Raw genomic sequence first — 57,671 nt, 5'->3', positions numbered from 1 at the left:
TTAACATCAAGTGCACCAGCACCTAATAAAGGCTCAACAGACAAATTGGTTTTCACAGAAAATTGTTGCAATCGTCTTATCCAATCTATTTGAGATAAGGTCATCGCACGTTTTTTTTCTAATCCGCCTTTATCACAAGCAAGATAAATTTCATCAGGGTCCCAATCTAATATTTCAGCCAATAATTGCGCACATTTATAATTGTTATCATCCTCTTCTCTCTTCGGTAAAATTTCGCTGTTAGCGAAAGTAAAATATTCCTGAATTTTATCTTCATTTTGTTTAGCATTTTCCAGTAAATCTTGATAGCGATTCAACAGGAAAATCTCATCTAATGACAACGATATTTCTGTTGTTTCATCTATGCTTAGTCCAAGCCATTTAGGATTTGTCAGGCGCAATAACAATAGATTATTACTTATGCTCAATGCATTAATTAATTGAGTATAAACTAACAGACTGTAGGTCAAGTCCAGAAACTCTTTTTTAATATCTTCAACTTTTTCTGGTGTATTATCTAACACCATTTTCAATACTGAATAAATACTACTTCCTAACCAACGCAATTGTAGTGGAACAATATCTCTTAATACCCCATATTCACCCGCAACAGCGCTAGATAATAGACTCTCTTGTGCGGTTTTAGCTTGCAATGTGATCTGCAAGACAATATTAATTTGATTATTATCTGGAGTTGCCTTTTTCTCTTTTACAATATCTTCGATCTTTTTCCTCAGAGACTCCTCGTCTGTTTTTCCCCATATCAACGGAATATCTTTAATTAATCCATTACTCTTATCAAAAACGCCATTTTCATCTGACAAAATGGCCCACCAATCTGTACCATTTATTTCTTGCCGATTAAAATCAGATTCTTGCAAACGTACATTATCAGTCAAACCGTCAGAAATTCCCTTATAAAAGGTTAACATGCCATTTGTTGGCACCACCGGAAGCTGAGTTTTACCTAATAATAGAGAAAGCTTAATCGGTGTCAGTTTTGTTTTAACGAGCCAGGAAGTTAAAACCTCCATTTGAGCAATAATATTAAGGATATCATCTTTTTCTCCCAAAGCCGGTATATTTGCCAGATACTCGCTTTTATCCGTCAAAATACCCGCCAAAATTAATCCATCTTCCGCAGAAAAACCAAATAATCGTGGAATAGTCACCAGACGATAAAGTCTGGATACGACATCAAGATTACACACCAATTTGCCAGCAGAGAGCTTCAACGTGTTCTGAACGATAGGCGCAATTACTTGAAACGTGGATAAAGAAATAGCTAACCCAGCACACAATTGTTTAACTGTTTTCGCTCCATCTCCTTGATTTTCCGTATAGTTAAATTCTTTCCCATCCAGAATTAAAGGCTGGTCAAAAAGTTTAGACTGATTAAAAAGTTGATCAAAAAATGGAATATTATTGCTGATAGCAAATGGCGTAATTTGATATATCCATCCGGCAAACGTTTCCGGTAATACGTTATATTGCGTCGATAAATGACGGAATAAACCTAATGCTCTTAATGTATTATTAGAGATAGTCAGATCGGTATTATTAGGTTCAGCTTTTATTGCTGAAGTTACCAATAAATCAAGTTGATGATAAGGTAACGCTAACCAACGCTGTAAACGAATAAAGCGATTCATTCGATCATAGCGAAAATCAGAAACGGCATCTATTTCGCGTCCAGAGCCGGTTTTCACAATGCTTAATGCATCTAATTGCCCCGCATTTATATAAACACCCCCATAATGGTAAGGCGCTGGAAAGTGTTCTGATGTTTGACCACTATCGAAAATAAGGTTAGAAAATATCACATTTGACGAAACTAACGGCCGAAAATCACCACTATTAAACAAACGTTCGAGATCTGTCACTTTCGATCCTGTTTGTTGACCAAAAGATAGGATCTGTTTTAATTTCACGCTGTCATCCGCAGAAAGACCATAATTATCTTGGAAAAACTTCTCTGCTTCTGGTAATAATTCTGATTGTTCAGTATCTTGCTTAGCAATGGCAAAACGGTAAGTCATGGTCAGGAAATGAATACCTTCAATATTTACCAAGGAATTATTTTCACTCTCTTTTGGCACCGCAGCATAAACTGTCATTTCACCAAAGAAAGGACCATTATCCAAATTACCAATTTCACTATTATCACTTTCTACATAAGTTAATTTTAACTGTCGACTAAATGGCGATGAATTATCAAAAGGTTCCATCCTCGCTTTTACGCGGTTATAGGTCAGAACATTTTCACCACGAAGTTTAATTTTGATCGTCTCTTTATTTTTATTTTCACAGGTAATGACAATTTCATCATAGGCTTTATCAACATTATCACTCAACAGTGTCGGGCCAGTGATATTTTCATCAGCATGAATAATATAAGCATGTTTTGAAATATCACGTTCAGGCAATACTTCTGTTGTACTTGCGCTGAAATAACCCTTAATAAGTTGTTCACGTGATAAAAAGTTTTGCGCAAATGGACTTTCCTCTTTCAGTAAAGCTATTTGCTCCTTACTTAATTGAGTATAAGCAAGCAGAGCCTGATCACGTTTTTCAGTTAAGATATGCCAGGGAAATTGCTGATCCGCTTGCTGAATAACTGTACCTAATTCGGTCTCTTTTTCGGACAAGCCTTTATTAATCTGTTGAGAAGGCAAATTATAAGGTAATGTAAAAGGAAAACGAGTCTCTCCCAAAACCTGATTAACCGGTTTATCCGCCTGGCCTGTCTGATCAATATATTCCCTGGCACTTTTCGACAAAACATCATTCACAATAGATATTGCCGTCACCTCTTTGTAAAGATTATCACTATTAAGTAATAAGTCAGGAATATCAGCGCGCCTTTGTTCCAATCCCACGGCATTATTGGAACCATCCAGCTCTATTTGTTGTACAAACTTATAAAGATCAAGCAAGTAATTTACCGGACTGTCAAGGGACTCAATAGCGTTTGGCTGACAGAAGTTATCCCAAGGCTCAGGAAATAAGTTGCTGTAATCAGGTAATTTTTCTTTTTCATCTGGATCACTATTGCTATAAGAAAAATATCTTGCCTGATGATTCGTTTTCCTTAATGTTGTGCCATCATAATCTCTTAGTTGCCTTTGCCGATAACTTTGTACTAATTGATTAGCTGCGCTCACTGCTTTATCAAAGATTACCTCTGCATGTCCCGACAAAGATTCGTTGTGGCGTTTAATAAATCGCTGCCTTGATACTTCAACAATATCAAAAATTGAGTGATATCCTAGACGCTGGAGTGTATTGACCAGAGTAACAGTGGAATTATCTTCCTTCTGCTCTGAATCTGACAACATGTAATTTTTCGTCAATATTGGCGATGCTGATGATTTTATTTCTGCCACCGCAGATAATAATGGTGATACTTTTGTTACATCCTGTTTTTCACGAGAAATGCTTTTATATTTATCCATTACATTATTCCCAACCTAATTAATCGGCAACATCTGAATAGAACAGTTATAGAGACTATAACCACTTTAAGTAGTGAGATTTTTTAAAGCATAAATTCAATTTAATTTACATTCTTCACACTGCTTCTCTTTCGGTTTATCGTAAGAAGGAAGTTCACCTTCGAAATAAAACGGCTCCATTTCAATCACTTTTTTAATCGCCTTACGACCCAATCCTTCATGAGCAGCATTAGTTAGCAAGCCATTATCTTGATCGCCGGTCCAAATAAATAAACCACCTAAACCTTTTTCTTTAACATAGCGGCCTTTTTCTCTGACTGAACGAGGTGTATCCAATGACATAAATACTTTGAGATCTTTATTATAAAGATAGTCAGCTTTAGCTACCGGATCATGAAAAACTGAAAAACCATTACGACCTATTTTATTTTCATAATCAACATAGTTATAGATAATATCTGTCCATTCAGTGACGCTGTATTCGAAACTCCCTACCGTGGATGTTCCATCAGTATATTTACCAACCAGTTGTTCATTATCCTTATTCTCTAACTCCGCAGTTCTGGCATTACGTGTATAACCAGAATAGCCGATATAAATTGATTTCTTATCAATCCCTAAAGAGATAAGATAGTTAACTGCATCATCGACTGAATATTTAGAATACTGATCATCCTTATTGCGATAAAGATTGGTATGATGAGATAGTTTTTTATCGCCTAATGTAAAGAAATCATAAGTCATTAAGTTAATTTCATTGACACCGGCGGCGATCAATTCTGGAATATGTGCTGCTTTAATTTTTTCTATATCAGCAGAAGCTGCAATACTAATTCCTTTCAAATTACTGATATTTGCATTTTTTAAATCCTTAATAAGCTCAGCAAAATACTTATAATCATCTTCACCAAATGGGTTACCTTCCCCCGCAGAACCAGGATATTCCCAATCAAGATCAATGTGAGTTAGCATAGGGAATCTGGTGTATAAATCTTTAACCCCCTCAACAAATCGTTGGCGCAGTTTCTCATCACGGCAAACTTTATAAAAAGCACCACTCATTGACCAACCGCCAACGCTGACGGAAATTTCCAGATCCGGATTTTCATCTTTAAGTAAACGTAATCCTCCTAATACCCCTTGGGCTTTATCTTGCTGATATAAATCTACAGGATCGCCCGCCCATTGAGTAAAACCACAATTAAGATAGGCTGCAACATCAGCCCAGGGATCAATTGGAATAGGTTTGCCTTCGTGATTCTCTAGAATATCTTGTTCGGTATCCCCCATTTGCCATCCATTTTTACCCGCAGCAGCGATGATTGTTGTTTTCTTCTCCCCAGGATCGCCAATAATACCTGCAAAGCTGAAGATAATTCTTTTAAACGGCTTTCCTTGTTCTTTATCACCTTTAAAGCGCATTAAATCGGCACTTCTGCCACCATTCTTTTTAAAAGAATCATCATTTATCGGCGCTAAACGTTCATCATAGATTGACCAATCAGATAAATAACAGAAAATGCCAAAATCATCCTTCTCCTCGTAAGTATTAAAAACAGTTTTAGCAAGTCTTGTTGGTGTATACGATAATTCGCCATCGGTTTTTTTAGGATCAAAACCATTTAACCGATAAGTTTTCTGCGCCGCACCTTCTTCCGAATCTTTAACTTTATGTGGATCAGTTTCATACACCAATTGGCTATCTGCTTTGGGTTCATTTTCACTCATATCTTACTCCACTAATAGTACAATTATTTTAAACATCAGAGAGTTAAATCATGGCAATCCATGCCAGAATTAAGTAGAGATCTATAAGTATTCAGATTAAAAATCGTTCCCCCTGGCATACCTATAACGTATTAAATACAAAGGATTACATAGTGTTAACTTATAAAGATCTAAATTTTAAATAACACGATATGTTAGAGCTATGAATACTACTTCTCACAGTAATATCGGTTAAACCTCTTTTTTTCATATGCAGATATAAAAATTGATTATCTATTCTCCCCATTTGCCTATTGACTCAAACAAAATCCAGCCAATCCTGCTCTTTAACCCATTTTTACTATCGCTAAATTCTTTTTTTCATGAAACATGATTTACCTACTTAACATTACTAAATATATATCATAGCTATATCATGAAATAATAATATGAGTTATTTTTGACAGTAAGATAATAATTTTATTAAAATTAATCATCCTATATTATCCGATCTCTAACTATTGAATACTTTATGTTACACCGTAACAAAATATCACCAAATTAACCTTCAATTTCCTCTAATAATATTAATTTTTATAACCTAAGTTCTATAGGAAATTAACTGCTTATAATGTTGATCATTCCTAAATTCTAGGAATAGCACGGCAATTTAATTATGATCATCAACACTTTTAAGTACCGCTTAATGACTAAGACGTTACCCGTGACTGCACAAATTAATAAACGCGCCAAAAAATCCTTGACACACTAATGCCGTTCCATTTTACTAGTACACGAGTGAGGGCGATATTGTCTTGTATACCATCTATACCTAATAGATTTCGAGTTGCAGCGCGGCGGCAAGTGAACGAATCCCCAGGAGCATAGATAACTATGTGACTGGGGTGAGTGAAAGCAGCCAACAAAGCAGCAGCTTGAAAGATGAAGGGTATAATCAATATTAAAGAGGCACTGAAAATGGCTGTATTCATGACGTCTATCCGTTGGTGGCATAACTTCCCAGTAAGGGCGGTATGGTCACGCACATAAATCAACAGTGCCAAATTACCAAAACCCGCCTAACCAGCGGGTTTTTTTATATGCATAACTGATCAACAGGACGAAAAAATGACGGATAAACAACCAAAAATCACAGTAATCGAGCAAGAAACCGTTTACCAATCCGATCCTACTCTACTATTCAACCAACTCTGTGGTGAGCGACCAGCAACTTTATTGCTGGAGTCTGCGGAAATTAACAGCAAAAAAAACTTAAAAAGTCTGCTAATTATCGATAGTGCCTTGCGCATCAGTGCCAACGGCAATCAGGTGACTTTTAACGCTTTGACAGAAAATGGCCGAAATTTATTACCTATCTTAGCCAACAAATTTTCCAGCAACATCCAATCTGAAATGACACATGATGCTCTTCAAGTTACCTTCCCTCCAATCAATCACAATCGGTTAGATGAAGATAATCGTCTGAAAGCTGTATCCGTATTTGATGCACTGCGTGCCCTACTTTCTCTGGCGGAAGAGCCATCACCATACAATTCATCTCCGTTCAATTCATTGCCATACAATACAGAAGCGATATTCGTTGGCGGCCTGTTTTCCTACGACTTGGTGGCCGGATTTGAGCCGTTACCGGCAGTAAAAACCGTTCAACGCTGTCCTGATTTCTGTTTTTATCTCGCAGAGACGTTATTGGTGATCGACCACCAGAATGAAAATTCACGCTTGCAAGTTTCGCTTTTCAGTGATTCTCAAGCAGAAGAGCAACGCCTTAAGCAACGATTGGAAACATTAACGGCACTCATTACCGAGCCCATTGAACCAGTACAACAAATCTCTCTGCCAACCATGAAAGTTTCACACAATCGGGATGACAAGACCTATGCAGAAATGGTGGCACAGTTGCAACAATACATCCGCCAAGGGGATATTTTTCAGGTCGTGCCATCAAGACGCTTTTTTCTGCCCTGCCCGGCACCGCTTCATGCTTATCAAAAACTTAAGTACCATAATCCAAGTCCCTACATGTTTTTCATGCAAGACAAGGACTTCTGTCTGTTTGGTGCTTCTCCTGAAAGCGCACTTAAATATGATGCGTCCAATCGCCAAATTGAGATCTACCCAATCGCCGGCACCCGCCCTCGTGGGCGCAATGCTGCCGGCGAGCTGGATGCCGATCTAGACAGCCGTACCGAACTGGAGATGCGAACAGATCATAAGGAATTGGCTGAACACTTGATGCTGGTTGATTTGGCCCGTAATGACCTGGCCCGCATTTGTGAACCGGGCAGCCGCTATGTCGCTGATCTGACAAAAGTCGATCGCTACTCTTTTGTTATGCATCTGGTCTCCCGCGTCGTGGGGACATTACGCCATGATTTAGACATCTTTCATGCTTATCAAGCTTGTATGAATATGGGCACCCTTACCGGCGCCCCGAAAGTACGCGCAATGCAACTTATCGCTCACTACGAAAGTGAACGCCGAGGCAGCTACGGTGGTGCTGTCGGTTATTTCACCGGCAAAGGGGATATGGATAATTGTATCGTTATCCGCTCTGCTTATGTGGAAGATGGTATAGCAACTATCCAGGTTGGCGCAGGTATCGTACTGGATTCCGAACCTTTAGCCGAATCCGAAGAGACCCGTAACAAAGCAAGAGCAGTCATTCGTGCCATTATTGAGGCTCATCAGGCAGAGGAGATTTTCTAATGGCAAATATTCTTCTACTCGACAACGTGGATTCATTCACCTATAACCTCGTCGATCAATTACGTCATCATGGTCATCAAGTTGTTATCTATCGCAATACTGTTGCAACTGAAATGATTATGCAGCAATTAAGCATGCTCTCCTCTCCGTTATTGATGCTTTCACCGGGACCGGGTAAACCATCTGACGCAGGTTGTATGCCTCAATTACTCCAACAAATTATCGGCAAAATCCCTGTAATCGGCATCTGTCTTGGACATCAAGCCATTATTGAAGCTTATGGTGGAGAAATTTCCGCTGCTGATGAAATCCTACACGGCAAAGCTTCTCTGGCAAAACACGATAATCAAGCTATGTTCGCTAATCTGGAAAACCCGCTACCCGTTGCCCGTTATCACTCTCTCACGGGTAGACGCATTCCATCTGAACTGACTATTTCCGCCCGTTGTGGCGACACGGTTATGGCGGTTCGCCACGATAAACATAAGGTTTGTGGATTTCAATTTCACCCAGAATCGATTCTCACAACTCATGGCGCTAAATTGCTTGAACAAACTCTGGTTTGGGCACTAAATTAGAGGAGAGATGAAAATGCAAGCTATTTTCAACAAATTGTTTAATGCGCAGACACTGACACAACAAGAAAGCCAGCAACTATTTGCCGCCATTATTCAAGGAGAATTAAGTGAACCACAACTCGCTGCCGTACTTATCAGCATGAAATTACGTGGTGAACAACCACAAGAGATTGCCGGTGCAGCCCAAGCATTATTGGCAAATGCCCTGCCATTTCCACGGCCGGATTACACTTTCTGCGATATCGTCGGAACGGGCGGTGATGGTGCGAACAGTATCAATATTTCAACCGCCAGTGCCTTTGTCGCCTCGGCTTGCCATATTAAAATTGCCAAACATGGTAACCGCAGTGTTTCCAGCCGATCAGGTTCTTCTGATTTGCTGGCAGCGTTTGGTATCGCCCTTGACATCAGCGCGGAATGTGCCCGTAGTGCACTGGATGAAATTGGCATTTGTTTCCTATTTGCGCCACATTATCATCTGGGATTCTGTCATGCGATGCCGGTACGTCAACAACTGAAAACCCGGACTATATTTAATATATTAGGTCCTTTGATTAACCCGGCACGTCCGCCATTGGCATTAATTGGCGTCTACAGCCCTGAGCTCGTTGAGCCTATTGCTCGAACCTTACTGGTTCTCGGCTATCAACGGGCAGCGGTTGTACACAGTGGTGGCATGGATGAAGTCGCACTGCATGCACCAACGAAAGTGGCAGAAATTAACGAGGGAGAAATTACCCATTATCAATTAAATGCTGAAGATTTTGGTTTACAACGTCATCCAATGTCCGCATTAAAAGGAGGTTCACCAGTAGATAATCGTGAAATGCTCAGTTTATTGTTACAAGGACGGGGTAAGAAAGCCCATGCAGATGCCGTTGCGGCTAACGTTGCTCTGTTAATGAAAATTCATGGACAGGAAGATTTACGTCATAACACACAACAAGCTCTCGAAACCATTCACAGTGGCCGAGCTTATGAACGAGTTATAGCCCTTGCAACAAGGAGTTAATCATGCAAGCTACCATTTTACAGAAAATTGTTAATGATAAAGCCGAATATCTTATTAATCGCAAACAGCAACAACCATTGGAAAGTTTTATTGATGCTGTTGTTGCCAGCAACCGCCATTTTTATCAGGCACTAAACAGTGAACAGACGGTTTTTATTCTGGAATGCAAAAAGGCATCTCCTTCTAAAGGCGTTATTCGTCAGGATTTTGATCCAATTCAAATAGCGAAAATTTATCAGCCCTATGCAACCGCCATCTCTGTATTAACTGATGAAAAATATTTTCAAGGCAACTATGAATTTCTTCGTTTAGTCAGTGATGCCGTTCACCAGCCAGTATTGTGCAAAGATTTTATTATCGATCCTTATCAGGTTTATCTTGCCCGTTATTATCAAGCCGATGCGATTTTGCTGATGCTCTCTGTTCTTGATGATCAGCAATATATTGCGCTGTCTGAACTTGCGCATAGCCTGAATATGGGCGTACTGACTGAAATCAGTTCGGAGGAAGAGCGAGCCAGAGCGGTTGCACTAAAAGCTAAAGTTATTGGTATCAATAACCGTGATCTGAGAGATCTTTCTATCGATTTAAACCGTACCAAACAACTTGCGCCACAGTTACCGGAAGAAACCATTGTTATTAGCGAATCGGGTATCCACCAGCATCAACAAATTCGTGAGCTTAGCCATTATGCTAATGGCTTTCTCATTGGCAGTGCTTTGATGGCCCAATCCAATCTGGACTTAGCATTACGTCAACTGATTCTGGGTGAAAATAAAGTCTGTGGATTAACTCGCCCACAAGATGCAAAAGAGGCATTACAGGCAGGTGCTGTGTATGGTGGTTTGATATTTGCTGAACATTCACCACGTAAGATTGATATCCAACAGGCCCAACAAATTATCAATGCAGCAAATCTCAAATATGTCGGGGTATTTCAAAATCAATCATCGGCATTCATCAATCATACCGCCCGTGCCCTTTCTCTGGCTGCGGTGCAATTACATGGCGCCGAAGGCGAAGTTTATATTGCGGAATTACGAAAAACACTGCCTGAAAATTGTCAAATCTGGAAAGCAATTGATATGTCGAAAGATGAATTTCACACCAAAGCCGGAAATGTTGACCGTTATTTACTCGATAACGGCAAAGGTGGAACCGGCCAAAGTTTCGATTGGCAATTACTTGAAAAACAATCACTCGCCAACATCATGCTAGCCGGTGGATTAAATGAAGAAAATTGCCAACAAGCAGCAAAATATGGCTGTTGCGGACTTGATTTTAACTCTGGTGTCGAAAGCGCACCCGGCATCAAAAGCAGTCATAAATTAAATAAAGTGTTCCAGCTACTACGCTGTTACCAATAAACAACAATTTTCCGATTAATGACAATTTTCCAATTAATAACAATGGACAAATAGAATAATGAGTAAGCTTAACCCCTATTTTGGTGATTTCGGTGGACAATTTGTACCGCAGATCCTTATTCCAGCCCTTGAACAATTAGAAGCCGCATTTATTGCCGCTCAGCAAGATCCCGAATTCCAGCAAGAATTTCAAGATCTACTGAAAAATTATGCAGGCAGGCCAACGGCATTAACTTTATGCCGTAATCTGACGAAAGGCACCAAAACTCGCCTTTATCTGAAACGAGAAGATCTATTACACGGCGGTGCTCATAAAACCAATCAGGTACTTGGTCAGGCACTATTGGCAAAACGCATGGGCAAAAACGAAATTATTGCAGAAACCGGCGCGGGTCAACATGGTGTAGCAACCGCCCTCACCTGCGCACTTTTAAATATGAAATGCCGCATTTATATGGGCGCTAAAGATGTGGAGCGCCAATCCCCTAATGTTTTCCGCATGCGTCTGATGGGAGCCGAAGTTATTCCGGTTCACAGCGGCTCTGCCACCTTAAAAGATGCTTGCAATGAAGCGTTACGTGATTGGTCTGGTAGCTATGATAAAGCCCACTATTTATTAGGGACTGCCGCTGGACCACATCCTTATCCGACGATGGTCCGAGAGTTCCAGCGTATGATCGGCGAAGAAGCCAAATCCCAGATTCTGGCAAAAGAGGGACGTCTGCCCGATGCCGTGTTGGCCTGTGTTGGTGGAGGCTCCAATGCCATTGGCATGTTTGCCGAATTTATTCCTGAAACATCGGTCCGCCTGATTGGTATTGAACCTGCCGGGCACGGTATCGAAACCGGTAAACATGGCGCGCCACTGAAACATGGCAAATTGGGTATCTATTTTGGTATGAAATCGCCAATGATGCAGACAGATGAAGGCCAGATTGAAGAGTCTTATTCTATTTCCGCCGGTCTGGATTTCCCTTCCGTTGGCCCTCAACATGCCTATCTGAACAGCATTGGACGGGCTGACTATGTTTCCATCACCGATGATGAAGCATTAGAAGCATTCAAAGCCCTTTCCCGTGAGGAAGGCATTATTCCAGCCCTCGAATCCTCTCATGCGCTGGCTTATGCTTTGAAAATGATTCATCAAACTCCTGATAAAGAGCAATTACTGATCGTTAACCTATCCGGTCGCGGTGATAAAGACATATTTACTGTTCACGATATTTTAAAATCCAAGGGGGAAATCTAATGGAACGTTACGAGCAGCTATTTAAACAACTGGAAAACCGTAAACAAGGTGCTTTTGTCCCCTTTGTCACCCTAGGTGATCCAACCCCGGAATTATCATTGAAAATTATTGATGCACTGATTATCGGTGGTGCTGATGCTCTTGAGTTAAGTATTCCTTTTTCCGATCCGCTGGCTGACGGCCCGACAATTCAGAATGCTAATCTGCGTGCTTTCTCCTCAAATGTGACTCCCACGCTCTGTTTTGAACTATTAACAAAAATTCGGGCAAAATATCCTGATATTCCTATTGGTTTATTAATGTATGCCAATCTGGTTTTTCATCATGGAATAGATGAGTTCTACCGCCGTTGCAAAGATACGGATATCGATTCGGTATTAGTTGCAGATGTTCCCATGTCAGAATCACAGCCATTCCGTACCGCAGCCATGAAACATGGGATTGCCCCCATTTTTATTTGTCCCCCCGACGCGGAAGATGAACTATTACGCGAAATTGCTTCTTATGGCCGCGGATATACCTACTTATTATCAAGAGCAGGAGTGACCGGTATAGAAAGACGAGGTGAAAAACCGTTAAATCATCTAGTCAATAAACTACGGGAATATCATGCTGCACCACCGTTACAGGGATTTGGTATTTCAGAACCTAAGCAGGTAAAAGAAACATTAGCGAGTGGCGCAGCGGGAGCCATTTCAGGATCTGCCATCGTTAAAATTATTGAAGAAAACCTTTCTCAGCCAGAAATAATGCTGAAAAAACTGGCTGAATTTGTATCAAAAATGAAGTCTGCCACTCAACTTTAATACAAAAAATGGGGCAAAATCTGCCCCATTCTTTTATTAAAAGTGGTAACCAACCCCAAACATAAATACCCACGGATCAAGCCGGGTATCAATTTTATATTGCTGGTCACCTGCTTTAAATTTCACATCCGTTTCAATGTTTACCCACCACACAGAGGCGTTCAACATCCAATTCTGATCTAACTCATAATCCAGACCAACCTGCCCCGCAACACCCCAAGAATCTTTCAAGTCCAGACTATGTAAGTTATTATCTTTAACCGCCGAATTACCATTGAATTTTTCGTTAAAGAAAGTGGTATAGTTAAGACCAACACCAACATAAGGGCGGAAGCTACTTTCTTTAGAACCGAAATAGTATTGTGCCATTAATGTCGGCGGTAGATGTTTTACTTTAGCAATATCACCAACACCCGGTAAACTTACCCGATGCTGGAAGGGTGTCCCTGCCAGTAATTCAAAACCAATATTATCGGTAATCATATAACTGAAGGTTAAACCCATCTGGGTATTATTATCCGCACTAAGAGAACCCACCCCCAATACATTATCAGAACCCGTATTAGGTCTTACTGTTGCAGTACCTGTGCGGAAAATAAAATCACCTGCTTCATGAGCAAAAGCGAATGATGGTGCTAAAGTTGCCGCTGCTAATACAAATGCAGAAATTTTTTTCATTATTCATCCCATTCCTGTGATTTAAAGTCAATCAAAATATACTCATATATTAGAAATTATGATCTAAGACAGATCACATCTTTCAAAGAATTTCAGTAAAACCGCATATTTATAATATTATTATTTCAATTTGGAATTATTTTAAATTGATCCAAATCAAAGTTTATTTATTATTAATCAGTTGGAAATTTTTTGTTTATATACCCATTCAGATGTTTTATCTTTCCTCTTATTATATTTCCATTATGTTTTAATAAGGTTAATTTTATGTTTATTTTTATCTTAAAAATATAATGTGAAGAATTTTTTTCTGTCATCAACAATCACAGCTAACCATTAATTTATCCGCATCATCTCGTTTCTACTATCCACGTTTCCCCATAACAAGGTACAATCAGCCCCTATGCATTGTTGTTTAACCTGATAGGAGCTGTCTTCATGCCAATCACGGCGAATACCCTGTACCGTGACAGTTTTAACTTTTTCAAGAATCAACTGTTAAGTACCCTGACCCTGGCCGTTCTGGCGGCTCTGGTTACCACCTTATTGGGGCACCTGTTTATTCCTGACAGCGAACAGATGAAGTTGCTGACAGAAGCAGAATTCACGTTTGCCACCTCAGGCAAGGCCGGTATTCAGGAGCTGGTGTCTCAAATGACCCCAGAGCAACAGTCAATGATCATGCGTGCGGGAATCGGAACCATTTTCTCAAGTATGATTGGTAGCGTGCTACTGGTTGGTGGTGTATTGACGCTGGTTGCGGCGGTTTCAGCGGGAAATCGTATCTCTTCATTACAGGCAATTGGTTTATCAGCAAGCCAATTACCGAAACTGTTCCTGTTACTGCTTATCTGCACCCTGCTAATTCAACTTGGCTTGATGCTTATGTTGGTACCAGGCATTATTTTGTCTATCGCACTGGCTTTATCACCCGTGATTATGACTACCGAGCGTCGCGGCGTTTTTGCTTCTATGAAAATAAGCTGGAAACTGGCATTTGCCAATATTCGCTTGCTGGTTCCGGCAATTCTTTTATGGCTGACCGCTAAGCTCTTGCTGGCGTTTATTATTGACCGTCTAACATTCATTCACAGTGAGATGGCAGGCATCATTCTTGGTGTATTTAATAACCTCATCTCAGCCATTTTGCTAATTTACCTGTTCCGGTTGTATATGCTGATTACCTCTTCACAACAAAAATCAATATAAAATAGCGATTCAGATATACCTAATAGATTTCGAGTTGCAGCGCGGCGGCAAGTGAACGAATCCCCAGGAGCATAGATAACGATGTGACTGGGGTGAGTGAAAGCAGCCAACAAAGCAGCAGCTTGAAAGATGACGGGTATAAAACCCCATAGCAATAAAACTATGGGGCTGACCGTAAATATCTGAATGAGCATCGTCATTGCTATTGAGCTAAAATGCAAAAAATCCCCTGTTTTACAACAGGGAATTCTGTAGAAAAAAGAGCTAATTAAATATCAATTAGCAAATTTCGATTAGAATCGATAACCGACACCAACTACCCAAGTACCTACTTTGAAGTCATCCAGTTTTGAATATTCATAGGATGTATCAACAGTCCAATTTGGTACAGGGTTAAACTGTAATCCTACCCCATAACCAATAGATGTCTCACTTTTTCTACCTGAAAACTGTGGAACAGTACTTTTAATTCTGCCATGTGCAGCACCAACCATCCCGTATACACTAACATAGTCATTAAAACGATATGTAGGACCTGCCAGCAAAGAATAATAATCTATATCAACTTTGCCTACTTTCTGGCCGCCATTATAAAACTCATACCCCAAATAAGTATATGTAAGTGAGCTAATAACGCCCCAATTATTATCCAACTCGTAGCGATATTTTAAGTTGAGGCCCTTTGGATGGTCGTCAATCTTATAATCTTTAAACTTTACATGACTCTGAGCATAACCACCCGAAATCGTGCTTTCACCGGCAGTTGCCGCAAATGCGAATACAGATAAACCTGCTGCCACCACTGAAGCTACCAATGCTCTTTTCATTGAAAATCCCTAAATGTTGTATAAAATATAGAAAAGATTAATTATGAGACGCAATTATTTATCAGCAATCAATAGAAAACAATTTAATTCCATTTATTGTTAATTTTCCGTTTAACTAAATAAACTAGTGACGCTCCCGCCCTTATCATGAAAATCTTCCCACTGCAATCGACTGTTGTTCGTATTTATAGCTCTTTATTACTATTGGGATAAAAGCAAAAAAATTCCCTGTTTTACAACAGGGAATTTGTCTAGAAAACACAGTGATAACTAATAGAGGAATAATCTTCAAATTACATTAAGCTAAACATGGACTAGCAATTTCGACTACATAGATATATGAACACTGACCCAATGCAAATCTATAAATAAGATTTTCTAGCAAAGTAGTCACAAACATATATCCGGGTTCAATATTCCCTGATGAAAATCCATACTCTCTGCCCTCATTATTTCGACAACCTTTAAATAAACTATCTAACAAGCTAACAGAGATCCGGTTCTAACTGTCAGTACATCATTTATTATCTTCAGTCACTTAATGGGATTGTTCAAATCACAAAAGTTGGACTGAATTCCCTTTAAAGGAACGACTACACTGGAAACACTATTTAGAATCGATAACCCGCACCAACTACCCAAGTGCCTACTTTGAATTCATCCAGTTTTGAATATTCATAAGATGCATCAATAACCCAATTTGGCATAGGGTTAAACTGTAATCCTAGGCCATAAGCAACTGATGTCTTACTCCTTTTATAGTCAAAGTCATAGTCATAGGCAACGCCCAACGCAGAAGTTTTACCCTTTACCTTCCCATGTGCAGCACCAATCAGACCATATACACTCACGTACTCATTAAAGCGATATGTAGGGCCAACCATTAGAGAATAATAATCTAAATCACTAGTACCAACTTTTCCGCCATAATCGTAGAAATCATAACCCTGATGTGTCAGCGTGAATGAGCCAATAACACCAAAATTATTATCCAGCTCGTAGCGATATTTCAGGTTAAAGCCTTTGGGGTTTTCATCAAGCTTTTCACCATCAACCTTCACATGACTTTGAGCATAGCCACCAGAAATCGAACTTTCTCCAGCATTTGCTGCAAATGTGAATACAGATAAACCAACTGCCACTACTGAGGCTATCAATGCCTTTTTCATTGGAACGTCCTAATAGTTATTGTACAAATAATAATGATTTTGCTTTGCTAAAATATACTTATCGAAAAACAAAATGTAACGTGGTATTAAATACTTAATACTTCAATCATATTGTTTTTTAACAGGAAATCTTAAGGAAAAATCGATATTCAGGATCTGATATCTCAGATAATAGAAGAGCAACGGTCAATAATCATACTCGTAAAATTAAGAACTATTTTTTCAAAAATAATTTCATCAATGACTCTATTCTTTAATGTAATTAGAGTACCATTCGGGCTTACTTTTAATCATGCGTACCGCAAAATAGAGATCGGGCACTACAATTAGATCGTCATCACTACTTCGCAGTTTATTCTGCTTTATCCAACGGGTAAGTTCTGTCCGGCGCCCGGCGAGCACCAATGTGATATCTCTTACTTTCAATTCACTAATCAACTCATCAATAGCAGCAAATACACTGACATCATCATGGGTAAAACTAACAGCCGCATCGACAACCAGCCAACCCGGACGTTTTTGCGTTTTGTTAGCTTTTTGAATTCTGTCAACATGCTGTAGTACCCGCTTTTTAAAATAGCTGACATTGAAATAAGTCAATGGTGAATTAAATCGATACATCATCACACCATCTATTGGTTTAATATCATTGCCATGATTAATTGAATGAATCATTCCTTGGTCATTTACCCCCAAAAGCTGATCTGTCGGGCGGAATATAATGCGCAAAAACTGTAATAAACCAAGCAGAACAGCGAAACCAACACCGTTAATCAAACCAACCACCAGCACGGCAACCAATGTAAACAGTGATAAAGTAAATGCCTGATGATTTCGTTTCCTCAGTGACCAAATTCGCCATAAATCCAACAGTGATGATGCCGAATAAATCAGCACTACACCAAGAGATGACAACGGGATATAAGCCAGGAAACGGGTCATAAATAACAAAACCAGCAAAATAATAGTCGCTGCGATAACAGAGACCAATTGCGTTTTCCCACCAATCGCGTCATTAACCGCAGTACGACTGCTGGCAGCACTGACAGCAAATCCTTGTGATAAAGCAGAAGCAATGTTCGCAATACCTAAGGCCCTAAGTTCACAATCTGCATCAATCTGATAACCGTTTTTACTGGCAAAGCTACGGGCTGTCATCATAAAACTGACAAAACTGATAACAGCAAGGTTCAAAGATGGGATAACTAGCTCACGCATAATACCTGGCTGGAAATCGGGCATTGGCACAACAGGTAATCCCCCGCCGCTGACACTGCCAACAATCTGAATGCCATATTTTTCCAGATCAAATTGCCAGCTTACATAAGTCGCTAATACCATTGCCAACAAAGGCCCCGGCCAAGTCGGACGCAAGAAACGCACAGTGAGCAAAATCAATACCGTAGCAACAGACATTGCCAGCGTCGGTAAATGTGTACTCATGAGCTTGGCAGGTAATGCGATCACTCGTTCAATCAATCCCTCCTGCACGCCAGCAAAACCAAAGATTTTAGCTAGCTGATCGACAATGATTGTCAATGCAACACCGTTCATTAATCCTTTCAGGATCGGTTTGGAAAGAAAATCAGCAAAAGCACCTAATCGAAAGTGACTGGCGAGAACACACCATATCCCGGTCATTAAAGTCATTACGATCGTAAGCTGCCAGCGTACATCTTCATTATCAAAAACCAATGGCGCGACAGCCGCTGCAATAACGGCACACGTTGCGGCATCTGGCCCGACAATCAACTGTCTTGAAGTACCAAATAGTGCATAAGCGAACATGGGTAAAATACATGCATAAAGACCGATAATTGCACTTATTCCCATCAATTCGGCGTAAGCAATAGCAACTGGCAGAGCAACTGCGGCGACAGAAAGCCCGGCTCTTAAATCATGATTCAACCATTCCTTGCGATAATGAGAAAAATTGTCCAACCCTGGCATCCAACGCTGTAGTTTTTTCCACTGCATCTGGTTTATGCCCTCTTATTTTTCAACGGGTTTTGGCTATAATGCTGTGTTATATGTTCACTGACAACAGGAAGTTAATTACATCGCTCTTTATGGTAAAATTGTGCGAAACAGATCGATAAAAATCTTTATTTATCGATAAATAAAGCCATACTGTTGCCGCTTAGTATATTCAACCACCAAAATCGGATAGAGTCAGCTGCCGGAATTACAATAGGTTCAAACTATGAAACAACTTTTAGACTTTCTACCTTTAGTCGTCTTTTTTGTCGTATACAAAATGTATGACATTTTCTACGCTTCCGGGGCACTGATCGCCGCCACCGGTTTAGCTGTCGCTATAACTTATTTCATCTACCGGAAAGTAGAGAAAGCCTCCCTGATCACTTTTATCATGGTTGCGGTTTTCGGTACTTTAACTTTAGCTTTTCACAGTGATCTATTTATCAAATGGAAAGTGACCGCAATCTATGCCTTATTCGCATTAGCCTTGCTAGGCAGCCAATGGTTTATGAAGAAACCACTGATTCAGAAAATGCTAGGAAAAGAGTTAGTTTTACCCGATCTTGTCTGGAATAAACTCAATACGGCATGGGCTCTGTTTTTTATTGCCTGTGCACTGGCTAATATTTATGTGGCATTTTGGTTACCACAAGATGTCTGGGTTAACTTTAAAGTATTTGGTCTGACTGCCCTGACTCTGGTTTTCACCGTGCTCAGTGTAGTATATATTTACCGTCACCTGCCACGCGAACAGAAGTAACCCTATTCACATGGATATCTGCCTGCTATCGTCTGTAGGCAGGTATTGTTTTTTCATCAAATAAAGTAAAGTTTTCAATGACACAACAACAATTACCTAACGGAGAGTTAGTCCTCCGCACACTGGCTATGCCCGCTGATACCAACGCCAACGGAGATATTTTTGGTGGATGGTTAATGTCACAAATGGATATTGGTGGTGCAATTCTGGCAAAAGAAATCGCGGAAGGCCGTGTTGTCACTGTCAAAGTAGATGGTATTACTTTCCTGAAACCCGTTGCCGTTGGTGATGTCGTCTGCTGCTATGCACATTGTCTCAAAACCGGTAACAGCTCGATTACCATCAACATCGAAGTCTGGGTGAAGAAAGTCGCTTCTGATCCTGTCGGTCAACGCTATCGTGCAACCGAAGCAGTATTCACTTATGTTGCGGTTAATGAAGATAATACCTCACGTCGGTTACCAGAAGGTAAAACCCACTTTCAACTCGCTAGCAGCACTAGCGAATAAGCCTAATTATTAATGGCTAATGGAAAAAGGAGCGTGTTAATAATGCTCCTTTTTTATTTGCATTTCCCCGACAATCAGGATTGAGATATACCCGTAATTTTAAATTCAACGGTTGTGATATAACCAATCGCGGGTATTTTTTCAAAGCGCCATTTTCTCATCGCTTTTTTCACCTCCCTTTCAAAAACATTGGGTGGATTAGCGCCAATCACTTCTACATTTTTTACCCGTCCGTCTTCATCAATATCATATTTGACTTTCACATAACCTTCGGTACCCAATGCCGAAGCTCTGGATGGGTAGACTGGTAACGCTTTACTTAATGCTCTTGGCCCATTCTGCGGTTTAACCACGGGTTTATTCTGATTATTATCAGTACGGTTAGCCAATGCATTCTGATTAAACAACGGCTTTTCCGGTTGTTCAGCTCTCTTTTCAACGGGTTCAGATTGCTTTTTAACAATTTTCTTCTTCACTTCCGGTTTTGGCTTCTTCACCTCTGGTTTTGGAATTACCGGCTCCGGAACAGGTTCCGGCTCTTCTGGCTCTGACTCAGGTTCAGGCGCTGCCGGCTCTGAAACAGGCACTTCTTCGGCAGCTAACTGAATCATAGCAACAGACATAAGTGCAGCATCAGGCTGCTTTTCCGGTATTGCAGAACAAAAAAGCGCGGCAGCAACAGAAACGTGTAAACAAACTGACAACAATATTGGCCAATGTATCCAGCGCATAAGGGAATTCTTGATTAGCAGCATAATATTCAATCCTCGAATGACTGCTAGTGTAAATGCAAATAGCAATCATATTCAATAAAGATTGTAGGCGAGCGTGAATATAAGGCCAAAAATATTATTTTTTCAATGTATCCATTCGCCATGCTGAACAAACAATAAAGCTCGACGCTGTTTATAACCATTTAATTTACGCAGTGAATAAATACGCAAATTGCGTCTTGATTGCCCTTCCAGCCAACGGCGACGGCGGTTGAGATTCTGGCGTAACATCCGCCACCGCCCTACTTCATTCCGACTACGTTTCATAAAAATCTACCTATAAAAACATCACGCTCATTATAAGCCTTTAAAAAAGATATCCAAGGCGTATCCGGATAGTACTTTTTGTATCAATAATGCGAAATGACCAATATCAAGTATGATGCTTGCAGTATATTTGCCGATTTTTTGGTAAATTCATCGGGTTAATTAGATCGTTATATCCCGAGTCTTGAGGAAACCGTGTTAAACGCCACCAACAGATGTCTGAACAAAACAGGATTGATTGCCGAATATGACAACCTTTTATTCCGTCCTAAGTTGGCTTGCTATTTTCTTTTATTGGCTGATTGTTGCCAGTATCACCTTACGCATTCTGATAAAACGCCGGCCTGTAACTTCCGCTATGACCTGGCTGCTGATTATTTATATCCTACCCTTAGTTGGAATCATCGCTTACCTGTCATTTGGTGAGCTGCATTTGGGGAAACGCAGAGTTGAACAAGCAAAAGCCATGTGGCCTTCAACAACCGTATGGCTCGAAGAATTGCGCAAATCTCGTCATATCTTCGCTACGGAAAATAGCGAAGTCGCGACACCGCTATTCCAGCTTTGCGAACGACGGCAAGGGCTTGCGGGCGTTAAAGGTAATAAGATCCAACTACTGACAACCTATGACCATTCACTAAAAACCATTATCAAAGATATTGAGAATGCCAAGCACAGCATTGATATGGTGTTTTACATCTGGCAAGCCGGCGGCTTAGTTGAACAAGTGACTGATGCTCTTATGGCCGCCGCACACCGAGGAGTTAGATGCCGTATTATGGTGGATTCAGCAGGTAGCTGGTTATATTGCCGTAGCCAATACCCGGATATCATGCGCCAGGCGGGAATTGAATTTGTTGAAGCTTTGCGGGTCAATATATTCCGTTTATTTCTACGCCGAATGGATCTGCGCCAGCATCGTAAAATTATCTTGATAGACGATTATATTTCTTATGCCGGCAGTATGAATATGGTCGATCCACGCTTCTTTAAACAAGATGCCGGTGTTGGGCAATGGATTGACATCATGGTACGAATGGAAGGGCCGGTTACCACAACCATGGGGGTTATTTACGCTTGTGACTGGGAAATGGAAACAGGTCAACGTATCTTTCCGCCATCACCAGATAACAATATCATGCCATTTGAACAGGCCAGCGGGCACACAACTCAGGTTATTGCATCCGGCCCCGGATTCCCTGAGGAATTGATCCAACAATCTTTAATGACGGCTATTTTCTCTGCCCGTAAACAACTGATTTTAACTACCCCTTATTTTGTTCCCAGTGATGACCTGACAAATGCGATTTGCACCGCAGCTTTACGAGGGGTTGAAGTTATTATTATCGTTCCACGCAGAAATAATTTCTTCCTGGTTCGTTGGGCAAGCCGGGCATTTTTTGCTGAACTATTAAATGCCGGTGTTAAGATTTATCAGTTTGAAGATGGATTGCTACATACCAAAAGCGTTTTAGTTGATGGCCAACTCAGCATGGTGGGGTCAGTTAATCTCGATATGCGTAGCCTGTGGCTGAATTTCGAAATTACCGTGGTTATTGATGATGAAAACTTTGGTAATGATCTGACGCTGGTGCAATACGATTATATAGCCCATTCTACATTGCTGGAAACCAATGAGTGGGAACAACGCCCTTTGTGGCATCGGATTATTGAGCGTATTTGTTACTTCTTTAGCCCGCTACTGTGACCAATCCCCTCGTCTTGTAAAGACGGGGGTACCAATCAATGCTTCATCATGCTTTAATTCACTCACCATGACCCACGAATAAATCAATATGGACAACAGATCTCCACAAGCTATGGATTTAGACCTCAATAACCGAATGACAGAAGATGAAACCCTTGAGAAAGCCTATGACATCTTTCTCGAACGGGCTTCGTTCAACCTTGATCCCGCTGATATTCTGCTATTTAGCCTGCAATTCGAAATACGTGGCGGCGCAGAATTACTGCCCCCTTCTGATGAGTGGCTTGAACACGTGGATTTCAATCCACATCCTGATTTCTTTGCCGAAGTCATTATCGGGCTAGCAGAATCTGAAGATGCTGAGATCAACGATGTTTTTGCCCGCATCCTTATTTGCCGAGAAAAATCTCACCCGATTTACCATATTTTGTGGAAAGATTGAAAAATTAAAGTCAGTGATTTTGATCTGTCCTTTTGTTCTTCAAAGAGTGAGAGCTACCCGTTTTAATGCAGAGCTGAATCCTGATATAAAACCCAAAAAGTAACTCTCACATTTAATGTCTTACAAAGTTCCTCAATAACTACAATGGATCAACCTTCAAACAAGACACGGCATGACGGAAACTCCCCTCCATCAAGGGCCGGGTTTTAGCACATTCAGGATCTGCCATTGGGCAACGAGTACGGAAAACACATCCTGATGGCGGGTTGATAGGTGACGGTAATTCACCTTCCAGCAATTCAATGTGTTTATTTCGTTCTTTATCCGGATCAGGCACCGGCACTGCCGACATCAACGCCTTGGTATAAGGGTGCTGTGGATTATGATAAACCTCATCATAAGTACCCAATTCCACCGCATGCCCAAGATACATCACCAATACACGGTCAGATATATGCTTAACCACGGCAAGATCATGGGCGATGAAAATTAGCGACAGCCCCATTTCCCGTTGTAATTCCTGCAACAGGTTTACGACCTGAGCCTGAATGGAGACATCAAGTGCAGATACCGGTTCATCACAAATCACCAACTTAGGTTCAAGAATAAGCGCACGGGCAATCCCGATACGTTGACATTGACCGCCAGAGAATTCGTGCGGGTAACGGTTAATTAGATTCGGCAATAACCCAACCTTCATCATCATCGCTTTTACCCGCTCTTTAATTTCCAGCTCTTTCATCTTAGGATAATAAGTGCGCAGTGGTTCAGCAATAATATCGCCAATCGTCATTCGCGGGTTTAAGGATGCTAATGGGTCTTGGAATATCATCTGAATATCACTGCGAATATCCCGCCACTGCTTATCATTCATATCCAGCAGGCTTTTTCCCAACCAAGTTACCGAGCCACCGGAAGACTTGACCAATCCGATAATTGCGCGGGCAAAAGTCGATTTACCGCAACCAGATTCGCCAACCACACCAAGAGTTTCCCCTTCGTACAACCTCAATGTGACGCCATCAACCGCTTTCAGAGTTTTTGCTGGTTGCCAAAACCATTGTGTGCCATCTTTGATATCAAAGTGGACTTTCAGATCAACGACTTCCAGCAGCACGCGTCTTTCTTCAATCGGATTCATACCAATTCTCCCGGTGCTTTAAAACAAGCTCGCAAACGCCCATTGCCAAATGCCTCTAACTTTGGTTCACAATCTACACAATGGCCTATTGCAAACTGACAACGTGGCTGGAACGGGCACCCTTTCGGCAACCGTAATAAATTAGGCGGATTCCCCGGGATTGTTGTCAATAACTCTTCATCACCATCAAGACGGGGAACAGCACTAAGAAGACCAATAGAATAAGGATGCGTTGGTTGATAAAACACTTCGCGGGCCGTGCCATATTCCATTGTTCTTCCCGCGTACATCACCAGTACTTTGTCACAAACACCGGCAATCACTCCCAAATCGTGAGTAATCATAATTATCGCGGTATTAAACTCCTGTTTCAGTTCATTCAGCAGAATCATAATCTGTGCCTGAACCGTAACATCAAGTGCAGTTGTCGGCTCGTCAGCAATCAGCAATTTTGGCCGGCATAACAATGCCATTGCGATCATTACGCGCTGACGCATCCCACCAGAAAATTCATGAGGATACATCCGCATTCGCTTAAGTGCTTCTGGCATTTTGACGGCATCCAGCATCCGAATCGATTCAAGGTATGCTTCACTTTTACTCATACGTTTATGCAGCATTAATACTTCTGTGAGCTGGTCACCAATACGCATATAAGGATTGAGAGAGGTCATTGGGTCCTGAAATATCATTGATATTTCTTCCGCTCTCATACGGTTAAGTTCTTTCTCTTGCAAGTTAAGAATTTCCCTGCCATTAAAAATAGCAGAGCCGCCAATCGTGCCGTTTCTGGCAAGCAATCCCATCAGAGCAAAAGCAGTTTGTGATTTTCCAGAGCCAGATTCACCGACGATTCCCAGAGTTTCCCCTGCCCGTAAATCAAAATTCAGCTTGTTCACCGCGGTAACGTCCCCATCCGGGGTACTAAAAGTCACGTTCAAATCGTTAACAATTAACAACGGCTCAGAACTTTTCTGGTTTTTAACGCTGTTCATGTTACCTCCTTAACGATCTTTCGGATCGAGGGCATCACGCAAGCCATCGCCGATAAAGTTAAAACAAAACAGTGTCACCACCAGAAAACCGGCAGGAAACATCAGCAACCACGGGGAAACTTCCATCGAATTCGCACCATCACTCAACAACGCTCCCCAACTGCTTAATGGCTCCTGCGTTCCCAATCCCAGAAAGCTAAGAAATGATTCAAACAGAATCATACTTGGGACTAATAAAGATGCATAAACCACCACCACACCCAATACATTAGGGACAATGTGGCGTAACACGATGTAACGGGTTGACACCCCACACACCAGCGCCGCTTCAATAAATTCCTTACGTCTCAAGCTCAGTGTCTGACCACGGACAATACGCGCCATATCCAGCCATGACACCATGCCAATCGCAACAAATATCAGCAAAATATTCTGTCCAAAAACGGTCACCAGCAGGATCACAAAGAACATGAATGGGAATGAATTCAGAATTTCCAACAAGCGCATCATCACTGAGTCTATTTTTCCACCCAGATAACCGGATAATGACCCATACAAAGTTCCAACGACTACTGCAACTAAGGCTGCGGCAATCCCAACCATCAATGAAATACGCCCACCAATAGCAACACGTACCAGTAAATCACGGCCAGAGGAATCGGTACCGAAATAGTGACCTGATTCAAAATCAGGTGACATAGACATCATAGCCCAGTCAGTATCATCGTAAGTAAACTGGGCCAGCATCGGTGCCAGGATCACAAACAAAGTAATCAAAGATAACAAGCACAAACTGGCAATCGCTGCCCGGTTGTGAATAAAACGACGTCGTGCATCCTGCCACAAACTGCGGCCTTCAATTTCCAGTTGCTCAGAGAAATTTTCCAGAGCTTCGCTGTTTTGTTTATTGACTATCATTGCGCGCTCCAATCTTAATAACGTATCTTCGGATCGATGACGGCATACAACACATCAACAATCGCATTGAACAGAATAGTCAGGCCACCAACCAAAATAGTCAGGCTTAATACCAATGAATAGTCACGGTTCAACGCCCCATTAACAAATAACTGCCCTATTCCCGGTAAACCAAAGATTGTTTCAATCACCATTGAACCGGTGATGATACCGACAAAAGCAGGCGCCATATAAGAGATGACCGGCAGCAAAGCGGGTTTTAAGGCATGACGGAATATAATGATACGTAATGGCAACCCTTTAGCACGTGCAGTACGGATAAAATTAGAGTGCAGCACTTCTATCATCGAACCCCGGGTGATACGCGAGATACTGGCGATATAGGCCAAAGACAGTGCTATCATGGGTAAGATCATAAATTTTGTCGCCCCGCCATTCCAGCCCCCTCCCGGCAGCCATTTAAGATGAATAGCGAACACCAGCACCAATAGCGGTGCCACAACAAAGCTTGGGATAACAACCCCCGTCATGGCGAACCCCATAACCGTATAATCCCACTTTGTGTTCTGATTAAGTGCAGCAATAACCCCGGCGCTGATCCCCAAGATAACCGCCATAATAAATGCTGACGCACCCAATTTAGCCGACACCGGAAATGCCGTTGCGACCAGATCATTAACTGTGTAGTCCTTATATTTAAAAGAAGGCCCAAAATCCCCTTTGGAAAGCTGGATTAAGTAATCAAAATATTGTTTATACATGGGGTCATTCAGATGATATTTCGCTTCAATATTTGCCATAACTTCTGGTGGCAATTTCCGTTCACCGGTAAATGGGCTGCCTGGCGCCAGCCGCATCATGAAAAACGAAATAGTGATGAGAATAAAAAGTGTCGGGATCGCCTCTAAACAACGGCGTAGAATAAACTTAAGCATTGCCCGTTCCTATGTGTTGGCCCTTAACCCTGGCCTTAAAATAATTTGATACTAAAGCAGCCCTTTCCGGGCTGCTTTACAACGATTAGTGTTTGATAATATAAAAATCTTTGGTGTGTAAATTATCCAAAGGATCTTTCCCTGTATAGCCACCAACATAGGGCTTCACTAACCGGGTATTCACATAGTAATAAAGGGGGACAATAGCCGAATCTTTATCTAACTGCGCTTCTGCTTTTTGATAAACAGCCGCACGCTCATCATCTGTTTTTACTTGTAGAGATTCTTTCACCAGTTTATCGAACTCTTCACTCTTATAATGAGCCGTGTTATTACTACTATAAGAAAGCATTGAATTCAGGAATGAAGAAGGTTCGTTGTAATCGGCACACCAGCCAGCACGGGCTACGTCATAATTACCCTGATGTCGAGTATCCAGGAAAGTTTTCCACTCCTGGTTTTCCAAACGGACATCAGCACCTAAATTTTTCTTCCAAACAGAAAATACCGCGATCGCAATTTTTTTATGCAGATCGGAGGTATTGTAAAGCAAGTTAAATTTCAATGGATTATCTTTAGTATAACCCGCTTCGGCCAGTAATTTTTTGGCTTCCTGGTTACGTTTTTCCTGGTTCCAATCAGTAAACCATGCTGGTTTTATTTCTTTAAAACCATCAGTAAACGGCGGTGTAAAACCGTAAGCAGGGATATCACCCTGTGCTTTTACTTTATTGGTCACAATGTCTTGGTCCATCGCCAACTTCAATGCAGTACGGACGCGAGGATCATTAAATGGCGGCTTTTCGTTATTAATTTCGTAATAATAAGTACATAGATGTGGGTTAATATGCAGCTCGTTAGGGATCTCTTTTTTCAGTTTCTGGAATAACTCAATCGGCAAATTGGTATAAGTCATATCAATTTCACCGCTGCGATAACGGTTTACATCTGTTACTTCTGAGGAAATTGGCAGGAAAGTGACCTGATCAATAACCGTATTTTTGTTATCCCAATATGTCGAGCTACGTTCCATCACAATACGTTCGTTGACCACCCAGTTTTTCAGTTTGAAAGCACCATTACCGACAAAATTCTGTGGCTGAGTCCATTTCTCACCATACTTTTCTACCGTAGCTTTATGAACCGGCGACATTGAAGAGTGAGCCAAAAGTCTTGGTAGATAAGGAACCGCTTCGCTCAATGTAAGCTGCAATGTATAGTCATCCAGCGCCTTTACACCCAAAGTATCTGGTTTCTTTTTACCACCGATGATGTCATCAATATTGGTGATATGGGCATACTGGAGGTAACTTTCATAGGGAGAAGCAGTATTAGGATCAGCCAGACGCTGCCAACTGTAAACAAAATCATGCGCAGTGACAGGATCACCATTAGACCACTTAGCATCTTTACGTATATGGAATGTCCAGACGGTGAAGTCTTTATTTTCCCAACGGGTCGCAGAACCTGGCAAAATTTCGCCATTCGGACCAACGATGACGACACCTTCAAACAAATCACGTGCCAAATGTGATTCTGGCACGCCTTCAATCTTATGCGGGTCCAGCGATTGTGGTTCAGAGCCGTTATTACGGACTAAAACCTGTTTATCAGCTAATTGAACACCATCAGGCACTTTTGCAGCCAAGACCTGACTTGCCATTACCATACTCAGTGCAGCGCTGATGCTGACAGTAAGTAGTCTCTTTTTCGTTGTGTTTATCATCTTTTTCTACTCCAATTTTATACCGTCAAATTCGTTATCAACCGACGGCCCAGAAATAAGGGGTGGATTACCACCTGCATACAAAAGGAACGATTTTGTTTGCAGGGTCTCAGTAACTCTTTCGAATAAAGCGACTGTCTAATTTTTTATCATATACAGTCGCTTAATATCCATATAATCCAATGGGTCTTTCCCTGAAAACCCTCCCACTGATGGGCTAACAAGCCGTACACTCACCCGGTAATAAACGGGAATCAGCACCGAGTCTTTATCCAGTTGCAACTCGGCTTGTTGGTATAATTTCTTACGCGCGGCCGCATTTTTAGCGACTAACGCCTGCTCCAGATAGCTATCGAAGTTTTTATTCTGGTAGAAAGTCGTGTTATTACTGCTATGAGAAAGCAACATATTTAAAAACGCAGTAGGTTCATTGTAATCCGCGCACCAAGTTGCTCTGGTCACCTCATAATTCCCTTGATGACGACTTTCGAGAGAGGTTTTCCATTCCTGATTCTGTAAAATCACATCGGCTCCCAGATTCTTTTTCCACATGGAAGCGGCGGCAATAGCTTGCTGTTTATTTTGATCAGATGTGTTGTACAGCAATGTGAACTTCAGTGGATTCGCCTGATTAAAACCCGCCTGCGCCAGTAATTCTCTGGCACGCTTATTGCGCTGTTCCTGTGTCCAGCCAGCCCACTCAGGTTTAGCAAAATCACCACCTCCGATAAACGTTGGCGTAAAACCATAGGCCGGTACTTGCCCCTGCCCCATAATTTTCCCCGCAATAATATCTCTGTCGAGAGTTAACTTGACAGCCTCACGGACTCTTACATCAGTAAACGGGGGTTTATTATTGTTAATTTCGTAATAGAACGTACAGAGATAAGGGCTGACGCGCATCTGATCAGGGATCTCTTTTTTCATTTTCCGATACAGATCCGGAGGGATAGCACTATTGGTGATATTTATTTCCCCACTACGGTAGCGGTTAACACCGCTGGTTTCGGATTGAAGGGGTAAAAGCGTTGCTTGCTCAATAATTGTTTTGCCGCTATTCCAGTATTGTGGATTACGTTCAATCACAATCCGCTCATTCACCACCCACTCTTTCAACAAATACGCCCCATTACCCACATAATTTTCTGGCAGCGTCCATTTATTACCCAATTTTTCGACCAAATCCTTTTTCACTGGTTTCATTGCCGTATGACTGAGCATATTGACGAAATAAGGCACGGGATGTGTCAGAGTCACCTGCAAACGATGATCATCCAGCGCTTTAACCCCCAACTGGTCAGGTGATTTTTTACCTTTCAGAACATCATCAATGTTTTCAACATAAGCATATTGAAGATAGCTGGCATAAGGTGAACCCACATGTGGATCAGACAAACGTTGCCAGCTATACACAAAATCATGTGCAGTGACGGGTGTTCCATCACTCCATTTAGCATTATCACGCAGATAAAAAGTCCATACCTTGTAATCCTGATTTTCCCAATGGGTCGCAACGCCTGGCACAACCTCTCCCTCGGAGCCTGTACTCACCAACCCTTCCAGGAGATTAAGAATAATGTTGGATTCTGGTACACCTTCGACTTTATGTGGATCAAGCGAAGCAACTTCTGCGCCATTATTAATAATAATCTGCTGTTTATCCGCAAGTTTTACACCATCTGGAAGTTCAGCGGCAGACACGGCTGTAACAGGAAACGCTGATAATAAAAATATACAGGAAATAAACTTATGTAATTTTAATTGTTTGATCTTCATTTTTTACCTCCAGTTTGATGGACCAGTTCATTCCACATATCCAATCAAGTCCGGTATCTTCACATTATTTAGCCCAAAGTAACGGATTAAATATTAAAGGCAACTTATCATATCAATTGTTAAAATATCGCTCTCATATTGCAAAAATCATCCTTACAAACAACTTAGTACGACTTATTACATTAATTGATAAAATATCCCAAAATTTATTATAAGCAATTGATACATATAGCATTATCAACTTAAAACTTCACTAAAATAGTAAACAAAGCTAGACCAAAGATGAAAATAAACATAATTTTAACAAATTGCAATCAATGCAAATTAAAAACCTACATTCATCACAAAACAGTGGTGGAAGCAACCAGTTACACATTGAACTAACAGGAAAGAATAATTTAGAAAAATATTGGGTTATTTGTATAAAATTCAGGAAGTACCGGTAAAAGAAGTGAGAAAAGCCTATGAAATAGGCTTTATAATAAAAATGATAAGAATATTATAATTTGTAGTTTCACTTGAAAGAAAGCTAACACCTTTTATCGTAAATCATATCAAAGCAACCCTGGGAATAGCGCTCTGATCCCTGTCACAATCAGTTCAATTCCCAAAGACATCAATAGCAGTCCCATAATTCGGGTGATAACGTTAATACCTGTTTGCCCAAGATATTTGACGACTAAAGGTGCAGCTCGAAATAATAACCAACAGCAAAAAGCAAACAACGCGCTGGTAAGCACCAACCCAATAAAATTCTGCCATCCCTGATAACGAGAACTCCAGACAATACAAGAACTGATTGCACCGGGACCTGCCATTAACGGCAATGCCAGCGGCACAACACCAACACTTTCTCTAATGGCTGTTTCTGATTTTTCCTGCTTATTCTGTTTATCCTCTCCAAGTTTACCGTTAATCATCGACATCGCGATGGTCACAACCAAAATCCCACCGGCAATACGAAAAGAATCAATGGAAATGCCAAACATACGCAGTATCGAGTCACCTAACAGCAAAGATGTCCATAAAATGATGGCAACAGAAATATTGGCAATAAAGTTAGTTCTATTACGAACCGATTGAGCTTGGTAATGAGTCATACTGATAAAAACTGGCAAAATACCAACAGGATTGACCAGTGCAAACAGCCCAACAAAAAACTTAATGTAACCAGGCAGATCCAGCAGTAAGTCACCCACAAAAAACCTCTATTGAGTCACGCTGTGTTATTAAAAATATTCTCATGATCGCTCTCCCTAAAATAATAGAAAACTTAATTTTTTCTTCACTTTATACTGGCAAAGTTCGATTTTCCATCGACCACAACGCATTTTTTAATTTAAAATATCTTATATAACAAGTTGTTAACCCGATATTTCCATTAGATTAAAAATTCAACCTCTTAACGCTATTTACAGCCCAATCAATAATAATTATCACTGACCCAAGCTGAAAGGAGTCAGCTTTGGAATTTATGTGATTAAGATCAATATATATTTAATACCAAATGATAACCTGTAGTTACCAAAAAATCACCAAGCTAAATAGTCTAAAAAATACTTATTCATTGATATTAAAAGATTTTTAATATTTTTCAGGAGTACTTCTTTATGACTGTAACTCATGTTACTGAACTGAACGAACTGGTTGCCAGGGTAAAAAAAGCACAACGTGAATTTGCTAATTTTTCTCAGGAGCAAGTTGACAAAATCTTCCGCGCCGCGGCCCTTGCAGCGGCAGATGCACGTATCCCTTTAGCAAAATTAGCCGTAGCAGAATCCGGTATGGGCATTGTCGAAGACAAAGTAATCAAAAACCACTTTGCTTCCGAATATATCTATAACGCTTATAAAGATGATAAAACCTGCGGCATTTTGTCTGAAGACAAAACATTCGGCACCATCACTATCGCTGAGCCTATTGGCTTAATCTGCGGTATCGTGCCAACCACCAACCCAACATCTACCGCTATTTTCAAGGCCCTCATCAGCCTAAAAACCCGTAACGGCATTATTCTCTCACCCCACCCACGCGCCAAAAAAGCAACAACCAAAGCAGCAGAATTGGTTCTGAGGGCTGCGGTCGCGGCTGGTGCGCCAAAAGATATTATTGGCTGGATTGATGAACCCTCCGTTGAGCTTTCCAATGCATTGATGCACCACCAGGACATCAATCTAATCCTGGCGACCGGTGGTCCAGGTATGGTAAAAGCGGCATACAGCTCTGGTAAGCCCGCAATCGGCGTCGGTGCCGGTAACACCCCGGTTGTCATTGATGAATCAGCTGATATTAAACGTGCTGTTGCATCTATTCTGATGTCCAAAACCTTTGACAACGGCGTCATCTGCGCTTCAGAACAATCCGTTATCGTGGTGGATGCCGTTTATGATCAGGTGCGTAAACGTTTCTTTACTCATGGCGGTTATCTGTTACAAGGCAAGGAACTGAAAGCTGTTCAAGATATCATTCTGAAAAACGGCAGTCTAAATGCAGAAATTGTTGGTCAATCTGCAACAAAAATTGCTGAAATGGCAGGCATTAATGTTCCTGAAAGGACCAAAATCTTGATTGGAGAAGTGAGTTTGATTGATGAAGCAGAACCCTTTGCTCACGAAAAACTGTCTCCATTGCTCGCTATGTATCGTGGTAATAGCTTTGAAGATGCCGTAGAAAAGGCAGAAAAATTGGTTGAAATGGGCGGAATTGGTCACACTTCCTGCTTGTATACCGATCAGGACAATCAAGCGGCACGAATCAAGTATTTCGGCGATAAAATGAAAACAGCCCGTATTCTAGTGAATACCCCTGCTTCTCAGGGCGGTATCGGTGATCTCTACAACTTCAAACTTGCTCCATCTCTGACACTAGGTTGCGGCTCTTGGGGAGGAAACTCCATCTCTGAAAATGTAGGGCCCAAACATCTCATCAATACCAAAACCGTGGCGAAAAGAGCAGAAAATATGCTGTGGCATAAACTTCCGAAATCAATTTACTTCCGTCGCGGCTCCCTGCCTGTGGCGTTAGCAGAAGTTGCAACCGATGGTGCAAAACGCGCTTTTATCGTAACAGATCGGTTCTTATTTAATCATGGTTATGCTGATCAAGTCACTGATGTGCTGAAATCCCACGGGATAGAAACAGAAGTTTTCTTTGAAGTTGAAGCAGACCCCACCCTAAGCACTGTTCGTAAGGGTGCGGAACAAATGCACTCATTCAAACCGGACATCATTATTGCCCTAGGGGGAGGCTCCCCAATGGATGCGGCCAAAATTATGTGGGTGATGTATGAACACCCTGAAACTCATTTCGAAGAGCTAGCTCTACGGTTTATGGATATCCGTAAACGCATCTATAGATTCCCCAAAATGGGGGTTAAAGCGAAAATGGTAGCCATTACCACAACTTCCGGTACAGGTTCTGAAGTGACACCATTTGCGGTTGTCACTGATGATGCAACCGGTCAGAAATATCCACTGGCTGATTATGAATTGACACCTAATATCGCTATCGTTGATGCCAATCTAGTCATGGATATGCCGAAATCACTCTGTGCTTTTGGTGGACTAGATGCCATTACCCACGCTTTGGAAGCTTATGTATCAGTTCTGGCAAACGAATACTCTGACGGACAAGCACTGCAAGCGCTAAAACTACTGAAAGAGTTCCTCCCAACCAGCTATCATGAAGGGGCCACTAACCCAGTTGCCCGTGAACGGGTTCATAATGCGGCAACTATTGCAGGGATTGCATTTGCTAATGCCTTCTTGGGGGTATGTCACTCTATGGCGCATAAACTGGGTTCTGAGTTCCATATCCCGCATGGACTGGCTAACGCATTGCTGATTTGTAATGTTATTCGCTATAACGCTAATGATAATCCAACCAAACAGACTGCATTCAGTCAATATGATCGCCCACAAGCCCGCCGTCGTTACGCTGAAATTGCCGATCATCTCGGTTTATCTGCTACTGGTGACCATACTGTCACAAAAATTGAAAAACTGTTAGCCTGGCTGAAAGAGCTCAAGTCTGAGCTAGGTATCCCGACATCTATCCGTGAAGCGGGAGTTCAAGAAGCTGACTTCCTGGCAAAAATTGATAAGTTATCCGAAGATGCCTTCGATGACCAATGTACCGGTGCTAACCCACGCTACCCGCTGATTTCTGAGCTGAAACAATTGCTGTTGGATTCATACTATGGACGCGAATTCACAGAAACTGTTACGACAGAAGAAAGCCGGTAAGAACAAATTTATTAATTGATTAAATACCACTTAAGGGTGCTGATATCAGCGCCCTTTAACTTACCGCTGCCCTATTCTTAATACAAACTCTCAAACAGAGCATCCGACCGCTTCACAAAAAGTCTATCCATTACACGCTATCCTTTCTGTTTTTCCTCGCCTCACTAATAGCATCCATATAGTGCTTACGGCAAACAGACATATACTTTTCATTGCCACCGATATCAACTTGCTCGCCATCATAAATAGCCGCACCTTCGCTATCAAAACGTAATGCACGGTTCGCTTTACGTCCACAATAGCAAATAGTTTTCAATTCAACTAACTTATCAGCCCACGCCAGAAGATACTGGCTACCACTGAAAAGCTCGCCTCTGAAATCAGTTCTCAGCCCATAACAAAGAACCGGAATATCATCGTAGTCGGTCACCTTACATATCTGTTCGATCTGTGCTTTCGTGAGAAAATGGCACTCATCAATAAGCACACAATGCACTTTTTCCTGCTTATTTTCATTTCTGATCAACTCACCAATATCTGTCTGTTGACTAAACAGAAGTGCATCAGAAGATAATCCAATCCGAGAATTGACTTTTCCATTTTCAAACCGGGTGTCAATTTCTGCGGTAAACACCAGCGTTCTCATCCCTCTTTCATTATAGTTATAAGAGGATTGCAACAAAGATGTCGATTTTCCAGCATTCATTGCGGAGTAATAAAAATAAAGTTGAGCCATCAACCCTGCCCCTTAACAAAATTTATAAAGCCATATAGTCAGATGAGTTTACCATAAACTTTAGTCGTGATTATCCATCTCAGTAAGCTGCACCGGTTGATATACCGAAATATTTAGCTTAGTGATGTCTTAATGATTCATGGCCACCATCACACCAGCCGAGTAATAAAGCACATTTGAATGACAAATGCTCATGTTTAAATTAAGAAATGAAAGCCAGACTGATTTGTTGCATATCGTATGCAAATTAATAATGTGCGTGATTTACTTCCAGAAAACGGTAACAGTAAATCAGCGATAACTCATGGATTAGTCATAAGTTTTTTTTAACTTAGTATTATTCTGCTTTAGCAGGTATGATAAGAAACAGTTAAAATTACTTACCGATTTAGTATATACCTGGTTTATAAATTAGAGAGATTATCATGTCCCCTCTTTGTTAAAGGTACCCTGAACATGTTATTGGGGAATGACAATCGAAATAGCTGTATAAAAAGCGCTATATAACTTTTGTAAAGAAATTACGTTTAAAAAAAAAGAGCTATTTTATCCGAATATGAGAAATTGACTATTGCAGAAAATAAAATAGCATTCTATTATTATATCCACATCAGCCATCATCATTAATAATTTGAGACCAGGACAATGAGCGATTTAAAAACCCTAAATAACATCCGTACTTTACGAGCCCAAGCAAGAGAATGTCAACTTGAGTTCTTAGATGAAATACTTGAAAAACTGCTCGTCGTTGTTGAAGAACGTCGTGAAGAAGAAAGTCAGGTACAAGCTGAATTAGAGGAACGTACACGTAAATTGGAAGAAGTTCGCAAAATGATTCTTGACCAAGGAATTGATCCAAGCGAATTGCTTCAGACAATGAGCTCCGGCAAATCTGCTGGTAAAGCAAAACGTCCTGCACGTCCAGCTAAATACCAATATGTTGATACAAACGGTGAAACTAAAACTTGGACTGGCCAAGGACGTACACCTGCTGTTATCAAAAAAGCAATTGAAGATGAAGGAAAAACGCTGGATAGTTTCTTACTCTAATTCATTGTTTTTCAAGTTAATTTAATTAAAAACACCCTTTTAAAATAGAAGGGTGTTTTTATTATTAAACAACTTAGCTGACAAAAGAATTAACGTCTATCGTATAAACGAGTATAAGTATCCTTGAGAAGAATTTAGTCAAGTTGCCCGTTTTTTGTATCATTTCTTTATGATAAAGCAAGGCTAGTTACTCACTTAGCCAATGCCTAGGTAAATTAATAATCAAACAGACACAACTATTTACTTCTCTCTGGTCACGGTCGTTGATTCAATAGATAAGGAGCCAATGGCTCCTTATCTTATTTAGACTTATGATAGAAACTCAAATACCACTCTACAAACTGCTTCACACCCTGCTTCACAGGTGTATTTGGGGCAAACCCTATTTTTTGGAAAATGTCACTTGAATCAGCACAGGTCAACAGAACATCACCATCTTGCATGGGCATAAAATTTTTCTTAGCCTGAATGCCTAATGATTCTTCTATTGCTTCAATAAAATCACCTAGTCTAGTTGGTTGACCATTACCAATATTATAAATACAGTAAGGGGCAGAGCTGGCAGATATTTGCCCATCTTCAACCATCCAGCTCTCATTTGATGTGGGAATGATGTCTTGCAATCTGATTATTGATTCAACGATATCATCTATATACGTAAAATCTCTAACCATATTACCGTAGTTATAAACATCAATCGGCTGCCCTGATAACATAGCTTTGGTGAACTTAAATAAAGCCATATCAGGACGTCCCCACGGACCATATACCGTAAAGAAGCGCAAGCCTGTCGTTGGCAACTGATAAAGATGAGAGTAACTATGAGACATTAATTCATCTGACTTTTTTGTTGCCGCATATAGTGAAACTGGATGATCAACCGAATCGTTTGTAGAAAACGGTTGCTTTCTATTTAATCCATAAACAGAACTAGAAGAAGAATATAATAAATGCTCAACATTATTGTGACGGCAACCTTCCAGGATATTGATATGCCCTATTATATTCGAATCAATGTAAGCCATTGGGTTTTGCAACGAATAGCGAACACCCGCCTGAGCCCCCAGATGGATAACCCGCTGAAATTGGTGTCGCGAAAAAAGATCGGGAATGGCTATTCTGTCAGCTAAATCTAGCTTTTCAAATTTAAAACCTGGCTTATCAAATAATAGATCTAACCGTGCTTGTTTGAGACTCACATCATAATAGTCATTAAGGTTGTCGATACCCACAACCTCATGCCCCATTTGCAATAATCTTTGGCTCACATGAAAGCCAATAAAACCAGCAGCACCTGTGACTAAGAATTTCATTGTATTACTCAGATAACCGGATTAATGGATGCCCCACGACCAATCCCATAATAAGTAAAACCCCGGGATTGCAGGCGTTCAGGATCATAGAGATTCCGGCCATCAAAGATAACCGGCGTTTTGAGAGACTCTTTGATTACATCAAAATCTGGCGCACGAAAACTTTGCCATTCAGTACAAATGATCAAGGCATCGGCTCCCTTAAGCGCTGCTTCTTTAGTCCCCATCAATAATAAATCATCACGCTGACCATAAATACGCTGAGCTTCTTGCATCGCTTCAGGATCGTAAGCCTGTATTTTGGCTCCGGCCTGCCATAATGCTTCCATCAAAACACAGCTTGATGCTTCACGCATATCATCGGTATTCGGTTTGAACGATAATCCCCAGACAGAAAATGTCTTACCGGATAAATCTTCACCGAAATGGCGCGTGACAAAAGAAGGCAATTTATGCTTTTGCAGTTCATTCACCTGCTCCACAGCACGAAGAATTTTAGGCTGATAACCAATTTGCTCTGCGGTGCGAATTAACGCCTGCACATCTTTCGGGAAACATGAGCCACCATAACCACAGCCCGGATAAATAAAATGATAGCCAATACGGGAATCAGAACCCATTCCTTGACGAACATGCTCAATATCAGCACCAAGCATTTCAGCTAAATTAGATATCTCATTCATAAAACTGATTTTCGTTGCCAACATACAGTTAGCAGCATACTTCGTCAGTTCTGCGCTACGGATATCCATCACAATCATACGATCATGATTACGGTTAAAGGGTTCGTACAATTCATACATTAGGTCAACGACTCTTTCATTGTCACACCCAATAATAATCCGCTCAGGGCGCATACAATCTGCAACAGCCGCTCCTTCTTTAAGGAACTCAGGGTTAGAAACCACATCAAATGGAATATCAATATTACGTTGACACAGAGTCTCATTAACAACGGCATTAACTTTATCTGCGGTACCAACAGGAACCGTAGATTTATCGATAATCACCTTATAGCTATCCATATATTCCGCAATAGTACGAGCAACCGCTGTCACATACTTCAAATCTGCTGAACCATCTTCATCAGGAGGAGTACCGACTGCAATAAATTGCAATTTACCGTGTGCAACACCGGCCTTTGCATCCGTACTAAAATTCAGACGGCCTTCTTCATAATTTTTTTTCACCAGTGGAGCTAAACCAGGTTCAAAAATGGGAATTTGACCATTTTTCAAATTTTCAACTTTATTTTCATCTATATCAATGCAAAGAACATTATGACCGACTTCAGCTAAAACCGCCGCCTGAACCAAGCCAACATAACCAATACCAAATACCGTAACTTTCATATAACACCTAAATTTCCGTAAAGTTATTCTTTAATCCGATCCTGCAAAGCCACTAACCAATCAGTAAATTCTTTGCCCAAAGCATGATGTTTCATACCATACCGGACAAATGCCTGCATATAACCAAGCTTATTACCGCAATCATGGCTTACCCCCTGCAAGTGATAGGCTTCCACAGGCTCCCTTTCTATTAACATAGCGATTGCATCAGTCAGTTGAATTTCATCACCGGCACCGGGTGCTGTTTTTGCTAATAATGGCCAAATTTTCTCGGACAACACATAACGGCCAACAATAGAAAGATTTGATGGTGCTTCTTTCGGTTTAGGTTTTTCAACCACGCGCTTAATTGGTTTGCTGTCACCGGGTTGAAGATTTTCTCCCTGGCAATCGACAATACCATAACTAGAAACTTCTTCATGAGGTACAGGTTCTACTAATATTTGACTAGCACCCGTTTCATTATACCGAACCAACATTTCGCTCAGATTATATTTAGTCAGATCTGTACTGTATTCATCGAGAATAACATCCGGCAGTATCACAGCAAAAGGTTCATCACCGATTAAAGGCTTGGCACATAACACCGCATGCCCTAATCCTTTAGCAATTCCCTGACGAGTTTGCATAATGGTGACATGATTTGGACAAATAGATTGAACTTCGTCCAATAACTGACGCTTCACCCTTTTCTCAAGGATAGCTTCCAGCTCAAAACTGGTATCAAAATGGTTTTCAATTGAATTTTTTGATGAATGAGTTACCAGGATAATTTCATTAATGCCAGCGGCAATACATTCATTAACAACATACTGAATAAGAGGTTTATCCACTAAAGGCAACATCTCTTTAGGAATTGCTTTCGTAGCAGGTAACATCCTCGTTCCCAAGCCCGCGACTGGAATAACGGCTTTCTTTACTATTTTTGTTACTGATGGTTTTGTTACTGATGGCATTAATCTTTCTCCCGATGTTTTTTGGCTGAAACAAATCCGTCTTCAACTCAAAATCAGTGCCGATTCTTTAATAAGGTGATTATTTTGTGTCAATAAACCGTGCACACAAACAGCACGCAGAAACCGATGCATACAAAAGTTCACTACTCCGTTCACCCTTCTGACCACTCAAGAAGTTATCACTTTTATCTGAGCAGCGCTAAATCCGCTCTTTGTAGTAAAGAGCGGCAAATAAAATAGCCTGGTTAGATAGATTCCAAGCATAATAGTCAGAGTATACCAGCTAATTCTCGTCGATAAACATCACCATTCTGTTTAATTACATTATCGTGACTTGATGTTTAAAATCCGTTTTAAACAAAATTCCACCTTGGTAATATTCACCCAGAATACATTGAAGAAAGCATCAGATTTATTTGACTATTTGTATTCCAAATCCGACATTGCCATTCAGCACTATGAGAACAAACTTGGTTCGAACAAATCGTTCTCAATGTCCCAAGAGGAACACCACTGTCTAATTGAATTTGGCGATTGCCCGACTTAATACTGGCATGTAACCCTGCGGAAGTGAGCAGAACCGTTTTATTAATTGTATGATAATACCCAAGCAGCAATGGAAATTGCCCTTGTAACCCTGCACCTTCCAGTAAGTTATTAATTCTATTTAAAATACCTGCCATATTGGGTAAACGCCGGGAATGGTGGATGATATGCTCTTGTAACAAACTGTTAAATATGACTCTAAGTAATAATGCTGAAATCACACCATACTCTTTTGAACGGCTAATATCTAAACAATAAAAAGCTAATTCATTGTCAGATAACGCCGCCATATCGAGAATTAATCCTGGTTTATCAATTATATTTAATTTTCGGTAATTGACTTTACAGTGGGCAATCACTTGAGAAACTGGGGGTTGTAACTGCTTAAGCATATTTAATGCTTCATCTGAATTATGCTTTAGGGTTAACCAATCTTTATTCAAGTTATTCTGTTCAATCGCACCAGACATAAAGACCGTAGGATGTAAATAGGCCAACACCGATTTTTTTATCTCATTAAGATCTGAAACAGGTTTTAATAAAACATCTTTTGCTCCCAAACGAAGCACTTCATCAATTTCAGCCATCTTGTTAGTCGCTGAAATAATAATAACTGGAATGCTAATACCCTCATTCATCAATTTCGCAATAAATTCAATGCCATTCATAACCGGCATATCTAAATCACATAAAATAAGTTCAACATGAGCTTCGCGTCCTAGCACCTGTAGTGCAACAGCGCCATTAGATGCGACTAATACCTTAGCGCCCAACGTTCGCAAATACCCTGCTAGCAAAGAACAAAAAACAGCTTCATCCTCCACAATCAGAATTTTTTTGCCTGCCAATGCCTTTTCCATAAATACGCTCCCTTACCTTAATATTGCGACCTTCACCTTTTCTTAGGTACTATCACTCATATTAGTTCAATTAAGTGATTATCATTTGTTCTCTTACGTTTCTTTGCAATAGAAAACCCGTAAAAATGGTATTTCACCCTTTACAATTGGAGTTATTTTGACAGAGCTATGTCCTTGTGGTAGCGGAATAGATTTTGCGGATTGCTGTTCCCCTTATCTCCAAAACATAAAATTTGCCCAAACTGCCGAATCACTGATGCGTTCCCGATACAGTGCCTATGTAAAGCACAACGCCGATTACCTAATTACCAGCTGGCATCCTGACTGCCAGGCTGAAAAGTGGCGTTTAAATATAGAACAGAGTTTTATTGTTACCCAGTGGCTCAAACTAAATGTCATTACAACTGAAAAAGGCGAAAATGATAACGAAGCCTATGTTGAATTTTCAGCTTGCTTTCTTGATCAGAAATCCCAAGATAAACAACTTATTCATGAGCGTTCACGTTTTCTTCGTATAGACCAGCGTTGGTACTATATTGATGGTGTGAAACCTCAAATTGGCCGTAATAGCCCCTGCCCATGTGGTTCGGGTAAAAAATACAAAAAATGTTGTGGTTAAGGCCCGCAAACAGAAAACGCAAAATATTTAAGGATAATCCCATTCATGCAACACCAACATATACAAAAGAAAATTCTACGCACTATTTGCCCTGATGCCAAAGGACTGATCGCCAAAATTACTAATATTTGCTACAAACACCAACTGAATATAGTTCAGAATAATGAATTCGTCGATCATCGTACTGGCCGCTTTTTTATGCGTACTGAGCTTGAAGGAATTTTCAATGATGAGACATTTCTTGCTGATTTAGATGATGCCCTTCCGGTGGGTTCTCAACGGGAATTAAATAGTGCGGGGCGTCGGCGTATTGTCATTATGGTAACAAAAGAAGCGCATTGTCTTGGGGATTTGCTCATGAAAAGCGCTTATGATGGGCTTGATGTTGAAATTGCGGCGGTTATCGGCAACCATGCAACATTACAATCGCTGGTTGAACAATTTGGTATTCCTTTCCATTTAATCAGTCACGAAGGTTTAACCCGTGAACAACACGATGAAAAACTGATTGCACGGATTGACCAATACAAACCTGACTACGTGGTATTAGCTAAATACATGCGAGTATTGACACCAGAATTTGTCCAGCATTATCCAAATCAGATTATTAACATTCACCACTCCTTTTTACCTGCATTTATCGGAGCACGTCCTTATCATCAGGCTTATGAAAGAGGGGTAAAAATCATCGGAGCAACAGCGCATTATGTGAATGATAATCTGGATGAAGGTCCAATTATTACTCAGAATGTCATTAACATAGACCATACATACACTGCTGAAGATATGATGAGAGCGGGCCGGGATGTTGAAAAAAATGTTCTGAGCCATGCTTTATATTGGGTTCTTGCTCAGCGGGTTTTTGTTTACGGCAACCGTACTGTAATTCTTTAAAGCTGAATTAATTGGGGCCAAAAAACAGCACACGGTAACTTATTTTCAAATATATGCTTTACAGCGGCGATTCATTTGATGTGATTCTGGCCGCTGTAAGCAATAGTGGTACTAGGAAAAGTGTCGTTTTCTTTCCCCTCGTTGCTCAACACGAACTTAAGTAACTAAGTGAGGGTCTTCCTTGATCATAGTGGGAATGGTATGGTTCGCCACAGATCATCTACCCACTTTATTACAAGGATCCCGCATGCAGCTATCTATTCAAACTTTATCGGTCTTCACATCTTTTGCTTTCCTCATTGCTCCGTTTTTCACTCAAGCACATGACAGCAATACTACTGGTATTAACGTTGAAAAATTGCTTGAGACTGAAAAGTCTTGGGATGGCGTGTCTTATCAGGGATACCCCCAAGGCACTCCTCAGCTTTCAGTTCTCAAAATTACTATTGATCCAAATACCAGCCTTGACTGGCATGAACACCCGATACCTAATGCAGCTTATGTACTGGACGGGGTGTTAACGGCGGAGAAAAAATCCAGTGGCGAAAAACGTCTTTTAAAGGCAGGAGAGGCGTTATCCGAGATGGTTGACAGTGCTCATCGCGGTTACACAGGCAAAGAAGGTGTTACCCTCTTGGTCTTCTACGCAGGGCAAAAAGGGGTCCCTCTTTCTAAACCTGTTGAGTAAAAACCACTCAGGAGGGGAGTGCCCACTGCAATCAACAGTGATACATATCAAAACGTTGTGGTGTTCCCGAACGGCCAAAGAGAGTAGACGGTAAATCTGCTGTCACAAACAGACCACTTATTTGCTCACAACAGGATCAACAAGGATAAAAAAACAGCATACGGTAACTTATTTTTAAATATATACTTTACAGCGGCGGCTCATTTGATATGATTCTGCCCGCTGTAAGCAACAGTGATACATTTCAAAATCTGGTGGGGTTCCCGATCGGCCAAAGGGAGCAGACTGTAAATCTGCCGTCACAGACTTCGAAGGTTCGAATCCTTCCCCCACCACCAAAAATATCCTTCGGGCCTTAGAAACAAACTCAATAAAAACATATTCCTCGTTTGGGGAAGGTTGAGAACCTTCGCCAAGGTTCGAGTTGAGCACAGCGAAACAACAATGCGGCGCTTGCGACGCGTTGGCCCGTAGGGCGAGGAACGTAGTGACGAGTCATCCTTCCCCCACCACCACAAATATCCTTCGGGCCTTAGAAACAAACTCAATAAAAACATATTCCTCGTTTGGGGAAGGTTGAGAACCTTCGCCAAGGTTCGAGTTGAGCGCAGCGAAACAACAATGCGGCGCTTGCGACGCGTTGGCCCGTAGGGCGAGGAACGTAGTGACGAGTCATCCTTCCCCCACCACCACAAATATCCTTCAAGACTTCCAAATAAACCTAAGTTCCTAAGTTAACACCCGATATACCCTTATTCCTCCGAAAACAGCCTACCTATACATGCCCCTGAATTGTCCGTTCTTAAACATATCCAGAAGCAAATTAACATCTTTAAAAAAATTCAGTAAAAAGCGCTTACCCAACCTTAACGTACCCAAAATCATATTCCCTATCACACCTTTATGTGAAACTTAACATTTCTCAAAAAACAATAATAAATCATATAAATCAAATAATTAAAATAAAAACCACCTTCAAGAAGTGGACATTGTAATGTGATAACCATCCTATATTTGTGAAATATTGTGTGAAATAATGATAAAAGAATAACAAATTATAACAACAACACCAGGGAACCATCATGAACCAATCAATACAAAAAATAGGGATTATAGGATTGGGGGCTATGGGGATGGGAATTGCCCGCGCGTTAATACGCGCGGGTATTCCTACATATGGATTTGATTTAAACCCAAAAGCCTGTGACCAACTTCTGCAAGCAGGCGCTAAAGTGGCAACAAACAACGCAGCAAATTGGGCATCAGAGCTGGATGCTATCTTACTCGTTGTCGTCAATAGTGCTCAAATAGAAAGCATACTGTTTGAAGGCGAAACACCGCTGGTCAGCCGACTAAAAGCCGGTACGATCATTGTACTTCACAGTACCGTTGCCGCAGAACAAGCTAAAGATTTTGCCCAACGTCTTAACAAATACAACCTCAACATGCTGGACGCGCCTATTTCAGGTGGCGCACTAAAAGCTGAACAAGGCCAGCTCACCGTTATGGCTTCCGGTGAACCGGCATTATTTGAACAACTAAAACCTGTATTTGATGCCACCACCGAACGCCTTTACCATGTCGGAAGTGAAATTGGTCAAGGATCTATCGTCAAAACAATTCATCAATTACTTGCCGGTATACATATTGCAGCAGCCGCAGAAAGTATGGCATTGGCAGCCAAAGCCGGCATTTCCCTGGATCTGATGTACGACATTGTCACTCACGCAGCCGGTAACTCTTGGATGTTTGAAAACCGCGTTCCCCATATTCTGGCAGGGGATTACACCGCCAAATCCTCCGTAGACATTTTTGTCAAAGATCTGGGATTAGTCTTAGAAACAGGTAAGGATCTGAAATTCCCATTACCATTATCAGCCACTGCACATCAAATGTTCCTTGCTGCCAGTAATGAAGGTTTCGGCCAATGGGATGACTGCGCGGTTATCAAAACATTCAAAGGTATCACTTTGCCGGAGAAAAAATAATGACCATTAAATTGGGCGTTATCGCCGATGACTTTACCGGCGCAACCGATATCGCCGGTTTTATGGTGCAAAGCGGCTGGCGAGTCGTCCAGTTACTGAATCCACCTGATGAAAATACCACCATTCCACAGGATGTTGATGCTATTGTTATCAGCCTGAAAAGCCGTTCCTGCCCGATAGACGAAGCCGTGAATAACGCGGTGAAATCCTGCCACTGGTTACGTCAGAAAGCAGGTTGTCCACAAATATTCTTCAAATACTGCTCAACTTTTGACTCTACCAGCAAAGGCAATATTGGGCCGGTCACTGATGCGCTGATGGATGAACTACAAACAGACATCACGCTGATCTCCCCTGCCCTTCCCGTTAACGGGCGAACAGTTGTGCATGGACATCTATTTGTCAACGGTCAACTCCTTAATGAAAGTGGCATGCAGCACCATCCGGTAACACCAATGACAGATGCCAATCTACTGCGCCTGATAGAACAACAAGCTCAAGGGAAAGCAGATTTGGTGGATCTGGTATGTGTACATCAGGGCGAACAGGCAATCCGTATCAGACTAAATCATTTACAACAACAAAACATACGCTACGCAGTAACAGATACCCTCTTCATGAATGACCTCCTGCCTATTGCCAGAGCGGCATCAGAGCTGAAATTAATCACTGGTGGTTCCGGTCTTGGTGCTGCCCTTGCCAGCATAGACACCAGTAAGCCATTGATATCATGCCAACTGGAAGGGGCAACCCCACCCGCCGAGAATAGACGCACCGTGATCCTTTCTGGCAGTTGCTCCGTCATGACCAATAAACAAATTGCTCTATATCAGACACTGGCCCCAGCTAAGGCTCTGAATATTGACTCATGCATCAATGATCCACAATATGCCGAAAAGCTGGTTGCGTGGGTTATTCAGCAATCCGAAAACTATCTGGCACCGATGCTATATGCGACTCAACCCCCAGAAATATTACAGAAAATCCAACAACAATATGGTGCAACTACTGCCAGTGAAGCAATAGAAAACACCTTCGCCAGCGTTGTAGCAGGACTGCGTCAGCTAGGATTCAATACCTTTATTGTCGCAGGTGGCGAAACTGCCGGTAAGATAGTGCAAAGTCTGGACATCCAACAATTCAGTATCGGTGCACCTATTGCTCCCGGCGTACCTTGGGTACACGATCGACAACACAATTATTGGCTGGCATTGAAATCAGGTAACTTTGGCAATATCGATTTCTTCCTGCATGTACAGGAGATGTTTCATGAGTGAACAAGCACTACGGACAGAGTTAGTCGAATGGGCTCGTTCAATGTTCTACCGGGGTTATAGCAGTGGCGGTGCAGGTAACATCAGCGCCAAACTGGAAGATGGCACGATTATCATCACGCCGACCAACTCCAGTTTTGGCGACTTGCAAGCGGATCGCCTGAGCAAGCTAGATGCAGAGGGTAATTGGTTATCCGGTGACAAACCCACAAAAGAAGTTTCCATGCATTTGGCAATGTACCGCAACCGTCCCGAATGCCATGCGGTAGTCCATCTACATTCCCCTTGGTTAACTGCCCTTTCCTGCCTACCCAATCTGGACAGAAATAACTGTCTACCACCCATTACGCCCTACTATGTGATGCGGGTCGGAAAACTACCTCTGGTCAAATATCTGCCACCAGGAGATGAAAGAATCGGTGAGGAAATTGCGAAGCTGGCCGCAAAACACAACGCAATCCTATTATCGAACCACGGACCTGTTGTCGGCGGCAAAACTTTACGGCAAGCTTTTTTCAATGCAGAAGAATTGGAAGATACTGCACGACTCTATTTAACGTTACTGCCACACGGCTTCACGACATTAAATGAAGAGCAAGTACAAGAACTTGAAACTCGTTACCCAAAAACTGAGTAAACAAACAAGGAATTCGTCATGGCTAAATTCGCGGCTAACTTGAGCATGATGTTCAATGATGTCCCTTTCACCGAACGTTTTGCCCGGGCAGCCAAAGCTGGATTTAAAGGCGTTGAATATCTGTTTCCTTATGAAATAGCAGCAGAAGCGCTTGCTGCCCTATTAAAGCAGCATCAATTAACCCAGGTTCTGTTCAACATGCCCGCCGGAAACTGGGCAGCGGGAGAAAGAGGGATAGCCTCTCTTCCTGGCCGTGAAAAAGAATTTGCCGAAAATGTACAAACCGCGCTGAAATATGCACTGGCGCTGAACTGCAAGCAAGTTCATGCAATGGCAGGAAAACTGGACCTACAATTTATGCCAACACTACAACGCGAGTGTTATATCAGAAACATTCAACATGCCGCTGATGCGATGGCAGAACATAACATCAACGTATTAATTGAACCGATTAATACTCGTGATATGCCAAATTACTTCCTGACAACTCAGTATCAAGCGGAAACATTACTCCAAGCCATTGACCGTCAAAATGTTTTTATCCAGTTAGATCTTTACCATTGTCAAATCATGGAAGGGGATTTACTACGCACCATTGAACGTCTATGGGGCAAATTCAGTCACATCCAGATTGCCTCCGTGCCCGAACGCCATGAACCCGATAGCGGCGAAGTAAACTATCCGTGGCTATTTAATAAACTGGATGAAATGGGCTATCAAGGGTGGTTAGGCTGTGAATACCACCCGGCTGGTTACACCGAAGATGGTCTGGATTGGTTGACCAAAGCACGGAAATAATCAGGAGAAGGTATGCTTCCATCAGAGCGTAGAGACTTTATTTATCACTATGTGCATGAATATCAAACAATTTCTATCAGTACACTGGTTAAACTGATGAACGTCTCACATATGACAGTACGGCGGGATATTCGCACTCTGGAAGAAGAAGGAAAAGTCGTTAGTGTCAGTGGCGGTGTGCAACTTAGTGATGTTTTACGTCAGGAACTGCCTTGGAATGAAAAAGCCCGGCTTAATCATCGTCATAAGCGGGAAATTGGTCAATATGCAGTATCTATGGTTGAAGATGGACAAGTGGTCTACCTTGACGCTGGCACCACCACGTTTGAAATTGCCAGAGTCTTGGCTGAGCGTTTTAACCTCACTATCATCACGAACGATTTTTCCATTACCCAATACCTGATGAACAAACCCCAATTAAATCTGTTCCATACCGGGGGACAGGTAGATAAGAGAAATTATTCCTGTGTTGGCCCTATCGCCGCCATGCTGCTTCGCAATCTGAATGTGGATATTGCCTTTATTAGCACCAGCTCATGGGATCTGGAGCATGGTGTCTCCACGCCACATGAAGAAAAAGTGTTAGTCAAACAGGCAGTATTGGAAATCGCCCGCCGCCGTGTTTTGGTATCTGATAGCAGTAAATATGGCAAATACGGCATGTTTCGGGTCTGCCCGCTTTCGAGTTTGGATGATATTGTCTGTGACAGCCAGCTTCCGCCGAAAGTGCAGCAACAATTACGAGAACATAATCTGATATTACATACCGTCAACGTATAAGGATAAGAACCCTACCCTAAAGCAAATAGTCCAAGGCTATTGAACAAGGAGAGTCACAATGAAAGTAATAATTACTGGTGGCGCAGGTTTTCTAGGCCAGCAACTAGCCAGCGCTTTACTCAACAACAATCAAACATTAAATTTCGACCAACTCATATTGACCGATATTCAATGTCCTGTTTCACCCGTTAATGATCCCCGCGTTCAGTGTCTGGCGCTGGATTTAGCTCAATCAGGCGCTGCGGAAAAGCTGATCGATGAAAACAGTACGGTATTATTCCACCTCGCCGCCATTGTCAGTAGTCACGCTGAAAGCGATTTTGATCTCGGCTTGCAAGTTAACTTTGATGTTACTCGCAACTTATTAAACGTTGCACGGGCTAAAAATCCAAAATTGAAATTTATTTTCACCAGTTCCTTGGCCGTATTTGGCGGAGAATTACCAGCAACCATTACAGATCAATGTGCAGTTAATCCTCAATCATCCTATGGCGCACAGAAAGCCATGTGTGAATTGATGATTAACGACTACTCCCGCAAAGGATATGTCGATGGCCGAGTACTTCGTCTACCGACAATCAGTATCCGCCCGGGTAAACCAAACAAAGCAGCATCCTCTTTTGCCAGTGGCATCATCCGTGAACCTCTGCACGGAGAAAACAGTATCTGCCCAGTTTCCCGCGATCTGGCTTTATGGCTTTCCAGCCCTGAAACCGTGATCCGCAACTTTATACATGCAGTTCAAATTCCGGCGGAAAAATTTGGTCTTTCCCGCACCGTTAATTTACCGGGTATTAGTGTCACGGTTCAGGACATGATTGATTCACTGGCAGAGGTTGCCGGGCAAAAAGCGGTGGATCTCATCCGTTTCGAACCTGACGAAAACATTAACCGTATTGTTGCCAGTTGGCCGGGTCACTTCGATATCAGCCGTGGCTTATCACTGGGTTTCCAAGCTGATAATACTTTCAGTGATGCAATCCGTGCTTTTATCACCAATAACCTATCCCGAACAGGAGGCTAATTATGGAACTCTACATTCCGGTCATTGGTCTGGGTGTAGCCGTGTTTACGTTGATCTTTCTGGTGCTACGTACCCGTGTTCATGCTTTATTAGCAATGCTCATTGCCGCGGCGATCGCCGGGCTCTCTGGTGGTTTAACCGCAGCAAATACCATTGATGTTATGACTAAAGGTTTTGGCTCCACACTAGGCAGTATTGGGATTGTTATCGGTCTAGGGGTCATGATGGGGCGGGTGCTGGAAGTTTCCGGTGCAGCAGAACAGATAGCCTACAGTTTTATCAAATGGTTAGGTAAAAAACGCGAAGAGTGGGCATTAGCGATCACCGGTTATATCGTCAGTATTCCGATTTTCGTCGACTCTGCCTTTGTTATCCTCTATCCACTGGCAAAGGCACTCGCGAAAAAGGGAAAACGTCATCTTCTAACGCTTGGCGTAGCACTGGCCGGCGGATTGGTTGTTACCCACCACACGGTTCCGCCAACACCGGGGCCACTGGGGGTTGCCGGTATTTTTGGTGTAGATGTTGGTGCCATGATGTTAACCGGTATGGTTCTGGCGGTACCTTGCGTTATTGGCATTGTATTTTATGCCAAATGGTTAGCCGTAAAATATCCTGAATTTCAACCCATTGATGAAGCAGAAGAAGCTCAAGATCTACAAGCCATCCACCAACGTTACCTGGAAGAGAAGGAGAACAAATCACTACCGAGCCTATTTTTCTCCCTGTTGCCGATTATTGTCCCTATCGTTTTGATCTTCATTAAAGCAATTAATGAACTGCTATTAAACACTAAAACCTTTACTGGACAAGAAAACAACTTCTATTTCCAGGCATTTGATTTCCTTGGTGCACCAGTTATTGCCTTAGCCATCAGTGTATTATTGGCGGTTTATACCTTGATGCCAAAAGCCAATAAACATGAAGTGATTGACCGTCTGGAAGAAGGTTTACAGGCTGCCGGTATTATTTTATTGGTGACAGGAGCAGGTGGTGCGTTAGGAGCGGTATTGCGTGAAAGCGGCACTGGCACTATTCTGGCGCAATATATAGCCAATCTACCACTAACACCGGTGCTGATTCCATTTATCATCGCAACACTGGTTCGCTTAATTCAAGGTTCCGGCACTGTGGCAATGATTACCGCTGCTTCTATTTCTGCGCCAATTATTAGTCAAATTCCGGGGATCAACATGCTGGTTGCCGCACAAGCAGCAACGATGGGCTCGTTATTCTTCGGTTATTTTAATGACAGCCTATTCTGGGTCATTAACCGAATGATGGGAATCAAAGATGCTAAACAACAGATGATCGTTTGGTCAATCCCAACCACTATTGCATGGGCGATTGGCTTATGTGGTGTCATCATCCTGGATCTGGTGTTATAGACACGAAATCATTAGCAAAATTATCATTTAGCCTCCTTAACATAGGGGGCTAAATTAATTCTCTGATCACATTATGACCTTTTATAAAATTTCATTTCCTGATCATCGAAATTTTAGCAAAAACCACCGTAAATTTATTGTTCTTAGGCATATTGACATCCTCTCCCACCTTCGCACTTTGTGACTCAGGAGGGGAAGCCCCGTTATTGGGTGACTGCTGATTGCTCAGTGTCCGGTTCCTGCTTCAACGGGCGGCCTGACTGCACCGTAAGGCTCCGGGGTATATCGGCTACGGCTCATGGCGTCAGTCTCCAGGTGAAGATAAGGAAGCGGTAGCGTGCAGGAGCCGGAGGGGAAGAACAAGGTGAGATGACCGGAGTATTACTCCGCAAGCTCTCTCGTGCACTTTCGGTCAGTGCAGATACGCTGGTTTTTGATGAGAATGAACGTAACCCGGATGAAGAGCTGCGGTTGCAGTTTGAGGCGGTCAGCCAGTTCACGCCCGAAGAGAAAGAAGTGGCAAGGGTGTTACTGGACTCATTGATTTTAAAACACGATGCCAACCGTTTTGCCCGTCACAACAGCAGAGCAGGCACCGAGAAGTAAGATGTTAAAACACGTGCGGCGATCCCGTGTTGGAGCACGGAACCGCCGCTAACCGTAAGCAACTATTGGAGTAGTTACTATGGCTAACCGCGATTGTAATGTAAATCCAGGCAGTTCGAAAGCCCAGCGCCGCTATAAAATCGGCTACATCAGTACTCGTCATGCCGATAGACACACCGGCATGACCCGCCACTACAGCCAGCACCCCAGTTTACATTTGAAGGGCAACTGGCTGGCAGCGGCGGGATTTGCCACCGGGCAGCCCGTGCAGGTCAGCATTGAACATGGGCTGTTGATTATTCAGCTCACTGAGCAGGACTGACAGCTAAAGGGAAGATCTCAGCCTCATTGAGCTGGGATCTTTTTTAGTCTTAAAGCAACATTAAACTACCGTTACATAATAAATCATCTTGATTAAACTGAAGATGTAATGCATATTTTTGATACTCGTATTTTATCCAGTTATTAATGTAACCAAGCAGCATATCCATTTTTCCTCCACCTTTCACTAACGGTTCTCCTAGTACTTGGATGACTTTCTCGGCATCCCATCCTTCGCCAATGTTAGATAATAGACACCCTTTAAAACAGGAATAACCTTCATTCTCACTAAAATAAAAATGAATATGGTTTAATACCCCCTCTCGGAAGCCTATTTCTATTCCAGAATGAGCAAAACTATAATAAATTGTTTGTCCAATTGGATCGTTATACTCCGAAGGGTCTTGGGATACTTCGGGTTGCTCTCCTATCGCTAGACAGAGTTCATTAAACTCCTTAGATGATTCTGTTGTTCCAAGGGAACTAGTAAATTTGCTCCAATCAATCATCATTTAATCACTCCCATCTCACGATTACGTTCTATGATTTTGTTGACCGCGTCATCAACCAATTTAGGATCATAACCCCGTTCTATCATATTTTTTCTTAATGCGTCAGTATCACGACACTCTGCCCCACAAAGATCTTGTGCATCTTTCTGAACTTGAGTAGGAGTATTTTTACCTCCGTAAGTCGGGCTGGCTTTATGAGCATCACGTGGAATTTCAACAACCGTTGCGTTTTGATAAAGATTTTTTGTTTCATCTTTTGTCAGAGGGCGACCCAACTCACTTTCTCTTGCTTTTTTCAGTGCTGCAAAGGACGGAATGTGGTCATGTTCTAATTTGTCCCCCACAACAGCACGGGATTTTAATTCCTTGTAGGATCCCACATCCAGCACCTTAACTGCCTGTATTTCATCGCTGGCTTTGTTAATTAGTTTGGATGCTTCCGCAACATTCCCTTTCTCCAGCGCCGTTTCTGCTGCTTTAATGGCTTTGCCCGCAGCATCACCCGCAATGGGCACTAAACCAACGACTGCGGCCAGATAGTCTATCGCATTTTGCGCTTCCGCAAAGCTCTTGATATCGCCCACAACAGGAACAAAGTCTATCCCAAACGAAGTCGCCCCCTTAAGGAGTTCCGCCCGATGTTCGCTGATTCTGGCTGAACAGGCATCCGCGCTCAGTCCGGCACAATGCTGCGCCTTAAAGTCGGCTTCCGCAGTTTTGATTTGCTTTAAGGCTTTCTGGTATTTGTCAGCCTGCGATTCGCCAGATAACTGACGTTCGACAATATCACTTATTGCATTATTCTCAATCGCATTCTTCGCCGTCTGCGCCCCGTCAACCCCGCCCGCCGTGGAGTCCGTTTCTTGAAGAACTGGACGGCAATCTCTACCTTCTGCTTTACATGCAGCTAAATCTTTATCTAATTGACGAGCTTCATCTCCAGTAAGAACGCCTCGAAGCGACTTTTCAGCCCGATAAGCCGCTTTGTTCCGCTGTAATATAACTTCACCTTTAATTTAAATGGTTGTCCAACGTTTGGGGTGTAGTTCACAGCAGCTGGGATCGTTCTTATCGGGTAACTAACGAATATCAAATAACCAAAGCACAAAGCCTGCCAGAAATCCCGACGTACTGATTTTTAGATACATTACAATATTATCGCTAATGAAGTGAAAAATTTCTTTTCCCCCACCAACCCAATAACCAAGTACGTGAAATATTATACACATTAGAAACACTGCCAGAAAAAAAGAACAAGATAAATACAACATAACCCCGATCGATTTAATTTTATTTCTTTTCATCTTGTTTCTCCTTATTTTCTATAGTGCTTCCGACACCACTATTAAATAAACCTGATGCAGCCGAATCCCCTAAATTACCTACGGTAGACGGAATGTGCCATATTGAATAGCTGCATTTACCCCACTGGTGACACCTGCCGCAAGTAGCTGCTCTTTCCCTTTCGCCCCCTGAATCATCGCCTTTGCACCAAAGACCATTACAGGCCATGAAGTTGGATCTAAGGCGACAGCGGCAACTCTGTCAGAAGTGGTAATATTATCCTTCAAAAACTGCAAATCATTACCATTCAAATACTGCACTATCTTGATGGAGTCGGGATCTTTTAATTTCTCTGACAATCGAATTTGTAACGATCCCTCATCAAGCGCAACATTCGTATTTGCTTGAATAATTTCTTCATAAGTCACGCAGGTAATACCCCCTCCTTTGCATTTTTCTTCTAATTCGGCGCTATTCTTATTGCTGGTATCCAAATACTTCTGAATGACAGCACCACAGTCACCTCCTTTAGCCTTACACTCCGCCAGTTCTTTATCAAAACTTCTGCTTTCATCTTCGTGCAATTAGTTATTCTCAATCACTATTACCAGTGAGGCCGGACAGTTAATCATTCAACTGGCTGAGAATGATTGACGACTAAAAGGAAGATCCCAGCTCTCAGGCTGGGATTCAATATTTATTGATTACCACCACTTAGGATAATCATTAAATGCCTCGTATAACGCGTGTCTCGAATCATCAGTTAACTTTTCTCTACCCTTTGCTGATGTGGTGTAACCATCCAGATCTTCTTTAGCACATGACCACTCAAGCAAATTCTGGACAGGATTTAATAACAATTCAAAAGATCCATTCATATCTTTAAGAAGAGCAATATCGTTTCTACGCATGTTATCGACAAACGCATCAAAACATTGACATTCTATCCATAACTGTAAGTTCACATCTGAACTATAACCAAATTTATTTACTCGGATTGTAAGATTAAATTTTATTGATGGTATGTGCTCATCAAGTTCTATTACATCCAGTGCAATATTTATAGGACTTTTAATTTCTATATCCATTTAATGTGCTCCTACATAACGGGCATGAATGATCGTTGGCAACTCATTTGTTGCGCGTGGCGGTTTAATTTCCAGTTGCCAACCATCTATAGTAATTCTCTCACCATATGGCATATTATTTTTTGTGGCAGTATTTACAGCGGATTGAAAACTCCTCAGCTCTTCCTGGCTGGCGAGTCTTACGGCTTCAGGTGTATGCGTCACAGCTTTTGATGCCGCATATTCCGCCATATGTTCAGTAGCATTCCCGTGTACCCATACTTTTTTCCCATTCGGTAATGACATTTCAAAAGATTTAGGAATCACCGATCCAGGATACACTGGCTGAGTACCTTTAATGGAATCGAAAACGGTTCCTGTTGATAACTCACTACCTTTCGCAGCATTAGTTGCAACAATTTCAGTTTTTCCATTAGGCAATGACTTTCCATCAAACTTACCAGTAGAGTGCTCAACGTTCGTCACTGTGCCCTGATTTCTCTGGCTGTATTTTCCTTCACCCGCACCCCATTGAGGAAGCGTGTTTTCTGTTTTACCGCCCACCCCCGGATTTTTAGCCAGTGCCAAAAAAGTCTTCGCAGCCACATACTGCATCACCTTCGCTTCACTGGCCGGGATGCCACTGGCCACAATTTCAGCGGCTTTCTCCGGCGTCATTTTCTCATTGGACATAACCACATCCAACGGGACACCGAAGAAGTTCCCCCACGCCACAATCAGCCCTCTGGCTGGATCTTGACCTTCGGGATGGGTGCCCCGGGCTTGCCTCGCCAGCTCTTCGGATAGCTGATCCGGTGTAGCACCTTCCTTGTACATCTTCATCGCCAGTGAACTCTGTGCCCGACCGTACTCCGCCATGCCTTTTGGCAAGCTCAACGCATTATTCTCAACAACAACGCATTCCATTGCGAAGTTGACCGCCGGACGCCGATTTTTTCTATGGTACTCAGTCAGTTACAACCTGTTTTTCCCTGTACGGTTTGACTCCTGGCCAATAACACCCCGACGCGACTTTTCAGCTCGATAAGCCATTTTGCCTCGATGTGATGAATCTCACCTTTAGAGTTAGATGGTTATCCAACATTTGGGGTATAGTTCACAATGGCTAGGATTTCTACTTTACTTATTAGGATAGTTATAATGCTCAGGCACCTGATAATTTTCTGGTATATTCGGCCACTCTGAATTTTTTAAGAAAGTATCAGAATCATCTTTTATATCCTCAAAAAAACCAGACAATCTCATTGAATGCACTCTAATGTAAACTAATGCGGCTTGCATGGTAATTTTATCATCAATAAGCTGTGCTTTTTGTAATAAACAAATTGCCTCTTTTAGCCTATGCATATCCAGAAAAAACATTTCATTTAAATCACTTTCATAATCAATTAATAAGTTATCAGTGACATTACTTTCAGAGATTTCTTTCGAAAGTTGATGATAACTATCATTTAACATTTCAAAGAAAAGATCTTTAATCATTTTGGGAGTCTCCTTCCTTCAGCTGCTGCTGCCTTAGTTTTATCTAAATTAATCGAACCATCCAAATTCAACACATGAATAAAGTTTCCTCTCTTATCAAAAACTTCCAAGTGGTTCTTATGACGGCCATCTAAATAGAATTGATCGCCTGTACGGATATTATCACTTATATCATTTGATGCTTTGTAGACACTCTGTCCTTGGTAAATCTTACTAGTTTTTTGTGAGTTTCCTTTCGCTTGGTTACCAAATCCTTTCTGTTTAAAGAATTCATTCATATTCCCTACAGCCCCCTGATTCGGTTGATATGGTTGTTTGCCTTTTCCGACATCCCCGCGGCCTTTCGCTCCAGCCTTACTAATCCTTCCGGCCATTCCCGCAGATGCAGCAATCCCCGTCTGCCCCATAATCTTCACGATTTCCTGGGTCGTCTCTTCTGAGCCGCCGGTGACTTGGGCACGATGGAGCACCAAATTCCGTGATGCATCAATATTCGACATCGCACCCCGTAAATCAG

The 57,671-nt window shown here is 41.7% G+C and carries 52 protein-coding genes, 1 tRNA gene, 2 other RNA genes, 1 pseudogene and 1 other annotated feature (1 of these 57 running past the window's edge); of the genes and pseudogenes, 28 read left to right on the top strand and 28 right to left on the bottom strand.

What is annotated here, in order from left to right; translation table 11 throughout:
- Both KZ793_RS15165 and KZ793_RS15160 read right to left on the bottom strand, forming a co-directional pair.
- Positions 1–3,455: the 5' portion of a Tc toxin subunit A gene (locus tag KZ793_RS15165; RefSeq protein WP_225816105.1), read on the bottom strand. 82 nt of this gene lie to the left of the window's left edge; only the first 3,455 of its 3,537 coding nucleotides appear in the window; its start codon is at positions 3,453–3,455; the stop codon falls past the left edge of the window.
- A gap of 96 nt (positions 3,456–3,551) precedes the next feature.
- A complete protein-coding gene (locus KZ793_RS15160; RefSeq protein WP_225816104.1) occupies positions 3,552–5,183 on the bottom strand; it encodes a glycoside hydrolase family 18 protein in 1,632 nt (543 codons plus the stop codon).
- A gap of 978 nt (positions 5,184–6,161) precedes the next feature.
- Positions 6,162–6,262: a sequence feature (Trp leader region), on the top strand.
- 28 nt (positions 6,263–6,290) lie between these two features.
- On the opposite strand from KZ793_RS15160, the gene KZ793_RS15155 reads away from it, so the two are divergent.
- Genes KZ793_RS15155 through trpA form a run of 6 tightly spaced genes read left to right on the top strand, consistent with a single transcriptional unit; the run spans position 6,291 to position 12,901 of the window.
- Positions 6,291–7,889, top strand: coding sequence for an anthranilate synthase component 1 (locus tag KZ793_RS15155; RefSeq protein ID WP_225816103.1), 1,599 nt, complete (start codon positions 6,291–6,293; stop codon positions 7,887–7,889).
- Positions 7,889–8,467 carry a glutamine amidotransferase-related protein gene (locus KZ793_RS15150; RefSeq protein WP_225816102.1) on the top strand — a complete coding sequence of 193 codons (579 nt, stop codon included), beginning with the start codon at positions 7,889–7,891 and terminating at the stop codon, positions 8,465–8,467. Before KZ793_RS15155 ends, KZ793_RS15150 begins: the two co-directional genes overlap by 1 nt.
- 13 nt (positions 8,468–8,480) lie before the next feature.
- On the top strand, positions 8,481–9,479 hold the full coding sequence (gene trpD / locus KZ793_RS15145) for an anthranilate phosphoribosyltransferase (RefSeq protein ID WP_225816101.1): 999 nt from the start codon (positions 8,481–8,483) through the stop codon (positions 9,477–9,479).
- 2 nt (positions 9,480–9,481) lie between these two features.
- Entirely contained in the window at positions 9,482–10,846 is a 1,365-nt protein-coding gene (gene trpCF / locus KZ793_RS15140; RefSeq protein WP_225816100.1) for a bifunctional indole-3-glycerol-phosphate synthase TrpC/phosphoribosylanthranilate isomerase TrpF, read from the top strand.
- 58 nt (positions 10,847–10,904) lie between these two features.
- Positions 10,905–12,095: a tryptophan synthase subunit beta gene (gene trpB / locus KZ793_RS15135; protein ID WP_225816099.1), complete on the top strand. Its 1,191-nt coding sequence runs from the start codon at positions 10,905–10,907 to the stop codon at positions 12,093–12,095.
- A complete protein-coding gene (gene trpA / locus KZ793_RS15130; RefSeq protein WP_225816098.1) occupies positions 12,095–12,901 on the top strand; it encodes a tryptophan synthase subunit alpha in 807 nt (268 codons plus the stop codon). The genes trpB and trpA overlap by 1 nt, the downstream gene beginning before the upstream one ends.
- 36 nt (positions 12,902–12,937) lie before the next feature.
- Here the strand turns inward: trpA and ompW are convergent, their stop codons facing one another.
- Positions 12,938–13,579 (bottom strand): outer membrane protein OmpW, encoded by a 642-nt coding sequence (gene ompW / locus KZ793_RS15125; protein WP_036805710.1) that lies wholly within the window; start codon positions 13,577–13,579, stop codon positions 12,938–12,940.
- Between the two features lie 438 nt (positions 13,580–14,017).
- On the opposite strand from ompW, the gene KZ793_RS15120 reads away from it, so the two are divergent.
- Positions 14,018–14,788 (top strand): YciC family protein, encoded by a 771-nt coding sequence (locus KZ793_RS15120; protein ID WP_225816097.1) that lies wholly within the window; start codon positions 14,018–14,020, stop codon positions 14,786–14,788.
- Positions 14,789–15,081: 293 nt separating this feature from the next.
- Here the strand turns inward: KZ793_RS15120 and KZ793_RS15115 are convergent, their stop codons facing one another.
- From KZ793_RS15115 to KZ793_RS15105, 3 genes are all read right to left on the bottom strand, one after another.
- A complete protein-coding gene (locus KZ793_RS15115) occupies positions 15,082–15,615 on the bottom strand; it encodes an Ail/Lom family outer membrane beta-barrel protein (protein WP_225816096.1) in 534 nt (177 codons plus the stop codon).
- A 611-nt stretch (positions 15,616–16,226) separates the two neighbouring features.
- Positions 16,227–16,784: an Ail/Lom family outer membrane beta-barrel protein gene (locus KZ793_RS15110; RefSeq protein ID WP_225816095.1), complete on the bottom strand. Its 558-nt coding sequence runs from the start codon at positions 16,782–16,784 to the stop codon at positions 16,227–16,229.
- A gap of 246 nt (positions 16,785–17,030) precedes the next feature.
- Entirely contained in the window at positions 17,031–18,761 is a 1,731-nt protein-coding gene (locus KZ793_RS15105; protein ID WP_225816094.1) for a SulP family inorganic anion transporter, read from the bottom strand.
- 226 nt (positions 18,762–18,987) lie between these two features.
- Here KZ793_RS15105 and KZ793_RS15100 point away from each other — a divergent pair, with 226 nt between their 5' ends.
- Positions 18,988–19,524: a septation protein A gene (locus KZ793_RS15100; protein WP_225816093.1), complete on the top strand. Its 537-nt coding sequence runs from the start codon at positions 18,988–18,990 to the stop codon at positions 19,522–19,524.
- 77 nt (positions 19,525–19,601) lie between these two features.
- Entirely contained in the window at positions 19,602–20,033 is a 432-nt protein-coding gene (gene yciA / locus KZ793_RS15095) for an acyl-CoA thioester hydrolase YciA (protein WP_225816092.1), read from the top strand.
- Positions 20,034–20,107: 74 nt separating this feature from the next.
- Here yciA and tonB read toward each other — a convergent pair whose 3' ends face one another.
- Positions 20,108–20,764 carry a TonB system transport protein TonB gene (gene tonB, locus KZ793_RS15090; RefSeq protein WP_397443619.1) on the bottom strand — a complete coding sequence of 219 codons (657 nt, stop codon included), beginning with the start codon at positions 20,762–20,764 and terminating at the stop codon, positions 20,108–20,110.
- Between the two features lie 126 nt (positions 20,765–20,890).
- Positions 20,891–21,073 (bottom strand): YciY family protein, encoded by a 183-nt coding sequence (locus KZ793_RS15085; RefSeq protein WP_118985995.1) that lies wholly within the window; start codon positions 21,071–21,073, stop codon positions 20,891–20,893.
- 247 nt (positions 21,074–21,320) lie between these two features.
- Between KZ793_RS15085 and cls the strand changes: the two genes are divergently transcribed.
- The gene (gene cls, locus KZ793_RS15080) at positions 21,321–22,781 is read left to right on the top strand and encodes a cardiolipin synthase (protein ID WP_225816090.1); all 1,461 of its coding nucleotides are present in this window, start codon (positions 21,321–21,323) and stop codon (positions 22,779–22,781) included.
- A 112-nt stretch (positions 22,782–22,893) separates the two neighbouring features.
- Positions 22,894–23,223: an HI1450 family dsDNA-mimic protein gene (locus KZ793_RS15075; RefSeq protein ID WP_225816115.1), complete on the top strand. Its 330-nt coding sequence runs from the start codon at positions 22,894–22,896 to the stop codon at positions 23,221–23,223.
- Positions 23,224–23,362: 139 nt separating this feature from the next.
- Here KZ793_RS15075 and oppF read toward each other — a convergent pair whose 3' ends face one another.
- The 7 genes from oppF to KZ793_RS15040 all read right to left on the bottom strand — a co-directional run bounded on the left by oppF (position 23,363) and on the right by KZ793_RS15040 (position 31,913).
- A complete protein-coding gene (oppF, locus tag KZ793_RS15070; RefSeq protein ID WP_225816089.1) occupies positions 23,363–24,364 on the bottom strand; it encodes a murein tripeptide/oligopeptide ABC transporter ATP binding protein OppF in 1,002 nt (333 codons plus the stop codon).
- Complete coding sequence (gene oppD / locus KZ793_RS15065) at positions 24,361–25,359, bottom strand: ABC transporter ATP-binding protein (protein WP_225816088.1); 999 nt, start codon at positions 25,357–25,359, stop codon at positions 24,361–24,363. The genes oppF and oppD overlap by 4 nt, the downstream gene beginning before the upstream one ends.
- A gap of 9 nt (positions 25,360–25,368) precedes the next feature.
- On the bottom strand, positions 25,369–26,277 hold the full coding sequence (gene oppC, locus KZ793_RS15060) for an oligopeptide ABC transporter permease OppC (protein ID WP_118985991.1): 909 nt from the start codon (positions 26,275–26,277) through the stop codon (positions 25,369–25,371).
- A 14-nt stretch (positions 26,278–26,291) separates the two neighbouring features.
- On the bottom strand, positions 26,292–27,212 hold the full coding sequence (oppB, locus tag KZ793_RS15055; protein WP_225816087.1) for an oligopeptide ABC transporter permease OppB: 921 nt from the start codon (positions 27,210–27,212) through the stop codon (positions 26,292–26,294).
- 85 nt (positions 27,213–27,297) lie between these two features.
- The gene (gene oppA / locus KZ793_RS15050) at positions 27,298–28,938 is read right to left on the bottom strand and encodes an oligopeptide ABC transporter substrate-binding protein OppA (protein WP_225816086.1); all 1,641 of its coding nucleotides are present in this window, start codon (positions 28,936–28,938) and stop codon (positions 27,298–27,300) included.
- A 138-nt stretch (positions 28,939–29,076) separates the two neighbouring features.
- On the bottom strand, positions 29,077–30,714 hold the full coding sequence (locus KZ793_RS15045; protein WP_225816085.1) for an ABC transporter substrate-binding protein: 1,638 nt from the start codon (positions 30,712–30,714) through the stop codon (positions 29,077–29,079).
- Positions 30,715–31,268: 554 nt separating this feature from the next.
- Positions 31,269–31,913 (bottom strand): YchE family NAAT transporter, encoded by a 645-nt coding sequence (locus KZ793_RS15040; RefSeq protein ID WP_225816084.1) that lies wholly within the window; start codon positions 31,911–31,913, stop codon positions 31,269–31,271.
- A gap of 411 nt (positions 31,914–32,324) precedes the next feature.
- Between KZ793_RS15040 and adhE the strand changes: the two genes are divergently transcribed.
- A complete protein-coding gene (gene adhE / locus KZ793_RS15035) occupies positions 32,325–34,958 on the top strand; it encodes a bifunctional acetaldehyde-CoA/alcohol dehydrogenase (RefSeq protein WP_225816083.1) in 2,634 nt (877 codons plus the stop codon).
- Positions 34,959–35,088: 130 nt separating this feature from the next.
- On the opposite strand, the gene KZ793_RS15030 is transcribed toward adhE, so the two are convergent.
- The gene (locus KZ793_RS15030; protein WP_118985985.1) at positions 35,089–35,694 is read right to left on the bottom strand and encodes a thymidine kinase; all 606 of its coding nucleotides are present in this window, start codon (positions 35,692–35,694) and stop codon (positions 35,089–35,091) included.
- A gap of 645 nt (positions 35,695–36,339) precedes the next feature.
- Between KZ793_RS15030 and hns the strand changes: the two genes are divergently transcribed.
- Positions 36,340–36,744, top strand: coding sequence for a histone-like nucleoid-structuring protein H-NS (hns, locus tag KZ793_RS15025; protein WP_225816082.1), 405 nt, complete (start codon positions 36,340–36,342; stop codon positions 36,742–36,744).
- A 299-nt stretch (positions 36,745–37,043) separates the two neighbouring features.
- On the opposite strand, the gene KZ793_RS15020 is transcribed toward hns, so the two are convergent.
- The 4 genes from KZ793_RS15020 to rssB all read right to left on the bottom strand — a co-directional run bounded on the left by KZ793_RS15020 (position 37,044) and on the right by rssB (position 41,771).
- The gene (locus KZ793_RS15020; RefSeq protein ID WP_225816081.1) at positions 37,044–38,057 is read right to left on the bottom strand and encodes an NAD-dependent epimerase; all 1,014 of its coding nucleotides are present in this window, start codon (positions 38,055–38,057) and stop codon (positions 37,044–37,046) included.
- A gap of 8 nt (positions 38,058–38,065) precedes the next feature.
- Positions 38,066–39,409, bottom strand: coding sequence for a UDP-glucose dehydrogenase family protein (locus KZ793_RS15015; RefSeq protein ID WP_225816080.1), 1,344 nt, complete (start codon positions 39,407–39,409; stop codon positions 38,066–38,068).
- 23 nt (positions 39,410–39,432) lie between these two features.
- Entirely contained in the window at positions 39,433–40,365 is a 933-nt protein-coding gene (galU, locus tag KZ793_RS15010) for a UTP--glucose-1-phosphate uridylyltransferase GalU (RefSeq protein WP_225816079.1), read from the bottom strand.
- Positions 40,366–40,745: 380 nt separating this feature from the next.
- Complete coding sequence (gene rssB, locus KZ793_RS15005) at positions 40,746–41,771, bottom strand: two-component system response regulator RssB (protein WP_225816078.1); 1,026 nt, start codon at positions 41,769–41,771, stop codon at positions 40,746–40,748.
- A 157-nt stretch (positions 41,772–41,928) separates the two neighbouring features.
- On the opposite strand from rssB, the gene KZ793_RS15000 reads away from it, so the two are divergent.
- The 15 genes from KZ793_RS15000 (at position 41,929) to KZ793_RS14930 (ending at position 52,789) form a co-directional block, all read left to right on the top strand.
- Entirely contained in the window at positions 41,929–42,390 is a 462-nt protein-coding gene (locus KZ793_RS15000; protein ID WP_225816077.1) for a YchJ family protein, read from the top strand.
- Positions 42,391–42,435: 45 nt separating this feature from the next.
- Positions 42,436–43,284, top strand: coding sequence for a formyltetrahydrofolate deformylase (purU, locus tag KZ793_RS14995; RefSeq protein ID WP_225816076.1), 849 nt, complete (start codon positions 42,436–42,438; stop codon positions 43,282–43,284).
- Positions 43,285–43,531: 247 nt separating this feature from the next.
- Entirely contained in the window at positions 43,532–43,972 is a 441-nt protein-coding gene (locus KZ793_RS14990; protein WP_225816075.1) for a cupin domain-containing protein, read from the top strand.
- Positions 43,973–44,225: 253 nt separating this feature from the next.
- Positions 44,226–44,310: transfer RNA gene (locus tag KZ793_RS14985), tRNA-Tyr, on the top strand.
- 40 nt (positions 44,311–44,350) lie between these two features.
- A non-coding RNA gene (locus KZ793_RS14980) (RtT sRNA) lies at positions 44,351–44,487 on the top strand.
- A 40-nt stretch (positions 44,488–44,527) separates the two neighbouring features.
- A non-coding RNA gene (locus tag KZ793_RS14975) (RtT sRNA) lies at positions 44,528–44,664 on the top strand.
- Between the two features lie 390 nt (positions 44,665–45,054).
- The gene (gene ltnD / locus KZ793_RS14970) at positions 45,055–45,960 is read left to right on the top strand and encodes an L-threonate dehydrogenase (protein WP_225816074.1); all 906 of its coding nucleotides are present in this window, start codon (positions 45,055–45,057) and stop codon (positions 45,958–45,960) included.
- Positions 45,960–47,237: a 3-oxo-tetronate kinase gene (gene otnK, locus KZ793_RS14965; RefSeq protein ID WP_225816073.1), complete on the top strand. Its 1,278-nt coding sequence runs from the start codon at positions 45,960–45,962 to the stop codon at positions 47,235–47,237. The genes ltnD and otnK overlap by 1 nt, the downstream gene beginning before the upstream one ends.
- Complete coding sequence (gene otnC / locus KZ793_RS14960; RefSeq protein ID WP_225816072.1) at positions 47,230–47,871, top strand: 3-oxo-tetronate 4-phosphate decarboxylase; 642 nt, start codon at positions 47,230–47,232, stop codon at positions 47,869–47,871. Before otnK ends, otnC begins: the two co-directional genes overlap by 8 nt.
- A gap of 18 nt (positions 47,872–47,889) precedes the next feature.
- Entirely contained in the window at positions 47,890–48,669 is a 780-nt protein-coding gene (gene otnI / locus KZ793_RS14955; RefSeq protein ID WP_225816071.1) for a 2-oxo-tetronate isomerase, read from the top strand.
- 12 nt (positions 48,670–48,681) lie between these two features.
- On the top strand, positions 48,682–49,449 hold the full coding sequence (locus KZ793_RS14950) for a DeoR/GlpR family DNA-binding transcription regulator (protein WP_225816070.1): 768 nt from the start codon (positions 48,682–48,684) through the stop codon (positions 49,447–49,449).
- A 58-nt stretch (positions 49,450–49,507) separates the two neighbouring features.
- Positions 49,508–50,473 (top strand): D-erythronate dehydrogenase, encoded by a 966-nt coding sequence (gene denD / locus KZ793_RS14945; protein WP_225816069.1) that lies wholly within the window; start codon positions 49,508–49,510, stop codon positions 50,471–50,473.
- 2 nt (positions 50,474–50,475) lie between these two features.
- Complete coding sequence (locus tag KZ793_RS14940; RefSeq protein ID WP_225816068.1) at positions 50,476–51,861, top strand: GntP family permease; 1,386 nt, start codon at positions 50,476–50,478, stop codon at positions 51,859–51,861.
- Between the two features lie 369 nt (positions 51,862–52,230).
- A complete protein-coding gene (locus KZ793_RS14935) occupies positions 52,231–52,467 on the top strand; it encodes a hypothetical protein (protein ID WP_225816067.1) in 237 nt (78 codons plus the stop codon).
- A gap of 79 nt (positions 52,468–52,546) precedes the next feature.
- Entirely contained in the window at positions 52,547–52,789 is a 243-nt protein-coding gene (locus tag KZ793_RS14930; RefSeq protein ID WP_225816066.1) for a SymE family type I addiction module toxin, read from the top strand.
- Between the two features lie 49 nt (positions 52,790–52,838).
- On the opposite strand, the gene KZ793_RS14925 is transcribed toward KZ793_RS14930, so the two are convergent.
- The 8 genes and pseudogenes from KZ793_RS14925 to KZ793_RS14890 all read right to left on the bottom strand — a co-directional run.
- A complete protein-coding gene (locus tag KZ793_RS14925) occupies positions 52,839–53,300 on the bottom strand; it encodes a hypothetical protein (RefSeq protein ID WP_225816065.1) in 462 nt (153 codons plus the stop codon).
- Positions 53,297–53,884: a hypothetical protein gene (locus tag KZ793_RS14920; RefSeq protein ID WP_317987470.1), complete on the bottom strand. Its 588-nt coding sequence runs from the start codon at positions 53,882–53,884 to the stop codon at positions 53,297–53,299. The genes KZ793_RS14925 and KZ793_RS14920 overlap by 4 nt, the downstream gene beginning before the upstream one ends.
- A 495-nt stretch (positions 53,885–54,379) precedes the next feature.
- On the bottom strand, positions 54,380–54,604 hold the full coding sequence (locus KZ793_RS14915) for a hypothetical protein (RefSeq protein WP_225816064.1): 225 nt from the start codon (positions 54,602–54,604) through the stop codon (positions 54,380–54,382).
- A 78-nt stretch (positions 54,605–54,682) separates the two neighbouring features.
- Complete coding sequence (locus tag KZ793_RS14910) at positions 54,683–55,168, bottom strand: hypothetical protein (RefSeq protein ID WP_225816063.1); 486 nt, start codon at positions 55,166–55,168, stop codon at positions 54,683–54,685.
- Positions 55,169–55,288: 120 nt separating this feature from the next.
- Positions 55,289–55,672: a hypothetical protein gene (locus KZ793_RS14905; RefSeq protein ID WP_049584800.1), complete on the bottom strand. Its 384-nt coding sequence runs from the start codon at positions 55,670–55,672 to the stop codon at positions 55,289–55,291.
- On the bottom strand, positions 55,673–56,578 hold the full coding sequence (locus KZ793_RS14900; protein WP_225816062.1) for a hypothetical protein: 906 nt from the start codon (positions 56,576–56,578) through the stop codon (positions 55,673–55,675).
- A 213-nt stretch (positions 56,579–56,791) separates the two neighbouring features.
- On the bottom strand, positions 56,792–57,154 hold the full coding sequence (locus tag KZ793_RS14895) for a hypothetical protein (protein WP_051691095.1): 363 nt from the start codon (positions 57,152–57,154) through the stop codon (positions 56,792–56,794).
- A pseudogene (locus KZ793_RS14890) lies at positions 57,151–57,671 on the bottom strand (hemolysin BL-binding protein); the annotation flags it as partial. The gene KZ793_RS14895 and the pseudogene KZ793_RS14890, both read right to left, overlap by 4 nt.

This window comes from Photorhabdus antumapuensis, from assembly GCF_020387775.1.
GTDB classification, from domain to species: domain Bacteria; phylum Pseudomonadota; class Gammaproteobacteria; order Enterobacterales; family Enterobacteriaceae; genus Photorhabdus; species Photorhabdus antumapuensis.
The sequence above is the reverse complement of the archived record's forward strand: the minus strand, read 5'-3'. Positions and strand labels throughout refer to the sequence as shown.

Bases quoted from the DNA above. Each gene is read 5' to 3' on its own strand.
- KZ793_RS15160 (WP_225816104.1), bottom strand. From the start codon at position 5,183: ATGAGTGAAAATGAACCCAAAGCAGATAGCCAATTGGTGTATGAAACT.
- KZ793_RS15155 (WP_225816103.1), top strand. From the start codon at position 6,291: ATGACGGATAAACAACCAAAAATCACAGTAATCGAGCAAGAAACCGTT.
- KZ793_RS15150 (WP_225816102.1), top strand. From the start codon at position 7,889: ATGGCAAATATTCTTCTACTCGACAACGTGGATTCATTCACCTATAAC.
- trpD (WP_225816101.1), top strand. From the start codon at position 8,481: ATGCAAGCTATTTTCAACAAATTGTTTAATGCGCAGACACTGACACAA.
- trpCF (WP_225816100.1), top strand. From the start codon at position 9,482: ATGCAAGCTACCATTTTACAGAAAATTGTTAATGATAAAGCCGAATAT.
- trpB (WP_225816099.1), top strand. From the start codon at position 10,905: ATGAGTAAGCTTAACCCCTATTTTGGTGATTTCGGTGGACAATTTGTA.
- trpA (WP_225816098.1), top strand. From the start codon at position 12,095: ATGGAACGTTACGAGCAGCTATTTAAACAACTGGAAAACCGTAAACAA.
- ompW (WP_036805710.1), bottom strand. From the start codon at position 13,579: ATGAAAAAAATTTCTGCATTTGTATTAGCAGCGGCAACTTTAGCACCA.
- KZ793_RS15120 (WP_225816097.1), top strand. From the start codon at position 14,018: ATGCCAATCACGGCGAATACCCTGTACCGTGACAGTTTTAACTTTTTC.
- KZ793_RS15115 (WP_225816096.1), bottom strand. From the start codon at position 15,615: ATGAAAAGAGCATTGGTAGCTTCAGTGGTGGCAGCAGGTTTATCTGTA.
- KZ793_RS15110 (WP_225816095.1), bottom strand. From the start codon at position 16,784: ATGAAAAAGGCATTGATAGCCTCAGTAGTGGCAGTTGGTTTATCTGTA.
- KZ793_RS15105 (WP_225816094.1), bottom strand. From the start codon at position 18,761: ATGCAGTGGAAAAAACTACAGCGTTGGATGCCAGGGTTGGACAATTTT.
- KZ793_RS15100 (WP_225816093.1), top strand. From the start codon at position 18,988: ATGAAACAACTTTTAGACTTTCTACCTTTAGTCGTCTTTTTTGTCGTA.
- yciA (WP_225816092.1), top strand. From the start codon at position 19,602: ATGACACAACAACAATTACCTAACGGAGAGTTAGTCCTCCGCACACTG.
- tonB (WP_397443619.1), bottom strand. From the start codon at position 20,764: ATGCGCTGGATACATTGGCCAATATTGTTGTCAGTTTGTTTACACGTT.
- KZ793_RS15085 (WP_118985995.1), bottom strand. From the start codon at position 21,073: ATGAAACGTAGTCGGAATGAAGTAGGGCGGTGGCGGATGTTACGCCAG.
- cls (WP_225816090.1), top strand. From the start codon at position 21,321: ATGACAACCTTTTATTCCGTCCTAAGTTGGCTTGCTATTTTCTTTTAT.
- KZ793_RS15075 (WP_225816115.1), top strand. From the start codon at position 22,894: ATGGATTTAGACCTCAATAACCGAATGACAGAAGATGAAACCCTTGAG.
- oppF (WP_225816089.1), bottom strand. From the start codon at position 24,364: ATGAATCCGATTGAAGAAAGACGCGTGCTGCTGGAAGTCGTTGATCTG.
- oppD (WP_225816088.1), bottom strand. From the start codon at position 25,359: ATGAACAGCGTTAAAAACCAGAAAAGTTCTGAGCCGTTGTTAATTGTT.
- oppC (WP_118985991.1), bottom strand. From the start codon at position 26,277: ATGATAGTCAATAAACAAAACAGCGAAGCTCTGGAAAATTTCTCTGAG.
- oppB (WP_225816087.1), bottom strand. From the start codon at position 27,212: ATGCTTAAGTTTATTCTACGCCGTTGTTTAGAGGCGATCCCGACACTT.
- oppA (WP_225816086.1), bottom strand. From the start codon at position 28,938: ATGATAAACACAACGAAAAAGAGACTACTTACTGTCAGCATCAGCGCT.
- KZ793_RS15045 (WP_225816085.1), bottom strand. From the start codon at position 30,714: ATGAAGATCAAACAATTAAAATTACATAAGTTTATTTCCTGTATATTT.
- adhE (WP_225816083.1), top strand. From the start codon at position 32,325: ATGACTGTAACTCATGTTACTGAACTGAACGAACTGGTTGCCAGGGTA.
- KZ793_RS15030 (WP_118985985.1), bottom strand. From the start codon at position 35,694: ATGGCTCAACTTTATTTTTATTACTCCGCAATGAATGCTGGAAAATCG.
- hns (WP_225816082.1), top strand. From the start codon at position 36,340: ATGAGCGATTTAAAAACCCTAAATAACATCCGTACTTTACGAGCCCAA.
- KZ793_RS15020 (WP_225816081.1), bottom strand. From the start codon at position 38,057: ATGAAATTCTTAGTCACAGGTGCTGCTGGTTTTATTGGCTTTCATGTG.
- KZ793_RS15015 (WP_225816080.1), bottom strand. From the start codon at position 39,409: ATGAAAGTTACGGTATTTGGTATTGGTTATGTTGGCTTGGTTCAGGCG.
- galU (WP_225816079.1), bottom strand. From the start codon at position 40,365: ATGCCATCAGTAACAAAACCATCAGTAACAAAAATAGTAAAGAAAGCC.
- rssB (WP_225816078.1), bottom strand. From the start codon at position 41,771: ATGGAAAAGGCATTGGCAGGCAAAAAAATTCTGATTGTGGAGGATGAA.
- purU (WP_225816076.1), top strand. From the start codon at position 42,436: ATGCAACACCAACATATACAAAAGAAAATTCTACGCACTATTTGCCCT.
- KZ793_RS14990 (WP_225816075.1), top strand. From the start codon at position 43,532: ATGCAGCTATCTATTCAAACTTTATCGGTCTTCACATCTTTTGCTTTC.
- ltnD (WP_225816074.1), top strand. From the start codon at position 45,055: ATGAACCAATCAATACAAAAAATAGGGATTATAGGATTGGGGGCTATG.
- otnK (WP_225816073.1), top strand. From the start codon at position 45,960: ATGACCATTAAATTGGGCGTTATCGCCGATGACTTTACCGGCGCAACC.
- otnC (WP_225816072.1), top strand. From the start codon at position 47,230: ATGAGTGAACAAGCACTACGGACAGAGTTAGTCGAATGGGCTCGTTCA.
- otnI (WP_225816071.1), top strand. From the start codon at position 47,890: ATGGCTAAATTCGCGGCTAACTTGAGCATGATGTTCAATGATGTCCCT.
- KZ793_RS14950 (WP_225816070.1), top strand. From the start codon at position 48,682: ATGCTTCCATCAGAGCGTAGAGACTTTATTTATCACTATGTGCATGAA.
- denD (WP_225816069.1), top strand. From the start codon at position 49,508: ATGAAAGTAATAATTACTGGTGGCGCAGGTTTTCTAGGCCAGCAACTA.
- KZ793_RS14940 (WP_225816068.1), top strand. From the start codon at position 50,476: ATGGAACTCTACATTCCGGTCATTGGTCTGGGTGTAGCCGTGTTTACG.
- KZ793_RS14935 (WP_225816067.1), top strand. From the start codon at position 52,231: ATGACCGGAGTATTACTCCGCAAGCTCTCTCGTGCACTTTCGGTCAGT.
- KZ793_RS14930 (WP_225816066.1), top strand. From the start codon at position 52,547: ATGGCTAACCGCGATTGTAATGTAAATCCAGGCAGTTCGAAAGCCCAG.
- KZ793_RS14925 (WP_225816065.1), bottom strand. From the start codon at position 53,300: ATGATGATTGATTGGAGCAAATTTACTAGTTCCCTTGGAACAACAGAA.
- KZ793_RS14915 (WP_225816064.1), bottom strand. From the start codon at position 54,604: ATGAAAAGAAATAAAATTAAATCGATCGGGGTTATGTTGTATTTATCT.
- KZ793_RS14905 (WP_049584800.1), bottom strand. From the start codon at position 55,672: ATGGATATAGAAATTAAAAGTCCTATAAATATTGCACTGGATGTAATA.
- KZ793_RS14900 (WP_225816062.1), bottom strand. From the start codon at position 56,578: ATGGAATGCGTTGTTGTTGAGAATAATGCGTTGAGCTTGCCAAAAGGC.
- KZ793_RS14895 (WP_051691095.1), bottom strand. From the start codon at position 57,154: ATGATTAAAGATCTTTTCTTTGAAATGTTAAATGATAGTTATCATCAA.